The organism is Buchananella hordeovulneris (genome assembly GCF_001907235.1).
Taxonomy (GTDB): domain Bacteria; phylum Actinomycetota; class Actinomycetes; order Actinomycetales; family Actinomycetaceae; genus Buchananella; species Buchananella hordeovulneris.
In genome coordinates this window covers 114,879-172,549 of sequence record NZ_MQVS01000002.1, presented here as the reverse complement: position 1 = coordinate 172,549, position 57,671 = coordinate 114,879, and the positions used below count along the sequence as shown (strand labels likewise).

Sequence of the window (57,671 nt, the reverse complement as noted above, 5' to 3'; positions counted from 1 at the left end):
TCTTCGGGCAAGGACGCATGGACATTGCGGACATTGTGGCCCAGCTTGATGCCTCCTCCCCTGCCCGGGCCGCGGCGGCCCTGGACGCCAAAGCTCCTTTCGACATGCTGATCGTCGGGGGCGGACCGGCGGGGGCGGCAGCGGCGGTCTACGCCGCCCGCAAGGCGCTGCGCACCGGGGTGGTGGCCGAGAGGTTCGGGGGCCAGGTGCTCGACACCGTGGGCATTGAAAACCTCGTCTCCGTGCCGTACACGGAGGGGCCCCGGCTGGCGGCCAGCCTGGAGGAACACGTGCGCCGCTACGACGTCGACGTCACCACGTCGCTGCAGGCCACCAGCCTGCATCCCGCAGACGACGACGGGCTACTACGTGTCGACTTCGCTAACGGCGGGAGCCTGCGGGCGCGCAGCGTCGTCGTGGCCACGGGGGCTCGCTACCGGACGCTCGGCGTTCCCGGTGAGGAGGAGTACCGCAATAAGGGGGTAACTTTCTGCCCCCACTGCGACGGCCCGCTCTTTACCGGCAAGCAAGTTGCCGTTATCGGTGGTGGCAACGCCGGTGTCGAGGCGGCGATAGACCTGGCGGGTATCGCTCAGCACGTCACCGTCATCGAGTACCTGGAGGAGCTGCGGGCCGATCAGGTGCTTATCGACAAGTTGCACAGTTTGCCCAACGTCGAGGTGCGTTTAGCCAGTCAGGTGCATCGCATTGCGGGTGACGGCACCCAGGTCGAGGGGATCGAGGTGGAGGATCGCCAGACCGGCCAACGGCAGCAGCTGGAGGTCTCTGGGGTCTTTGTCCAGATCGGCCAGCTGCCCAACACCGAATGGTTGACGGACACGGTTGAGCGCAATCAGGCCGGTGAAATACGCATAGACAGTCGCGGAGCCACCTCCCTGCCGGGGGTCTACGCTGCGGGCGACTGCACCGAGGCCCCTTACAAGCAGATTGTGGTCTCTTTGGGGGCCGGGGCAACGGCGGCTCTTGGGGCGTTCGACTACCTCATCCGCAGCTCCGGAGCTTCCGCGTGAACCTGCGGGCCCTGGAATACCTGGTGGCGGTGGCGGACCGGCGGAGTTTTCGTCGGGCCGCCACCGCCTGCGGGGTATCGCAACCCACCCTCTCGGTGCAAGTGCGCAAACTGGAAGAAGAACTTGGGGTGGAGCTAGTCGACCGCAGTGCCATCCCCTTGTCCTTGACTCCGGCGGGAACGAGTGTGGTCGAGCGAGCGCGCACCATTCTGGCGGAGGCGGCCGCCATCCGCCTGATCAGCCTCGAACTGCACGACTCCCCCGCCCCCATCCGGCTGGGAGTCTTCCCCACCCTCGGGCCTTATCTGTTGCCGCACGTCAGTGCCGCCCTGCGCACCGCGTTGCCGCGGCTGCTGCTCACGGAAGAGAAATCCTCTACCCTCGCCGAGTGGCTCTGCGCAGGCGAGCTGGATGCCGCCGTGCTGGCACTGCCGGTGGATGACCCGCAATTGGAACAGCGGCCGCTGTTTCGGGAAGATTTCGTGGTGGTGGCCCCCGCTGGGCACCCGCTAGCGAACACCACGCGGGTGACTAGGTCGTCGCTCGTGGGGCGCGAACTGGTGCTGCTATCCGATGGGCACTGCCTGAAGTCGCAGGTGCGAGACTGGGCCGCAGCCAACGGCGCCGTAGTTCGTAACGACTATTGCGCCACCAGTTTGGAGTCCCTCCGGCACACGCTCCTGACCGATGGCGGGGTCACCTTGCTCCCCGCATTGACGGTGCTGCCGCCGGTAGTCCCCACGCCTGGACTAATCGTCAGACGTTTCGCCGGGCAAGCTCCGTTCCGGGACGTGGCCTTAGTATGGCCGCGCACCTCCCCGCACCGACGGCACCTGCGTGCCCTCGCCCCGCTTCTGGTGCCGCCCGCCTCGGAGTGTCACGGTCTCCTGCGCCCGCTTTAGGCAGCTAGCGGGCGGATGCGGGCCGCCACTGTCAGCACTACTTCCCGCATATCTGGTGGAATTCGTTGCCAGGCCGCCTGGCGAATCTCCGCTGGAATACCGAACAGTGCCTCAGCTACTGCTCCCGCAATTGCCCCAACCGTGTCAGTATCGCCGCCGAGGGATACCGCCAAGCGCAGGGCCCGCTCGAAAGAATCCGCCTCTAACGCGCACGTCAAGGCTTCGGGCACCGTGGCCTGACAAGACTCTTGGTGGAAGTAGCCCGGCCGGATCTGGTCGGTGGTGCGGGAAAGATCGTACCCAAAGCGAGATGCCACCTCGGCGCGCAGGTGCTGCCGCTCTTGCGCAGCCACTGGCAGTCCTGGCCGCGCCAACTGGCGGGCCCGGAAGATAGCCCAGGCGACGGCCTGCGCGCCCTTAATGCCCTCCGGGTGCGAATGCGTAACCTGTGCGGTGATCTCGGCCCACTGCAGCACCTCGCTTTCGGTGGCGGCAAGCCAGCCGACGGCCGCCACCCGCATGGCCGAGCCATTGCCGAAGCTGCCGTAAGGCGCGGGCTCGGCAGCGTTTAGCCAACCGAGGAACCGTCCCCCGTATCCCCCCTTGGGGTGCGGATAGCGACGGTAAAACTCCCGCAGCCATTTCGTCACTGCCGCTGGGCCTTGCGTGGGGTCGCCCGCGGCCTCCAAGAGAGCGGCCGCCACCGCTACCGTCATGGCTGAGTCGTCAGTGACCTCTGATTGAGGGCTAAAGAGCGGGAAATCTGTGGTCTTTTCGCCCTGATCAAACTCGTAGGGACTGCCGACGATGTCGCCGATTATTGCTCCAAGCATCTGATCTCTTTCGCTGGTTACGGCAACGGGTGTGCGGCCAACCACTCCCGCGCGATGGTCGCGGCGGGTAGGCCCTGGGTCACGCTACGGGCATTCAACTCCCGCAGCTCAGCGGTCGTCAGTTGCGCGCTGAGCTTGTTCAGCGCCTCAGCCGCTTGCGGCGGCAGGCTGGCACTGACTACCGGGACGACCTGGGATGAGAGAAATACCCCTTGCGTATCTTCGAGCGCCACCAGGTTGTTTTCGTCTACCGCGGGATCCGCGGTGTAGATATTGGCAATCTGAATCTGCCCCTCCACTAGTGCTTTGATCGTCAACGGGCCGCCGGAATCCTCAATGGGAGTAAAGGCGATGTCCAGATCGTAAGCGTCCTTGATGCCGCGCGGGCCATAGGGACGGGTCTCTGCCTCGGAGTTCGCGCCCAGAGTCAACGGCACGGTTACTTTGCGCAGGTCAGCAATGCTTCGCAGCTGCCATTTCTCGGCAAATTCTCGGGTAACGGTGTAGGAGTCCTGGTCACTGGCTGGGGCCGCGTCAAGCACCTCCAAGCCGTCTGGGGTGGCCTGCTGCAAGGCCGCATGTACCTCCTGCGGCGTACGGGCACTGGTCTCCGGCTGCCAATACTGCAGCAAGTTTCCTGAGTATTCCGGAAACACACTGATGTGTCCGGCGGTAATCTCCGGCAAATACACTTCGCGCTGGCCGATCCGAAACTCCCGCTCAACCTCGAACCCTTGCGCTTCCAGCGTCTGGGCGTATAGTTCCGCGATTATCTCGTTAGAGTAATAGTCCTGTGAGCCAACGACTATCGTGTCGCTCGAGGTTGGACCGAATGCTGACTCGGCGGTGCCGCAGGCGCCCAGACAGGACACCGCGAACATTACGGTTAGCAACTGGCGTTTCATCTCTACCTCCTTGCTATAGGGGGCTGCGGATAAGCGCGGGACGTGGCGATTTTTTGTAGCTTGGCCAGGGTCAATTCGGCAAGTAAAGCCAACGTGGTCACTAGCAGGGCACCGGCGAGCATCTGCGGGTAGTCACGAGATTTCAGGCCCGCGAACACGTAACGCCCCAACCCGATGTCGGCGGTGTAGGCCGCGAGCGTGGCCGTAGAGATGACCTGCAGGAGGGCCGAGCGGAGCCCACCCAGCAATACCGGCAAGCCCAAGGGAAGCTCTACATGCCATATCACCTGCCAGCGGTTCATTCCGACGGCCTGGGCCGCCAGCGGGATTTGTGGTTCGATCGCCTGAATACCCGAATACGCCCCCGCTAACAGCGACGGAACCGCGAGCACCACCAGTGCCCATACGGGCGCTTGGATGCCTATCCCTAGCGCGAGCGCAAACAGGGTGAGCACCCCGAGGGTAGGCACAGCCCGGGCAGCCCCCGTTAGGGCCCCCACCAGCTGGGTGCCGCGGCGGGTATGTCCGACCGCCACCCCCACCGGCCAGGCGATTGCGCTGGCCACGCCCACCGCGAGCAGGCTCACCCAGAGGTGTTCCAGTACGCGGGCCGGTATTGCCCCGGGACCGCTCCAGTGGGCGGGGTCTATCAGCCATTGCCAGGCCGCCAGCAGCAGGCTCATGGGTGGGCCTTTCTCGTCCAGGGCAACGCCAGGCGGCCACCGATCACCAACAGGACATCGAGCAAGATGGCCAGTGCCACCGTTCCCACAATTCCGGTGCAAATCTCCAGCGTCAGGCGCCGCTGGAGTCCGTCCGTCAGTAAGGAACCGAGACTAGGGATGCCCACCAAAGCCCCGATGCTGGCCAAACCGATCGTCGACACGGTCACCACCCGCACCCCCGCCAGGAGCACGGGGGCCGCCAGCGGCAGGTCGACGCGCCAAAACACGCTGCGCGGGGAGTTACCGACGGCGATAGCGGCGTCGTGGGTACGGCGGTCCACTGCCGCGAACGCATCGGCGGCCGTCCGCACCAGCAGGGCCACCCCGTATACCGTCAGGGCAATAATCATTGTGGCATTGGAACGTAAACGGGTACCTGCCAGTGCCGGAATGATCACCAGCAGCGGCAACGCTGGCACGGCGTAGAGTAAGGACGCTGCCGACAAGATCGGTTTTCCCCAACGCGGATGCCGGTGCGCCAGGCGCCCGATGGGGACCGCCACCAGCACACTGCACAAAATCGCTGGAATTGCCAATGCCAGGTGGGCGAGCGCGTAATCGCACACCATCTGCCAGTTGGCGCTCAACCAGCTCACTGCGCTACTACTCCGACGGGGCGACCGGCGTCGTCGACGACCACGGTCCGGCCACCAAGCTGACGCGCGGTCAGGCGCCTATCGGCCCGGTCCGCGCCTACAAAGTCCCGCACGAAGTCGGAACGGGGGTGGGCAAGGATTTCGGCAGCTGTTCCCTGCTGGGCAATCTCAGCCCCTTCCCGCAGCACCACCACTTCGTCGCCAAGACGAAAGGCCTCGTCCACGTCGTGGGTCACCAACAGGATGGTCTTGCCGAGCTCGGCTTGTAGCCGACACACCTCGTCCTGCAGCTCCCCGCGCACGATTGGGTCCACCGCGCCGAACGGTTCGTCCATGAGCAGGATCGCCGGATCGGCAGCCAGCGCGCGGGCGACTCCGACCCGTTGGGCCTGTCCGCCAGACAATTGGGCGGGGTATCGGTGGCCCAGGCTCGCGTCCAACCCGAGCCGCTCCAGGAGCTCGCGGGCGCGGTCGTAAGCAGCCCGTTTGGCCGTGCCAATGAGCCGAGGGACAGTGGCAATGTTGTCGAGCACTGTCCGGTGGGGCATTAGCCCCCCGGCCTGTAACACGTAACCGATAGAGCGTCGCAGTTGCACCGGATCGCGCTCCGCTACATCCTCACCATCAATGAGAACGCGTCCGGCGCTCGGTTCCACCATCCGGTTGACCATCCGGAGCAGGGTCGTCTTGCCCGAACCGGAGGAACCGAGCAGAGCCACCGCCCGTCCCGTGGGGACCTGAAGCGAGAAATTCTCGACTGCCACTGTCCCGTCGGGGTATGTCTTGGCTACTGATTCGAACTCGATCATGCGGGAACCTAACCTGGGCAACAGTACACGGCGATAACGTCACCTACGAGCAGGCTATTCCCCGAACCTGATGACTCCCCGGACTTAGGCGTCGCGCGACGCGGGTTGCAGGACGGCAGAGAGGTAGGATACCCCGTTGAAAACAACGAACGCAGCAATGATCTTGGTCAGGGCGTACGCCGCGGCAGCGTGATCGAAAAGCATGTAGATGCCGTAGGCGACAGCGAGGACGGCAATGGCCACCTGAATGACCTGAAACTTGCTTTGCGAGCGGGTGGCCAGCCAGAGGTAGTAACCGGCTGAGGCCAAAAAGGCCAGCAGGAAGACCCAGATCAACACGTAGTTGGAGATGTGCGGTAGCGCCAACAGCAACGCCCCAATCACCAGGGAGATGATCAGCGCGCTCCACGGGGCAGGCTCCAGTTTTTGGCTCACGTACCAAGCCAGGAGGGCGATGGCCACCAGCAGATAACCGATGCCGTAGGCAAAAGAGTTGTTCAGCAGGCTAGAGGTGGCGGTGAACCATAGGTAGATGCCGAAGGCAACAAAGACGATGCCAGCGGCTAGATTGGTCATTTTCAACATGGAGGGGCCCCTTCTCGGTGCGCGGGTCAGGCAAAACAGATAACTAACTGATCGTAAAGTGTCACGGGCGGGCGGTGGTTCACCGGCGGGCAAAGCTGCTGCGCGCGTAGGCCAGCCCGTTGACGATTCCGGCCACGGCCAGCAGCTTGCTGAGCGGCCAGGCCACCAGGTAGGGGTGGAAGAAAAACGCCACCGCCACCGCCACCAGAAGTGCCACGGCCCCCAGGTGCGGCAAGGAGAGTCGCTGCAGCCGGGCCGGGGGGCGGCTGGCGAGGAAGAGGCCCGCGGCCACCAGGCAGGCCAAAACGACCCAAAACAGCAGCAGGGCCGAGATGAAAGGCACCGCCAGCATGCCCACCCCGATGGCCAGTGAAGCAGCAATACGCCCCCACGCGGTGGTTGGGTGCCCTTCCCGCACCGACCACAGACCAAGCAGCACCGCGACGGCGAGGTACGCCATTGCCCACCCCACGCTGCCCCAGCCATATCCTCGACTGCGGGACACGAAGAGCGCCGTCCCTAAGCAGGTGAACGCTACCCCAGCCGCCAGGTTCACTACGCGGTGCACACTGTTTCCTTCCCTGTCTGCGGGTATCGGTCCCAATCTAGCGCCCGCAGCTACCGGCAGCAGTCGACTTGTTGGGCGGGTGCACGGACGCGGCATCCGCCCAACAAGTCGGTGGTGTCAGAAGGTGGAGGTGTCGATGACGTAGCGGTAACGGACCCGGGAGGCGACGACGTCGTCGTAGGCCTGGGTGATGCGCTCCCCGTCAATGATCTCAACCTGCGGGTAGATCTCGTGGGCAGCACAAAACTCCAGCATTCGCTGCGTCTCGGCAATGCCACCGATGAGCGAACCAGCCACGACCCGCCCTCCGCGCACGAGGGGTGAGAGGTCCACGGTGGCGGCCTCCTGCGGTAGGCCCACATCGACGAACGAACCAAACGGCTTGAGTGTCTTGATCAGGCCGCTGTAGTCCAGCTCGTTGGAGCTCACGGTGCAAATGATCAGATCGAAATGGGATTGCAGACCAGCGAGCACTCCCTCGTCGCTCAGCGCGTAGAAGTGGTGGGCACCAAAACGCTTCGCGTCCTCTTCCTTGCTGTGTCCCTGCGAGATCACCGACACCTCCGCGCCGAGCGCTACCGCAAACTGCACTGCCATGTGCCCAAGCCCGCCCATCCCGACGATGGCCACCTGCTTGCCCGCTTTCGCCCCCCAACGTTTGAGCGGCGAATAAGTGGTGATCCCGGCGCACAGCAGCGGGGCAGCCTGTTCCAGCGGAATCCTTTCCGGAATGCGCAGGGCAAAATCCTCCCGCACGGTGAAGCCCTGGGCATATCCGCCGGCGGTGGGTTCGCCGTCGGCGTCCTTACCGTAGGTCCAATAGGCATGCGGATTATTGCAGTACTGCTCCTCGTCGGCCTGGCAGAACTCGCAGGTGCGGCACGAGCCGACCAAGCACCCAACTCCGACGGCGTCCCCGACACTGAACTTGGTGACGCCGTCGCCGACGGCGGCCACCACGCCGACGATCTCGTGTCCGGGCACGAGCGGATAGGAGGCGGGCCCCCACTCCCCTCGCGCCGTGTGAATGTCGCTGTGGCAGATACCCGCGTACTTGACCTCGAAGTAGATCTCTCCCGGGCCGGGTTCCCGCACCTCGAGCGTTATTGGGTGGAAAACTGCCTGTTCGTCGTCACACGCGTACGCCTTGACTGCGGGCATGAGGAGGTCCTTTCTTCGACAACATTGTTTATTGTGCCTCCATTTGGCTGCGGGGGCGAGGTTTGGGCACAGTGCTTTCCGCTAGACGGCTATGTAGTGCCCTCCTGCGAGTTGCTGCACGCCGTAAACAGGGCGGCACGCGACGCTGTGCAATGGCGTTGGTGCGCGATGTGCCGCGCGGGCATTTATCGGCACCGCCACTAGTCGGAGTGGGGAATGCAATGCACGCGGATTTTGCACAGAGGGGGCCAAATGTCAGCGGGAGAGATTATCGGCCGTTGCTAGTTGCGGCGTCGACCGGCTACTCACGCTTGCCCGCCATTGCTGCCCAGCGGCGGCTGGGTGCTGTGGCGAATGCGCAGCTCGACCGGTAGGCGAATGTGGATGGCGGTAGTGGATTCTGCCGCGATTTGGTTGCCCAGCAGTTCCACGACCGCGTTCGCTTTAGCTGCAATGTCCTGCCGGATGGTGGTCAGCTCGGGCAGCAACTGGGCCGCCAGAGGCAGATCGTCGAAGCCGACAACGGAAATATCTTTGGGGACCTGGTGTCCCTGTTCTTGCAAACCTTTTAACAGGCCGGCGGCAATGATGTCGGCGGTGCAAAACACCCCGGTCACGGCGCTGCCTGCGAGCTGGTCGGCGGCCTGCAGGCCGGCGGCAAAGACGGTGTCAGCGTGGATGATGTGGGGCTCGGCCAGCGCCAGGCCCGCTTCGGTTAGGGCGCGGGTGAAGCCCTGCCGCCGGGCCGCCACCACCCCGACGGTGTCGCTGGCCGGGCCAACAAAGGCCAGTGTCGTGTGTCCGAGTTCCACCAGGTGCCGCCCCGCCAGGTAGCCCCCTTCCTCGTCGGCGACGGTGACGGTGGAGATCTGCGCTGACTGGCTGTAGTTGTCCAGGAAGACGATGGGCACGTCGTGGGTGGCGCGCAGCTCCGCCACCTCGTCCTGGAAGGTGCCGAGCAGCACCACCCCCGCCACGTTCCAGGCTCGCAGGCGGGTGGCGGCACTGAGCACATCGGTGGCGGCGTGAATCATCAGCAGATAGCCCGCCTGGCGTAGCGCCTCCTCCAAGTAGCCCATGAAGAGGGCGTCGTGGGCGTTGGTGAGGGAGGAGTCCTCCTGCCGGGGATAAATGAAGGAGATGAGGTTGGTGCGGTTCATGGTCAGGGCGCGGGCGGCGGCGTTAGGGACGTAGCCCAGCTGGGTGACGGCAGCCAGCACCCGGGCCTTGGTGGCGGCAGAGACCTTGCCGTCGCGGCCGTTGAGCACGTTGGAGACCGTCATTTTCGTGACGCCAGCCGCCGCGGCCACGTCCTGGAGGGTGGGCATCTGCTCGTTCCTTTCGTCGGTGGGCAGCCTAGCGATCCACCTCTTGACGCGCCCCATTGTGTGATCTAACCTACACGTATACCGGTAAACGTGCCGGTTGGATAGCACTTGCCCCCGCCTCAACTGCTGTCCCCCACCCGCCCCAAGACAGGGAAAGACAATGACGACTTCACTCGGGCGGCCCCGCCTTGCGGCTCTCCTCGCAGGAGCGACGGCCCTAAGCATGCTGGCCAGCTGCGGCCAATCGTCCGCGGCCAACGTGGGCGACGCCGTGAAAGACGAAAAGGCAGACAAGGGTCTGCCCATCGTCGGCGAAACCCTGAAGTACGACCCCAACACGCTCGTCAACGACGGTGAACCCATCCAGTTGCAGTGGTGGGCTTGGACCAATATCGAGCTCTTCCAGCAGATTGCTGATGAGTACCAACAGATCCATCCCAACGTGGATATTCAGGTGGTCAATCAGCCGTGGGACGACATCTGGACCAAGCTGCCCCTCGAACTGAAGGGCAGCAACGGCCCCGCCCTCTTCAATGTCCACGGCTCCCAGCACGACAACCTCATCCAGTTCATGGCGCCGTACGACATCCCGCTGGACGATGCCCGCGCGGACTACACCGGTGTCGACTACCACGTCATCGACGGCCAGGTGCACTACCTCGACCTGGGCCTGATGTCCGGCGCTATCTACTACAACACCGACATGTGGGCGAAGGCGGGCCTGACTGACGCGGATATTCCGCAGACGTGGGACGAGTTCCGTGAGGTCGCCAAGAAGCTCACCATCCGGGAGGGCGACAAGATCGTCCAGGCGGGCTTCAGCTTCAACGAAGGCGGGCAGAACTTCCAGATGGGCATGGCCTACCAGTTGGGCCAGAATCTCTTCGCCGCCGACGGTCAGACCCCCACGATCAACAACGAGGCGAACCTCAAAGTCATTGAGCGTTTTCTGGAAATCTACGCCGACGGTTCGGGCAGCAAGGACTTCGGCACCTCCGGCACCGATAGCTTCGGGCAGGGGCAGGTGGCCATGACCTACGCGTGGGGCTGGTTTTCCGGGCAGCTGCAAAACGACTTCCCCGATATCAAGTGGTCCGCATTCCCCACACCCGTGCCGGAAAAGGGCAAGGTGCCCTACGCTTACGACCGCACCGGGCTGGAAGCGACCTTCGGCATCAACAAGAACGCCAGCCCGGCGCAGCAGGCGGTGGCCCAGGACTTCCTGCTCTTCTACTTGACCAACGCGCAGGCCCAGAAGGACCTGGCGATGGCCTACTCGGTGTTCCCGTCCTACAAACCCATCGCCAACGATCCGATCTTCCAGACCAACCCCGCGATCGTGGCCTTCCACGACGTCGATCGGTACATCTGGCCTGGTAACTTCCCCGCCACCTTCGAAAACTCGCTCTCGACCATGTGGCAGGACATCTTGTACAACGGCGTGTCTCCCAAAGACGCCCTGGCAGCTGCCGAGGAACGAATCAAGCAAGATTTGGCGAACTTGAACTTCACTTCCTCGGAGAACGTCTATCCCCATTACGACAACAAGTAGAAAGGAAGCGGGGGCGCTTTGCCGCCCCCCGCCCCTCGCAATGGCCTCGCCCTCGCTCGCTGCTCACTCCCCCGCCCGCCAGCGGCGCTCGTCGAAACGACCTCGGTCTGAACGGCGGCTGCGCAATCTGGTGGTGGGGGCAATCCTGGCCGCCATCATCGTCTTCACGCTCGTGCCGATCGGCATGGCGATAGTCGGCTCGTTCTACCACTGGAATCCCCTCACCGGGGACTTTCGCCCCGCGGGCCTGGAGAACTACACCCGGCTGTTTGCCGATCCGCTGTTCTACTCCTCGCTGACCAACACGGTGGTATTTGGGGTGCTGGCCATCGGCGGGCGCGTGCTGCTAGGCCTGGCCCTGGCCTATGCACTCTTCGCCCCTGCTACGCGCGCCAAAAATTTCTTTCGTGCGGTCTTCTTCATGCCCACCATCACACCGTTAGTGGCGGTGGCCTACGTGTGGCGCCTCATGTATCACCCCCAGTTCGGGGCGATCAACGAAGTGCTCGGCACGGACAGCAACTGGTTGAAGGATCCCCGCTACGCTCTGGGCGCCATCATCGTGATGACCCTCTGGAAAGACTTCGGCTACGCAGTCATTTTGCTCTTGGCGGGCCTGTACGCGATCGACGAGGGGGTGCTGGAGGCCGCCGCCGTCGACGGCGCCACGGGCTGGCAGCGTTTTCGGTACGTGATCCTGCCGCTGCTTAAGCCGATGCTGGTGTTCGTTGTGATCACCTCGATAATTGCCTACCTCCAGGCCTTCATTCAGATCATGGTGTTGACCGAAGGCGGCCCCGGCACCAGCACCCAGACACTGTCCTTCATGATCTACTCCGAGGCCTTCGAGAACTACCAGTTTGGGTACGCCTCTGCCCTGGCCCTGATCTTGCTGTGCTTCACCGCCCTGCTGACTACCCTGTCTTGGCGTTTGCAGCGCGACGGGGATATCGTCGCCCGCCCCGGGCGCTGGTGGAGAGGAGCGCAATGATGCGATTGGTGCGCCTGACTAAGAGCCTCGTGCTCCACGCCCTCTTGGGGGCGATCGGGGTGCTCACCGTCTTTCCCTTCGCCTGGATGCTGGTGTCGTCGTTTAAATCCAACAGCGAGATAAACGCGGCCGCGCAGAGTTTCTGGCCGAAGAGCTGGACCTTGGACAACTACGTCTCCGTGCAGGAGAAACTTGAGTTCTTCCGACTGTTCGCCAACTCGATATTCCTGTCGGTGGTGATCACCGCCATCGTGATCTACACCAGCCTGCTCGGCGGCTTCGTATTCGCCAAGTACCAATTCCGGGGACGCGGGGCCGCCTTCGCGATCATCTTGTCCACGATGATGATCACCTGGGCGGTAGTGATCATTCCCCGCTACACCCTGTTCGAGTCCGCGGGCCTGCGCGGCTCCTACGCCTCCATCATCATTCCGGCGGCCATCAGCGGCTTCGGCATCTTCATGATGCGCCAATCGATGACCGCGGTGCCCGACGAAATCCTGGAAGCTGCCCGCATCGACGGGGCCAGCGAGCCCTACATTTTCCACCGCATAGTGGCCCCCATGTGCCGCAATGCGATCTCTGCCCTGGCGATATTCCAGTTCCTGTGGGTGTGGGAAGACTACCTGTGGCCCTACCTCATGATCACCAGTCAGGAGAAACAGGTGCTGGCGGTGGGGCTCACCACCTTCAACGGTCAGTACGGCACGGATTATGGAGGACTCTTTGCCGCCACCACCATCTCGGTGGTGCCGGTGCTCGTGGTGTACGTCGTCTTCCAACGGCGCTTCGTTGCCGGGGCGGCCAGTGCCGCTGTGAAGGGATGAACTAATGGACGCGACAGAACTGGAAGTATCGGCTGCGGGAGTACGCGGCCCGCAGTGGCGCATCACGTTGCTGACGGACCGCCTGGTCCGCCTGGAGTGGCAGGAGGCAGGTTTCTTCGCCGACGGGCCCACCCAGCTGGTGGTCTGCCGCGACTTTCCCGCCCCCACCTTCCGGGTTGACAGGCGCGCGGACCAGCTGCGCATCATCACCGACTACCTGGAAATCAACTACGACGGCCGCGAATTTTCCAGTGCCGGGCTCACGATTCGCCTGCGGCACGCCGCCGGGGCCCTGCACGGTACCACCTGGCATTACGGGCAGGTGATACCGGTGGATCAGTGGCACAGCAACCTGGGCGGCACCGTGCGCACCCTGGACATGGTCGACGGTGAGATTCCCCTCGACCCCGGGCTGGTCGGCCGCGCCGGGGTTGGGGTGGTGGATGACTCCGCCTCCCTCCTCCTGGATATAGACGGCTGGCCGCACCCGCGTCGCGGGCCAGGCCAGGATCTGTACTTCTTCGGATACGGCCTGGATTACGAGGGAGCGCTGCGGGACTTCTTCCGGCTCACCGGGGCCAGTCCGCTCGTGCCGCGCTACACGCTGGGTAACTGGTGGTCACGCTATTGGGCCTACAGTGCCGCCGAGTACCAGGCGCTGCTGGACGACTTCGCCGCCCGGCAGGTGCCGTTGTCGGTGGCCGTACTGGACATGGATTGGCACCTGACAGACATTGATCCGGCTCTCGGTACCGGCTGGACCGGCTACACGTGGAATCGCGAACTATTTCCCGACCCGCCCGCCTTCCTGGCAGCTCTGCACGCGCGTGGCCTCGCCGTCTGCCTCAACGTGCATCCCGCGGACGGCATCCGGCGGCACGAGGCGGTCTATCCGCAGGTGGCGGCCAAACTCGGGGTGGAAAACGGCGATACGGTGCCCTTCGACATTGCCGATCGCGACTTTGTGGCCAGCTACTTCGCGGATGTGCATCGGCCGTTGGAGGACGAAGGCGTGGACTTTTGGTGGCTCGACTGGCAGCAGGGCACACACTCGCGCCTGCCCGGTCTGGACCCCCTGTGGATGCTCAACCATCTGCACTACCGCGATAGTCAACGCCGCGGCCGAGGCCTGATCTTTTCCCGCTATGCCGGCCTCGGCAGCCACCGCTACCCGCTCGGATTCTCCGGCGACACGATCATCACCTGGCAGTCGCTAGCCTTCCAGCCTTACTTCACTGCCACCGCCGCCAACGTCGGCTACTTCTGGTGGAGCCACGACATCGGCGGACACATGTTCGGCAAGCGCTCGGCGCAACTCCAGACACGTTGGCTACAGCTGGGAGTGTTCTCCCCTATCAACCGCCTGCACTCCACCTCCAGCCCGTTCGCGGCGAAAATGCCGTGGGTTTTCCCAGCACCCCACCAAGAGATTCAGGAACGCTTCTTGCGGCTGCGCCACCGGCTCATCCCGTACCTGTACACGCTCATGTGGCACGCCCACACCGACGGCCGCGCGCCCATCGCCCCCGTCTATCACCGGTGGGCGAACCGTGACGACGCCTACACCCACCGCAACAGCTACCTGTTCGGCCAGCTGCTGGTAGTGCCCCTGACCCAGCCGGTCGACCCCGTGACGTCCCTAGTGGGGCAAGCAACTTGGTTGCCGCCAGGCACCTGGTTCGATGTTTTCACCGGGGAGCGCTACGTCGGCGACCAGCACCTGGTGCTGTACCGCCCCCTGGAGCGCTACCCGGTGCTTGCGCCCGCAGGCACGATCCTGCCGCTGGCCAGCGAGCCGACCGCAGCAACCCACGCGCACCCCGCGGCCCTCACCCTGCGCCTCTTTCCCGGGAGCGGCCGCACCCAGCTGGTGGAGGACGACGGCGGCACCGACCCCGTGGCCGCCACCATCGACTTTACGTGGCGGTGGGAAGACGCCACCGCCACGCTCACGGCCAGCGGCGGCGACCGCCGCACCCTCACCCTGGAACTCGTGGGCGCCACCGGTGGACGCGCGACAACCGCGGCGGGCAGCTGGCGTGGGCAGCCCGCGACCGACGAGTTGCTTGCCCCGGCCTACCGGTTCCCCCTCGGACAGGTGGATCTGGCGGACTTCACCGTGCAGCTGACGGAGGTCGCCTGGCAGCCGACCGACTGGCGCGGGGCCGCCTTCGCCCTGCTCGAGACCGCCGAAATAGCGCTCACGAGCAAGGAGCGGGCCTGGGCAGCGGTGCAGCAGCTCTCCGGTGCCCCCCTCGTCGCCGCATTGGCGGCCTTGTCTCTGCCGCCCTCCCTGCACGGGGCCTTGACGGAGCTGATCGCCAACCACACCTAGAGGCGCCCTTATGGCAGCTGGTTACCGGCCAGGCGGTACACCTCATACCACTCGGCTCGATCCAGCACCACCTGCTGTCCCGCCGCCAAGAGGGCCAGTCGGTGCGGATTGGTGGTGCCGGACACCACCTGCACCGCCACCGGCGGCCGCAACACCCACGCGGTCACTATCGCTTCTGGGGCCACGCCGTGGCGGGCGGCCAAGCGAGTCAGACACTCGTTGAGGGCCGCGTAACGCTCGTCGAGCAAGAAGGGACCGCCACTTCCTTGGAACGGCGAATAGGCCTGCAAGACCACTTCCCCGCCGCGGGCTTGCTCCAGCACTCCCCCATCTCGGTCGGGCGAGAGCTGCTCAGCTCCCATATTGACGGTCAAGCCGTGGGCGTAGACATTCGGGTGGGTCGGTCCCAGTTGCAATTGATTGACGCTCGTGTACGGCTCGCCCAGCGCCTGCACCTGGCGGGCGTTGTGGTTGGAAACTCCGAACGCGCGCACTTTGCCTGCCGCGTGCAGGCGAGCGAAGGCGGCGCGGATCTCCTCGGGAGCTGTCAGCACGTCCGGCCGGTGGATGAGCAGAATGTCGAGGTAGTCGGTGCCGAGCGCCCGCAGCGAAGCTTCGACAGAACGCTCGATATGGGCGGCCGACGAATCGTAAAAGCCCGGGCGAATTCCCACCTTGGTTTGCAAAATGATCTCGCTGCGCTCTGCCGCGCTCAGCGCCAAGTCCCCAAAGAGCGACTCGCAACGGTGATTGCCCCCGTAGATATCCGCGTGGTCGAACATATTGAGCCCAGCTTCGCGGGCGGCGGTATACAACGCCCGGGTGCCTGCCACGTCTGACAGCCGCATGCACCCCACCACTACGGCGGGGGCCGTAATAGGCGGCCCGTCCACCGTGTTAATCGCAATCGTCATGGCCCCACCATAGCCAGACTGCCTGCCCGCGCGCGGCGGGCAGGCAGCAGCATTGTTGGTTGAGCGTGTCTACCGGCGGCGCCGACGTTCGCGGACCCGCACCGAGATGGTGATGGGGGTGCCGACAAAACCGAATGTCTCGCGTAGGCGCCGCTCTATGTAGCGGCGGTAGGCCGGGTCGAGGAAACCAGTGGTGAACAGGGCAAAACGAGGCGGGGCCACATGCGCCTGCGTCGCAAAAAGGATGCGCGGCTGTTTACCGCCCCGCACCGGGTGGGGATGGGCAGCCTGCAGCTCCCCGAGGAAGGCGTTCAGTCGCCCGGTAGGCACCCGGGTACTCCAGCCCGCCAGGGCCGCATCCAGGGCCCGCACCAGGCGGTTGGTATGCCAGCCGGTCTTGGCCGCCAGATTGATGCGCGGTGCCCACTCCAACTGCACGAGATCCCGCTCTTGTTCCCGTTTGAGCAGTGCCTGCCGTTCCTCGTCCACAAGGTCCCACTTGTTGTTGACCACCACGATGGCGCGCCCCGCGTCCACGGCCTGCTGGATGACCCGCACGTCCTGCTCGGTCAGCGGCTCGGAGGCATCGAGCAAAACCACCGCCGCCTCTGCCTTCTCCAGCGCCGCCTGCGTGCGGAGGGAAGCGTAAAAGTCGGCCCCGTAAGTTTGGTGCACACGCCGCCGAATGCCCGCAGTGTCCACAAAGAGCCACGGGCGGCCATCCAACTCCAGCAACTCGTCGACTGGGTCCCGCGTGGTACCAGCCGTCGAATCGACCACCACGCGGTTGGTACCGGCCAACGAGTTCAGCAAGGAGGACTTGCCAACGTTCGGTCGTCCCACGAGTGCCACCCGGCGTGGGCCGCCGCGGGGACGAGCTGCGGCCACCGCCGAGACCTCCGGCAGTACCGCAACTACCGCGTCTAACACCTCTCCTGCCCCCCGTCCATGCAGCGCAGAGACGGGATAGGGTTCGCCAAGTCCAAGGTTCCACAGCGCATAGGCATCCGCCTCCATGGCCGCTGAATCGACCTTGTTGGCGGCCAGCACCACCGGTTTGCCTGCCCGGCGCAACAGCTTGACAACCTGCTCGTCGGCGTCGGTGATGCCCACGGTGGCGTCAACCACGAAGAGCACCGCGTCCGCCAACTCGATGGCCAGCTCCGATTGCTGGGCGACCGACTTGTCTAAGCCTTTAACATCGATCTCCCAGCCGCCAGTGTCCACGATCGTGAACTCTTTGCCCGCCCACTCAGCCGGATAGGACACGCGGTCGCGGGTCACACCCGGGGTGTCCTGCACGACGGCTTCGCGCCGCCCCAACACCCGGTTAACGAACGTGGACTTGCCGACGTTGGGGCGCCCAATGACGGCCAGCACCGGCAGCGCCTGCGCGGAGTCGTCCTCGGCTGCCAGCTCGATTTCGCCTGCCAGCAGCGCTTGGTCCTCTTCGTCTAACTCAAAGTCGGACAGTCCGGCCAAGAGCGCCTCAGCATGGCGGGATTCTTCCGCAGTGTCCGGCGCGGGGCTCACCGCCCCGGCCCCCAAAACGTCTAGTTCGTCGGGCAGCTGCTGCTCAGTCATGTCTTCATTCTCTCAGGTGCGGCGCGGTTGCCGGTCCGCGAAGTGTGGGTAGGTGGCAACGGTGATCTCGATGATTGCCGCCAGGGTCTCGGCCGGGGCAAAAGTTGAATTGTCCAGCTCAATCACGCCGTCGGCAGCCGTCGTGAAATTAGAGACCGTGGAGTCGTCGGCGTCGCGGCGCACGACCGCGTCACGCACCTGCTCTTGCTCTGCCCGGCCAGCAGCTCCCAGATCCTGCAAAGCCCGCCGCTCCAGGCGTGCCTGGGCACTGGCCACCAGCAGGATCCGGACAGGGGCAGAGGGCGCCACCACGGTGGTGATGTCCCGCCCTTCGGCGACTATGCCCTCCCCGCTTGTCACCGCGGCGGCTATCAACTCTTGCTGGCGGAGGCGTAGCAGTCGGCGGACCTCCAGGTTCGTCGCCACCTGCGAAACGACGGTGGAGATCGCTGGCGACCGAATGATCTCGGTGATGTCCTGCCCCGCGCAGGTAACGCGTGGCGCCGCCGGGTCGGTGCCCATCACCAGCGGCAACTCGGCCACCGCCGCGGCGACTGCCGCCGCATCATCCAGGGCGATGCCCTGCCGCTGACACCACCAGGCCGCCGCCCGGTACATGGCCCCAGTGTCGAGGTACTGGGCGCCCAAGTATCGAGCCAGCCCGCGGGCCGCAGTGGACTTACCGGACCCCGACGGGCCATCAATGGCTACGAGTGGACCTGCCACGCTCAAACCTCCGTTTCTAAGATCTGCCAACCACGCTCGGTCAGGGCCGCCGCCAACGGCTCCACCTGGGCGGGCAGCACGCTCAGCAACACCAGCCCCATCGACTTGCCGCTGGCGTGCTCAAGCTGAACATCCTCGATCGATATTCCTGCCTGCCCAGCGTCAGAAAACAGCCGCCCCAACTGCCCGGGCTGGTCCGGCACCAGCACAGTGAGTTTGCCGTAGTGCGTGCGGCCGCCCCCGTGCTTGCCCGGAATGCGGGCCACGCCCAGATTGCCTGCCGCAAGGACAGCATTGATCGCCCCGTGGGTACCGGGAGAGGCCGGACTGGTAGCAGCAGCGGCCGCCAACGCCCGCACCAGGGTGTCGAGATCTGCCTGCAACTCGCGCAGCACGTGGCTAACCTCGCGGCTGTTGAGGGCCAAGATGGCGGTCCACAGGCGCGGATCGGAGGCAGCAATGCGGGTGGTGTCCCGCAGCCCCTGTCCCGCCAATGCCAACGCCGCCGGTTCGGCATGCGCCAGGCGGGCGGCCAGCAGCGACGAGATCACCTGCGGCACGTGGGAGATGACGGCGACCGCAGCGTCATGCTCGGCGGCGGGCAGCACATGCAAAATAGCCCCCACGTCTACCGCGAGCGCGCGGACGGCGTTGATGGCCGTATCGCTGGAGGCGGGGTGCGGCACCACCACCCACGGGCGGCCGACGAACAGCGCCGCGTCGGCACCCACCGCCCCCGCACGTTCGCGCCCCGCCATCGGGTGCGAACCGACGTACCGGTGGGCGTGGGCAGGGGCGCGGGTGAGCACCTCTGTGACGATGTCGTGTTTTACGCTGGCCACGTCGGTGATGATGGCGGTGGGAAATTCTGCCAGCGCGGCCACTACCACCGCGCCCGTGACGTCTGGTGGGGTGGCCACCACCACGAGGTGGGGAGGCGGAGCGTGCGGGCTGGCGAGGGAGCCGGCCCCTAGGTCGCGGGCGAGGGCTGCCCCGGCAGGCGAGATGTCCCGCAGTTGGACAGGCACTTCCGGTTGCAGGGCAAGGCCTACGGAGGTGCCGAGCAGCCCCGTGCCGATGATCAGCACCGGCCCGCTGGTGAGGCGAGCGGTCACAAGTCCACGGCCTTCATGAGGCTGGATAGCTCTGGGCCGGAGATGACGCGGTGGCGGCCGGGGCGCAGGTCACCGAGAGTGATCGGGCCGACGCGGGTGCGCACCAGGCGTGTCACGGGGTGCCCGCATTCCGCCAGGAGGCGCCGCACGATGCGGTTGCGGCCCTCGTGCAGCACCACTTCCACGATCGATCCGTAGGGGGTGGAGGCTTTAATGGTGGCGCGGTCGCAGACGACCAGCCCGTCTTCTAGCTCCACGCCGCCTTCTAGCCGTTTGACTAGGCCGGGTTTGACGGTGCCCTCGACGGTGGCGATGTAGGTTTTGCGGATCTCGTAGGACGGGTGGGCCAGCCGGTGGGCGAGCTCGCCGTCGTTGGTCACCAAGATGAGTCCCTCGGTGTCGGTGTCGAGGCGGCCGACATGGAAGAGGCGTTCCTTGTGGTCCTCAAACCACTCCCCCAAGCAGATTCGGCCCTGTGGGTCGGACATGGTAGAGACCACGCCGGTGGGCTTGTTGAAGGCCATTGTCAGCTTGCCCATGTCTGTCTGCACGGGCATACCGTCAACGTGGATCTTGGCGCCGGGGCGCACCCGCACCCCGAGTTCGCGCACCACCTGACCGTCGACCTGCACGCGCCCGGCGGTTATCAGGGTTTCGCACTGGCGGCGGGAACCGACCCCGGCGCGCGCCAGTACTTTTTGCAGGCGTTCGCCGTCCGGGTCATGCACGGCGGCGGGGGCGCTGGGCGCGGCCGGGCGGGGCCGTCGTCGAGGTTTTTGTACGCCGCCATCGCCGGTGCGGGCTGCCCGGGCGTAGTAGTCGCTCATAGCCGCCGTCCTTCCATATCTTGTTCGATTTGGCCCAGCTCGTCGCTCCCTGGCAGGTAGGGGGCCAGTGGCGCCAGTTCCGATAAGTCCGTCAGCCCCATTCTCTCCAGGAAAGCGGGGGTAGTCACGTACAGTGTCGCGCCTGACGGTCCGACGCCTGCCTCCTCGATCAGACCGCGGGTCTGCAGGGTGCGGACGACCGAATCTACATTCACCCCCCGGATGGCCGCTACTCGGCTGCGGGTGACGGGTTGTTTGTAGGCGATAACGGCCAGGGTCTCTAATGCGGCTTGGGTGAGGCGGGCGGTGCGCCCCGCCACGACGAATGTGGCCACCAGCTCGTGGTAGGTGCTGGCGGAGTAGATGCGCCAGCCTCCCGCTACCTGTCGCAACGCAAAGCCGCGGGGCCGGGTCCCGCGGTGGCCCGCGTACTCGGCTTGCAGTTCTCCCAGGGTTTCTTCTACCTCGGTTGTTGTCCGGCCGCAGGCCTCTGCCAGGGCGGCGGCGGGCACTGGTTCGTCTACCACCATGAGGATGGCCTCTAGTCCAGCCGCCAGCTGCGCGTCTACTTCGCTCACGCCACTCCCTCGTCGTATTCGTCTGTGCCTGTGCCTACCTCGGAGGTCAGGTCGCCTGTCCACTGCACGGTCAGGGGGCCTAGATGTTCGTCTTGTTCAAACTCGACCACGCCTGCCCGGTACAGCTCCAGCAGCGCCAGGAAGCGGGAAACCACGACGGCGGTGGAGGCGGCGTCGGCGATCAGGTGGGAGAAGGTGGCTTGCCCGGCTGTGCGCAGCAATGCTGCCAGGATCTTCATCTGGCCTGGTACTGGCACCACTACCTCGTGCAGGTGGGCCACAGCCACCTCTGGTGGGCGGCGACTGAGGGCCGCGGCTGCTCGGCGCGCCAGTTCTTCCGGGCGCACGTGCCACACCAGCTCGGGCAGCAGCGCTGCGAAGGGCGCTTCCAACCCCACTTCCCGGGGCAGGTAGCTCTCGCCGACGGCTAGGCGCTGCCCCATCCAGGCGGCCGCTTCCTTGAAGGTGCGGTACTGCAGTAGGCGCGCGAACAACAGGTCGCGTGCCTCCAGAAACTCAAGGTCCTCCTCTGCTTCCCGCTCTTGCTGCGGCAGCAGCCTGGCCGCCTTGATTTCTAGCAATGTTGCCGCCACGACCAGGAATTCGCTGGCCTGTGACACGTCCCAGTGCGCATCCATGTGCGCGATGAATTCGTCCGTCACCTGGGCCAAGGCAATTTCGGTAATGTCGAGTTGATGCTTGGCTATTAACCCCAGCAACAGGTCGAAAGGACCGGTGAAGTTTTCCAGCGTCACCGAAAAGGCGCGTTGCTTTTGCGGCTCGCTGGGTGCCGCCCCCGTCGGCTCGGTCAGGGACGGAGGCAGTTCAGGCGCAGGCACCGCGCGCAACCACCTCGCGCGCCAGGCGGCGATAGGCCTCGGCCCCCGGGTGGTTGGGGGCGTAAGACAAAATGGGTTCGGTCGCCACCGAGGCGTCTGGGAACTTGATGGTCCGCCCGATCATGGTGCTGAAAACCAGGTCATCGAACGCCTGCTCCAGGCGCTCCAATACCTCCCGCGTGTGGAGGGTACGTTTGTCCACCATGGTGGCCAAGATGCCGTCGATGGTGAGGCGCGGATTGAGCCGGTCCCGGACCTTTTCGATGTTCTCCACGAGGAGGGCCACCCCCCGCAACGCAAAGAACTCGGTCTCCAACGGGATGATCACCCCGTGCGCGGCGGTCAACGCGTTGACAGTCAACAGCCCGAGGGAGGGTTGGCAATCGACGATGATGGCGTCGTAGTCGTCCACCACGGGGCGCAGCACTCGCGCCAGGATCGATTCCCGTGCCACTTCGTTTACCAGCTGCATCTCGGCGGCGGAGAGGTCGATGTTGGCCGGCACCAGATCTAGGTTCTCGGTGCGGGTGGGCAGGATGACGTCCCGGATGTCGGTCTTCGGCTGCGTCATCAACGTGTAGATGGTGTCGTCAATCTCGTGAGCCGCCACACCGAGACCTGCCGAGGCAGCACCCTGCGGATCGAAATCGACTATGAGTATCTTGCGTCCGTAGTCCGCCAGCGCAGCCGCCAGGTTGATGGTGGTAGTGGTTTTCCCCACTCCCCCCTTCTGGTTGCACATGGCGATAATGCGCGCCGGGCCGTGCCCGGACAGGGGCGCAGGCACCGGAAAATCGGTCGTCACGTCCGCTAGTTCGGAGATAGTCTCGTCGCTCACACTGTCACCTTATTACACGCCCGCCTCCGGCACCGGGCGGCTCGCGGGCGCGGCCAAAGCCCGCGGATGGGAGGTGGCGTAGATTTCGCGCAAGGTTTGTCCAGTGACTTTTGTGTACAACTGAGTGGTGGCTACCGAGGCGTGGCCAAGGAGCTCCTGCACTACCCGCACGTCCGCCCCCGCCGCCAGGATGTGGGTGGCAAACGAATGCCGCAGCACGTGTGGTGAGACGTGCCCCGCTAGGTCGGCGGCGCGCGCCACGCTCTGTAGCACCGCCCAGGCCGATTGTCGGGTGAGGCGACGGCCTCGGGCATTTACGAACAGGGCGGGCGTGCCGGTGCCTGCGGCCAGTAATTGCCCGCGCGCCGTGTGCAGGTAGGTGGTCAGAGCGGCCACCGCGTGGCTGCCCACCGGAACTACGCGCTGCTTGCCCCCCTTGCCGTGCAGGAGGACCGCGGCGGGTTCCCGCAACTCCACATCGTCCACATCCAAACTCACGGCCTCGGTGATGCGGGCACCCGTCGCGTACAAAAACTCCAACAGCGCCAGATCTCGCGTCCCGCTCGCCCCGGGGCGGGCAGCGGCTGCGCGCAAAAGCGCCTCCACCTGGTCAACCTCCAGGGCCTTGGGCAGTGTTTTGGCGGTGGCGGGCGGGTCCACGTCTACCGTGACATCCCGTTTCACCCGGCCCTCGGCCGCCAAGAAGCGATGCAGACCCCGGACGGCTGCCACGATCCGGGCCGTAGAGGAGGCAGCCTGTGCGGTGCCGGTGGCTTGCCCGGAACGCAAAGCTTCGACGAAGGTCTCGATGTGCCCGACGGTGACTGCCGCGGGCCCGGACACCCCCTGCGCGGTCAGGAAGGCGTCGTACTTGCGCAGATCGCGGGCATAGGCGGCCAAAGTATTGTCCGCCAGGCCGCGTTCCACCCGCAGGTGCGCCAGGTACTCCTCCAGGCAGTCGGTCAGCGGTGTCGTCACTGCGACTCCTTCCCGGTAGGGGCACGGTATGAGCGGGCAACGACACAATTATGGCCGTGCCCGTTCCGCAGGTCCGGCCGGACTTTCCCAGCATCGCCTACTAGTCTGGGGAGCGCTGCGCCACCGAAGAAGGAGTACCAGACGTGCACACTGCCCTTTCCTGGAGCGAACTCGATGATCGAGCGGTAGCTACCGCCCGCGTGCTGGCCGCTGATGCGGTGGAAAAGGTTGGCAACGGCCACCCCGGCACCGCGATTTCTCTGGCCCCCATTGCCTACACACTGTTCTCGCGCCTGCTGCGCTACGACGTCGCTGACGATCGGTGGGCTGGACGTGACCGTTTCGTCCTGTCTTGCGGCCACTCGGCGCTCACCCAGTACGTGCAGCTGTTCCTGGCCGGACTGGACATGGAGCTGAACGACCTGCAAGCGCTGCGCACCTGGGGCGCCAAAACTCCCGGTCATCCCGAGTTTCGGCACACCAAGTTCGTGGAGACCACCACTGGCCCGCTGGGACAGGGCATCGCCACCGCTGTGGGCATGGCGATGGATGCCCGGCGGGTGCGCGGACTGCTCGACCCCGAGGCACCCGTTGGCACCAGCCCCTTCGACCACCGGGTCGTTGTGATCGCTTCTGATGGCGACCTGCAGGAGGGCGTCAGCGCGGAGGCTTCCTCCCTGGCCGGCACCCAGGAGCTCGGTAACCTGTTGGTCATCTGGGACGACAACCACATCTCCATCGAGGACGACACCGACATCGCTTTTACGGAAGACGTCGATGCCCGCTACCGGGCGTACGGATGGCACGTCCAGCGGGTCGATTTCACTGCCTCCGGCAGCTACGTCGAGGATCTGGATGCCCTGTGGGCCGCAATCGAGGCCGCCCAGGCCGAAACTGGCCGTCCCTCGCTGATCTCGGTGCGCACCATCATTGGCTGGCCCGCCCCCACCAAACAGAACACCGGCGCCATCCACGGCTCGAAGCTGGGAGGCGAGGAATTGGCGGCCCTGAAGGAGCTCCTCGGCTTCGACCCGCAGAGCCACTTTGCGGTCGCCGAGGAAGTGTTGACTTACACGCGGCAAAACGCCGCCCGCCGCTCGCAGCAACTGCGGTCCGAGTGGGACGAACGGTACACAGCTTGGCGGGCAGCTCACCCGGAGGCAGCCGCGTTGTACGACCGCCTGGTGGCCCGCCAACTGCCGTCCGCCTGGGACGCCAACCTGCCGGAGTTTGGCACCGGCACGCCGATCGCCACCCGGGCCGCCTCCGGAAAGGTGCTGGCGGCGCTGGCGGAATCTCTGCCGGAGCTGTGGGGTGGCTCGGCAGACCTGGCTGGTTCAAACAACACCACGATGCCCGGTCAGCCGTCGTTCTTGCCCGCACACCGTTCCACTGCGGCTTTCGCCGGACACGAATACGGTCGCACCCTGCACTTCGGCATCCGCGAACACGCCATGGGGGCCATCCTCAACGGCATGGCGACGCAAGGGCTCACCCGCCCCTACGGCGGCACCTTCTTCCAGTTCGCTGACTACATGCGCCCAGCGGTCCGTCTGGCGGCCCTCATGGACGTGCCCTCCATCTTCGTCTGGACGCACGACTCGATCGGGGTTGGGGAGGACGGACCGACCCACCAGCCCGTCGAACACCTGGCAGCCATGCGCGCCATCCCGAACTTCGCGGTGGTGCGGCCCGCCGACGCCGCCGAGACCTCGGTGGCCTGGCGCGAGATTATCGCCCGGGACAAGCCCGCCGGCTTGGTCCTGTCCCGCCAGAATCTGCCTGATCCCGCCCGGGGCGGAGAATTGGCCAGCGCCCAGGGAGTCGCCCGCGGCGCCTACATCCTGGCCGAGGCCCCGGCCGGCCTGGAGCTGCAAGTCTTGCTCATCGCCACCGGTTCCGAAGTCTCCCTAGCCCTGGCCGCGCGCTCCGAGCTGGCACAGCAGGGCATCGGGGCACGGGTTGTGTCAATGCCCTGCCAGGAGTGGTTCGACGCGCAAGACGCGACCTACCGCGATGAGGTGCTGCCCCCCAGCGTGCGGGCGCGCGTGGCCGTGGAAGCGGGAATCGCCATGCCGTGGCACCGCTACGTCGGGCAGGCCGGGCGCATCGTCAGCCTGGAGCACTTTGGGGCCTCGGCGGCCGCCGAAATATTGTTTGAGCAGTTCGGGTTTACCCCGCAGGCGGTGGTGGCCGCTGCCCACGAGTCCCTGTCCGCTCTCTAACTTTCTCATCGTCTGCGAAGGAGACAACAAATGACCGACAACGAGATGTTGCCCGTGGAGAACGGATGCCAGGGCGGCGGCTGCGGCTGCCAGGAGCAGAACGAAGAGATGGAAGCTTACGACGGCGACGTGACGATCGCGTGGGCGGGGCTGCCCGACGACGACCCGGAGCAGACCCCCGAGCTAGAGGTCATCGCCACCGGGTGGGCCTCCCAGGCCGTGGGCGCGCACATCGACAAGTTGGTCGCGGACCGGGTTGCCTCGCGCCTCTTCGCCCAGGACGCCACCCTGTGGGGGCCGGCTGCCGAAGCTGAGGCGTCCATCCGCCTGGGGTGGACGCAGCTGCCTGAGACCTCGCGGGCGCTGGTGGAGCCGATCGTGGCGCTGCGAGATGAGTTGCGAGCGGCGGGCATCGACCGGGTGGTGCTGGCCGGTATGGGGGGCTCCTCCCTGGCACCGGAGGTCATTACCGGCACCTACGGGCAGGACCTAGTAGTGCTCGACTCCACGGACCCGGATCAGGTGGCGCGGGGCTTGGCCGGTGACCTGGCGCGCACCGTGCTCGTGGTGTCGTCCAAGTCAGGCGGCACGGTGGAGACCGATTCGCAGCGCCGCATCTTTGAAAAGGCCTTTGCCGACGCCGGGCTGGACGTCAAACGCCACATCGTGGTCGTTACCGACCCCGGTTCGCCGCTCCACGAGGCAGCCACCGCCGCCGGCTACCGGGTTTTCGAGGCCGACCCCACGGTCGGGGGCCGGTTCTCGGCCCTGACCGCCTTCGGTTTGGTGCCGACGGGGCTGGCGGGTGTCGACATCGCCCAGCTCCTGACCGACGCGGCCGCCGTGGCGCCCGCCTTGGCGCGGGACGCGGCCGACAACCCCGGGCTAGTGCTGGGGGCGGCCCTGGCAGGCACTAAGCCACTGCGCGACAAGTTGGTGCTGGTCGACGACGAGTCCGGGTTGTTCCATTTTGGTGACTGGGCCGAGCAACTGGTGGCCGAATCCACGGGCAAGGACGGCGTCGGCCTGCTGCCGGTAGTGGTCGGGGAAGACGGACCGGAGGTCGGGGACGAAGTGGCCGCCGATGTGCTGCCGGTCGTCCTCTTCGACCGCGACAGCGAAGAAGTGGTGCTGGAGGAACACGGGGTGCACGTCGGTGCCAAGCTCGGTGCCGCCATGCTCCTGTGGGAGGTGGCGACGGCCGTTGCGGGGGTGCTGCTGCGCATCAATCCCTTCGATCAACCGAACGTCGAATCCGCCAAGGCTGCCGCCCGCGAGCTGCTGGATAACACCCCCGAGCCGGAGCCCTATGCCTTTGTGGAGGACGGCATTGAGGTACGGGCCGACGCGGAGCTCCTGGGCGAGTCCACCACGGTGGCAGGTGCCGTGGAGGCCCTGCTAGGGAAGCTGGGGGCACGCGGCTACCTGGCGGTGATGGCCTATCTTGACCGGGAGGGGCACAGCGCCGACCTGTTGGCGCCGGTGCGCGCGGCGCTGGCGGCCCGCACCGGGCGACCGGTCACCTTCGGCTGGGGGCCACGCTTCCTGCACTCGACCGGGCAGTTACACAAGGGTGGAGCCCCCGACGGCGTATTCCTGCAGATCACCGGGGAGGCACAGGCCCAGTTGGACATTCCGGGCCGCAGCTTCGATCTGGCTACCCTGATCGCGGCCCAGGCCGCCGGGGATGCCGCCGTCTTGGCCGGCCACCACCTGCCGGTACTGCGCCTGCATGTAACCGACTCCGCTGCCCTGCAGCGCCTAGCCAGCCTCCTCTCGGCATGACGGGCTCGACACAGGCGGGCGCCGCACAACTCGCTCAGCTGCGTGATCCGCTCGATCGCCGCCTGCCCCGCGTGGCAGGCCCCTCGGCCTTGGTCATTTTTGGGGTCACCGGTGATCTGGCGCAAAAGAAGCTGCTGCCAGCTGTCTACGACCTAGCGGCCCGTGGATTGCTGCATCCGGCGTTTACCCTCATCGGCTACGGTCGGCGGGACTGGAGCGACGAGCAATTCGCCGAGGTGGTGCAGCGGGCCGTGCAGGCACACGCCCGGATGCCATTCGCGGAGGAGACCTGGCAGCAGTTGGCGCGCGGTATCCGTTTCGTCACGGGTACTTTCGCCGACGACGCGGGCTTCGATCGGCTGGCCGCCACGCTCGCCGACGTCGACGCCACCCGCGGGGTGGGCGGCAACCACGCCTTCTACCTGTCGGTACCGCCGAACTCCTTTGCCACCGTGTGTCAGCAGCTGGCGCGCGTCGGCCTGGACCAGGAAGAAAGCGGCTGGCGACGGGTCATTATCGAAAAGCCCTTCGGGCACGACTTGGCCTCCGCGCGCCAGCTGGATGCCACCGTGTCCCAAGTTTTTCGGGAGGAGTCGGTCTTCCGCATCGACCACTACCTGGGCAAGGAAACTGTGCAAAACCTCCTGGCCCTGCGGTTTGCCAACACCCTGTTCGAGCCGGTGTGGAACGCCAATTATGTCGACCACGTCCAGATCACGATGGCGGAGGACATCGGCATTGGCTCGCGTGCGGGTTACTACGACGGCATCGGAGCTGCCCGCGACATCATCCAAAACCATCTCCTGCAGTTACTGGCCCTAACCGCCATGGAGGAACCGGCGTCCCTGGATCCGGATAATCTGCGGCGCGAGAAAATCAAGGTGCTGGAGGCGGTGCAGGTCCCCGACGACTTGTCGCAGGCAGGCGCGCGGGGGCGCTACGGTGCGGGCTGGCAGGGGGGCACCCAGGTGCGGGCCTACGTGGAGGAGGACGGTATTTCGTCCGACTCCGTGACTGAGACCTACGCGGCGGTGCGCCTGTTCATCGCCAACCGTCGCTGGGCTGGGGTGCCTTTCTACCTGCGGGCCGGTAAACGGCTCGGACGCCGAGTCACCGAGATTGCCGTGGTGTTCAAGAAACCCCTCCACTCGCCTTTCCACGATGCGGAGATCGACGGGTTGGGGCACAACGCCCTGGTGGTGCGGGTGCAGCCCGACGAAGGGGTGACGCTGCGGTTCGGGGCCAAGGTGCCGGGCACCGCCACCCACGTGCGGGACGTGACCATGGACTTTAACTACGGGCACGCCTTCACCGAAATATCGCCGGAGGCCTACGAGCGACTCATCTTGGATGTGTTGCTAGGTGATCCGCCGCTTTTCCCCCGCCAGCAGGAGGTCGAGCTGTCCTGGCAGATCCTCGACCCGATCCTCGCCCACTGGGCGGCGCAGGGGCCACCCGAGACCTATGCGCCCGGCTCCTGGGGGCCACCAAGCGCCGACGAGCTGCTGGCGGCCGACGGCCGGGCCTGGCGACTGCCGTAAGGAGGAAACATGATCGTCAAACTTACGGAGACCACCTCCGCAGCGGTCGCCGCGCACCTAGCCGAACTGCGCGAGTCCGGGCTCGCCCCGGCCCTCGGTCGGGTCTTCACCCTCATCGTGGTGGTCCCCGAGGCCGCCGAGGTGGAGGCGGCCCTAGCAGTAACCACGCAGGCCTCCAAGGAGCACCCCTGCCGCGTAATCGTCGTCAGTGGCACCTGCGTGGAGGGAGACAACGAGCCGCAGGCGGGCGTATTAGACGCCGAGATCCGGGTGGGGGCGGAGGCGGGTGCCTCCGACGTGGTGATCCTGCACGGGCGCGGCGACGTCGGTAGCCCGCAGACCCTCGTCACCCCGTTGCTGCTACCGGACTCGCCGATCGTGGTGTGGTGGCCAACCGATCCGCCGCTGTCCCCCAGCAGCGATCCGTTGGGCCGCATCGCCCACCGCCGTATCACCGACTCGCGGGAAACCGCCGACCCGGTGGCACGCCTGCGAGAACTGGCCAATCAGTACGTGCCGGGAGATTCCGATCTATCGTGGTCGGGGGTTACCCTGTGGCGTGCCATGCTCGTGCTGGCGGCCTCTGAACCGCCCCTCAGCGCGATAACCGGCGTCGACCTGTACGGCAACGGACAGCACCCGGCGATGCGCATGATCGGTGCCTGGCTGGCCCTCAAACTGGACGTGGAGGTGCGCATGCACCAGGTGGCGGGGGCCGCCACTATCTGCCGCGTCGAGCTGCACCGGCAAGGCGGGGACGTCGTGCTGGACCGCGTTGACGGCTCGCCGACGGCCGTGCTATCGCGCCCCGGAGTGCCAGATGTGCGAGTGGTGCTGCCGCGGCGGGCGACAGCGGACTGCCTGATGGAAGAGCTGCGCCGTTTGGACGTCGATGCCACCTACGGCCAAGTCATCACGACCGGGCTGGACAAGGTCGCGGAGGTGGTGCTGTGACCGTGCAATTTGTCGGCGCCGCCGACAAGGCCGCGGCGGCGCGCCTAGCGGCCAACCTGTTGCGGGAGTGCCTGGAAGTCTGCGCAAGCGAAGAACGACCAGCACACGTCGCCCTGACAGGCGGCGGCCTGGGAATCGCGATGCTCGCTGCCCTGTCGGCAGACGAGCTTCCCGCCGCGACGTGGGCCAACGCCCACTTCTGGTGGGGCGATGAACGGTTCGCGCCTGCCGACCACCCGGACCGTAACTCGCGGCAGGCCGAGCTGGCCCTGCTGGATCACCTGCCCGTGCCGACAGCTCACGTGCACCGGGTAGCCGGGCCCGAGTCCGGCGACCTGGACGCGGCCACCGCGGCCTACGCAGCGGAGCTGGCGGCCCACGGTCCGCCGGAGGGTTTCGACATCGTTTTCTTAGGGGTGGGACCAGACGGTCACATTGCTTCCCTCTTTCCCGGGCACGCCGCCTTGGCGGCAACGGGACTAACGGTGGCCGAGCCTGCCTCTCCGAAACCGCCCGCCCAGCGGGTCTCGCTCACCTTGGCAGCGCTGGCCACCGCGCGGGTTACGGTGTTTCTCGCTGCCGGAGCAGAAAAAGCCGAGGTGGTGCGGCAGGTGGCCGCCGGGGGCAGTCAGCTGCCTGCGGCCCTGTTAGAGGAGCAAGCCACCGGCGCCACCCTCTGGCTCGTGGACGACGCCTCGGCGCAGCACCTAGGGCAACCGGACTAACCCCACCCCGTCTCAGGTTATTTCCAGCCGCACACCAGCCCAGCGGCCTACCGCCAAGGCTTAAGGTTTTTGGTGGCCTACTGGAAAGGAAAGACACATGCGACGGGGCACAGCGGTCAGTTGGTTAACCATGGTCCTGGCGGGCGGTTTCGTTGGCGCGTGCTCGGCCACGCCCACCGCGGACGAGGCGACGGCGCCGCCGACGGCAGTAACCAAGACGCAGGCGTCCTCACGCACCGCCTTGCCCTCCCCCACCAGCTCCCCAACGATGGAGTCTGCCGCCCCCAGCCAGAGTGCCGCCCCAGTCCCCTCCGCGGAGAGCCAAGACCCCGCCAGCCCGGCAGCCGCCGATCCGGCCGCGCTGCCGGGCTGGCGCATTGACTTCTTCGACGATTTCGAGCAGCCGATTACCGACTCGCAATGGGAGCGTTACGGCTGGGGCGACCCGCCCGTGGGACAGGGCGCAATGGGCATCCGCTCCCAGGACGAAACCTTCACGCGGGACGGCAACTTGGTGGTGCGCACCCGCTACACCGACGGGCAGTGGCGCTCCGGTGGGGTCAGCTCGAAACAACTGTTCTCTGCTTCGCGTGGCCGGTGGGAGGTGCGGGCCAGATTCCCGCAAGCCAAAGGAATCGGCTACGCCTTCCTCCTCTGGCCCGTGGATGAGGGCTGGCCCCCCGAGATCGATTTTGCCGAGGGACACGCCAATGGCCCGCAGGTGATGGGCGTCTATCACTGGGATCCGGACAACAAGCAGGAACATCGTTTCTTCGATAACCCATCGATGGACCAGTGGCACACCTATGGGGTGATCGTCGAGGACAAGCGCATCATCTTCACCTTCGATGGGGAGGAATGGGGAAGAATTGACCACCCCCAGGTGACGGATAAGCCGATGTTCGTGGGCTTCCAGGCGGGGGCGATGGATCCCCACAATGCGGCGCCCTACACCGAGGTGGTTGACGGCGGGGTGCCCGGCCCCCTGACCCCCGCCACCGCCGAGATAGAGATCGACTACGTGGCCCACTACGTTCCCGACTAATGTGGCGCCACCCGCGGCCCGGGACGGCCGAGGGCGGAGACACACAACGTCTCCGCCCCCAATGTCCGGGCTGCCTATTAGACAGGAGCCAATCGGCGCGCTAACAGTCGCCGACCACTATCACCGCAGCGTCCGGCGCTGGCGAAGCGCCTCCAGCGCCTCGGCGAGCAGCGCTTGTCCTTCCGCATCCGACCGCCGTTCCTTGACGTAGTCCAGGTGGGATTTAAACGGCAGGCTGCGCTGCGGTGCCGGGGCCTGCTCGACGTAGCGGGCCGCCTGATTTCCGCACGTAGCGCAATCCCACAGCTCGGGGATTTCCACGTCCGCACTGCTCACGAACACGGTCACAGTTTCGTGCCCATCAGCACAGTGGTAGGTCACCTCTTGCCGGGGGGCCAACTCTACATATGAACCCACGCCCCGCGAGGGCGCTGCGCCAATCCGCGAACCGCGGATCGCTGATCCACTGCCGGCCATCAGCGGCTCAGAATGCCGAGCAGGACGATGGTGACGAACCACACGAGCGCGATGGCGATCGTGATGCGGTTCAGGTTGCGCTCGGCGACACCGGAGGAAGACATCGCCGAGGAGACACCGCCGCCGAAGAGCTCAGACACGCCGCCCCCCTTGCCCTTGTGCAACAGCACCGTTAGCACCAGGAAAAGGCTCGAAATGACGAGCAGCGACTTCAGCAGGATCGAAACGAAGTCCACAACTGATCCATTCGTAGGGAAAACAATTGACTTGGTGCGCTAAACACCAGGCAACATCATACGGCACGGGCGGTGCCGCCCCGTACCTTAGGGACCGGGGCGGCACCACGCGTTACTAGGCGGAGAACTGCGCGATCTTGGCGAACTCCACGGCCTGCAAGGAGGCACCTCCCACTAGCGCGCCATCGACGTCTTCCTTGGCCATGATGTCAGCCACGTTGGACGACTTCACCGAGCCGCCGTACAGCACCCGCACCTTGTCGGCCACCTCCGCACCGAAACGCTCGGCCAGGCGCGCCCGAATAGCGCCGCACACCTCCTGCGCGTCCTCCGGGGTTGCCACCTCGCCGGTGCCGATCGCCCACACCGGTTCGTAGGCCACCACTGACTTGGCGACCTGCTCGGGGGTGAAGTCCGCGAACATGCCGTCGATCTGTGCGAGGACGTAGGAGACCTGCTCCCCGGCCTTCCGCACGTCCAGTCCTTCGCCGCAGCACAAAATCGGCGTCATCTCGGCAGCCAGCGCCACCAGCGCCTTCTTCCCAATCAGGGCGTCGGTCTCGCCGTGGTACTCGCGGCGCTCGCTGTGCCCGACCACCACGTAGCTCACTCCCAGGCGGGAGAGCATGGTGGCAGAGATTTCCCCGGTGTAGGCGCCCTTGTCGTGCACCGACACGTCCTGCGCGCCGTAGCGGATGGCCAGCTTGTCGGCCTCCACCAGGGTCTGCACCGAGCGGATGTCTGTGAACGGAGGCACGACGACAACCTCAACGGCCTCGTAGTCGTGGCCAGCGTCGCCCAAGGCCAAAGCCAGCCCCTGCACTAGGTGAATGGCCTCGAAGTGGTCGAGGTTCATCTTCCAGTTGCCCGCCATCAGCGGAATACGGTTCGTCATGTCAGTCCTCCAGGACAGCAATACCGGGGAGGGTCTTGCCCTCCAGCATTTCGAGGGATGCTCCACCACCGGTGGAGATGTGGGAGAAGGTGGACTCGTCGAAGCCGAAGCTCCGCACGGCCGCGGCCGAGTCCCCGCCGCCGATGACCGAGAAGGACTCGCCCTGCGACAGCGCGGTGGCCACGGCGCGCGTGCCCTCGGCGAAAGCCTCGAACTCGAAGACCCCCATCGGGCCATTCCACACGACGGTGCGGGCGTCAGCCAGCTTGCTGGTAAACAGCTCCCGGCTGGCCGGGCCAATGTCTAGCCCCATCTGGTCGGCAGGAATTGCGTCGACCGCCACCACGCTGGCCGGGGCGTCGGCGGCGAACTTGGGGGCCACCACGACGTCGACCGGCAGCACGATCTCCACCCCGTTTTCCTTGGCGCTGGTCAGGTACCCCTGAACGGTGGCAACCTGGTCCTCTTCCAATAGCGAGGTGCCAACCTCGTGGCCGAGCGCCCGCAGGAACGTGTAGGCCATGCCGCCCCCGATGAGGATGCGGTCCGCCTTAGACAGCAAGTTTTCGATGACGCCCAACTTGTCGGACACCTTCGAGCCGCCCAGCACCACGGCGTAGGGGCGCTCGGGATCCGTGATGGCCCGCGACAGCGACTCGATTTCCTTCAGCACCAGCTTGCCCGCCGCACTCGGCAGCACCTTGGCCACGTCGTACACGGAGGCCTGCTTGCGGTGCACCACACCGAAACCATCGGAGACGAACGCATCAGCCAGGCTCGCCAGCTCGCCCGCCAGTTCCTCCCGTTCGGCGTCGACCTTGGAGGTTTCGCGCGCATCGAAGCGGATGTTCTCCAGCAGCAGCACCTGCCCGCTCTCCAGCGCCGCGGCCTTCGCCTTCGCGTCCTCACCGACAACGTCGGCAGCCAGCACCACCGGGGCCTCAAGCAGCTCTCCCAGCCGCTTGGCCACAGGCGCCAGCGAATAGTCCGGGTTAACCTGCCCCTTGGGGCGGCCGAGGTGGGCCATCACGATGACGGCGGCCCCCTGCTCAAGCAGGTAATTCAAGGTCGGCAGGGCCGCCCGGATCCGCCCATCATCGGTGATCTGGTCGCCGTCCAGTGGCACGTTAAAGTCTGAACGCACCAGCACGCGCTTGCCGCGCAGGTCGCCCAAAGTTTGCAGCGTCTTCAATTCCTTTTCCTTTACGGTCGCAACGTATCTACGAATTCGGCGGCGCCCGCGCCCGCGAGTGAACGCGTGCGTGGGCGCCGCCGGGTTACAAACCTTGAGGCTTGTTGCTCAGAGGCGCTCGCCGACGTAAACGGTCAGGTCGACCAGTCGGTTGGAGTAGCCCCACTCGTTGTCGTACCACGACACGACCTTGACCTGGTCGCCGATGACCTTGGTCAGGCCAGCGTCGAAGATCGAGGAGTGAGCGTCGGTGACGATGTCGGTGGAGACCAGCGGCTCCTCCGAGTAGGCCAGGATGCCCTGCAGCGGGCCCTCAGCGGCCTCCTTGATGGCGGCGTTGACCTCTTCCACGGTGACCTCACGCGCAGCGGTGAAGGTCAGGTCGGTGGCGGAACCGGTCGGGGTCGGCACCCGCAGAGCGTAGCCGTCCAGCTTGCCCTTCAGCTGCGGCAGCACCAGCGCCACCGCCTTGGCGGCACCGGTCGAGGTCGGCACGATGTTCAGGGCCGCGGCGCGGGCGCGACGCAGGTCCTTGTGGGGAGCGTCCAGCAAACGCTGGTCACCGGTGTAGGCGTGCACGGTCGTCATCAGACCACGCTCGATGCCGAACTTTTCGTCCAGCACCTTGGCCAGCGGGGCCAGGCAGTTGGTGGTGCAAGAAGCGTTGGAAATGATGGTGTGCTTCTCGGGGTCGTACTCGGTGTGGTTCACCCCGACCACGAAGGTGGCGTCTTCGTTCTTCGCCGGGGCGGAGATGATGACCTTCTTGGCCCCACCCTCGATGTGGGCCTTGGCGGCCTCGGCGTCGGTGAAGAAACCGGTGGACTCGATAACGATGTCGACGTTGTGCTCGCCCCACGGAATGTTCTTCGGGTCGCGCTCAGCGAAACCGACGATGCGCTTGCCGTTGACGGTGATCGACTCGTCGTCGTAAGAAACCTCGGCGTCGAGACGGCCGAGGATCGAGTCAAACTTGAGCAGGTGGGCGAGGGTCTTGTTGTCCGTCAGATCGTTGACGGCGACGACCTCGATGTCCGCACCCTGCAGCAGCGCAGCGCGGAAGAAGTTGCGGCCGATGCGGCCGAAGCCGTTAATACCAACGCGGATGGTCACGATTGTCCTCCTGAAGTGCGCCTGGGCGCACGAAGTCGTCGATGCAAGTGGCGCCCAACGGGCACCAGTCCGGCGAACCATAGCTTGGCTCACTGTGGACTGGTATTACGTTACACGCACGCGGCGGAATCTGCCGTGGCCAACGTCCCAACTTTGTGACTGTCGCCATCGGCGAACAACGATTTCGACGCTCGCGTGGCGGCGAACATCACATCTCGTCGAGCAGCTCACTGTTCAAAGCCGCCTCGGTATCCGGAATGTTCAGCTCGGCGGCCCGTTTGTCCGCCATCGCCAACAGGCGACGGATCCGGCCCGCCACCGCGTCTTTCGTCAACGGCGGATCCGTCAGCCGACCGAGCTCCTCCAAGGAGGCGTTGGGGTTGGCCACCCGCAGGCGCCCAGCCTCCACCAGATGTGCCGGAATCTCCTCGCCGAGAATTTCAAAAGCTCGCGAAACGCGGGCTCCGGCCGCCACGGCCGCCCGCACGGAACGCCGCAGGTTGGCGTCGTCAAAATTGGCCAGCCGATTGGCGGTGCCGCGGGCCTCCCGCGTCATGCGCCGCTCTTCCCAGTGCTGCACCGACTCGGTGGCCCCCATCAGCTTAAGCAGGGCGGCGATCTGGTCGCCGTCCCGAATAACGACGCGCACTCCCCCGCGCGCCTCCCGCGACTTGGCGATCACTCCCAGGCGCCGAGCGGCGCCCACCAGCGCAAGCGCGGACTCCGGACCGGGACAGGACACCTCCAACGCCCCGGAACGGCCCGGCTCGGTGAGCGAGCCGTGGGCGATGAAGGCTCCCCGCCAGGCCGCGACGGCTTCCGGAATCGTGCCCGAGACGACCTGCGGCGGCAGTCCCCGCACCGGGCGACCGTTGCCGTCGATGAGCCCCGTGTAGCGCGCCAGCTTCTCACCGTCCTGGACCACCCGCACGAGGTAGCGTTTGCCGCGCCTTAGGCCCCCCGCGATGACCACCAGCTCGCTGTCGACCTGATAGAGCGACCGAATGGCCTCCCGCAGACGGCGAGCACCAATGCCGGTATCGAGCTCCGACTCCACCACCACCGAGCCGGCCACAATGTGCAGGCCGCCGGCAAAACGCACGATGGCCGCCACTTCAGCCCGCATTTCCTGCAGGCGAGCAGGCTTGACGCGCGCCAGCTCGTCCTTGACCTCTACGGTCATCGACATACAGCTACCTCCCTTAGCTTCCAGCGGCAATAATGGCCGAAGTCCGCAGGATACGCACTAAACCGGGCCACTAGCGTTAGTCGATGTCCCCCACCAAACCGTCACAAGCGTCCCGAAAAGCCGCCGCTAGTCGCAACTCGTCGTGGACAGCGTGATCATCGGCACGATGTACCTGCCGGAGGGTAACACGGGCCCCACTGGCGCTAGCGGCCCGATCGAGGGCCGCGATGTCGTCGACCTGGCTGGGGTCTGCCACGATCACATCGAGACGAAAGTCGGGCGCATGCCGCAGCAGCACCTCGACGTGGTCGGCGGCGCTCATACCCTCAGTTTCGCCCCGCTGTGGCACCAGGTTGAGGGTGAGAATGCGGCGGGCGCGCGTGGCCACCAGCGCTCGGCGCAGGGCCGGCACCAGCAGGTGCGGCAAGACGGAAGTGAACCAGGAACCGGGGCCCAAAATTATCCAATCGGCCTCCCGTACAGCCGCTATGACGCGCTCGTCCACGTGCGGATCGGCAGGCAGCAGGCACACACTTTGCACTGCTGGGGTAACGGCGACCCGTGACTGCCCACGCACCACCACCTCCTGGCCGTCGACCAGCGCGGTGGCCTCGATCTCGAGCGGCTCGCTGGCCATCGGCAACACCCTCCCTTTGGCCCCCACTAGCCGCCCGATGTAGTCCAGGCCGTCAATTGGGTCCCCTAGCTGTTGCCACAAGCCCATGATGAGCAGATTGCCGAGCGCATGATTGTCGAGCGGCCCGGTCGAGTGGAAGCGATGCTGCAGCACCTGGGCCCACAGTTGCTGCCGGTGGAGATCCCCGCACAGCGCGGCCAACGCCATCCGCAGGTCCCCCGGCGGCAGGGCGCCAAACTCGTCGCGCAACCTGCCGGAGGAGCCCCCATCATCGGCGACCGTCACCACAGCGGTTAAGTTGGTGGTGAGGTGGCAGGCCGCCCGCAGCGCGGCGTACAGCCCGTGCCCCCCTCCCAGCGCCACGATGCGCGGTCCGGCCTGCCCAGTCAACATGGGCTACTCGCGCCCGAGATCCCGGTGGGAGACTTCACAGGCGTACCCGGCCTGCCGCAGCAAATCGCCGAGGTGCTCCGCCATGGCCACTGAGCGGTGCTTGCCTCCCGTGCAACCGACCGCCACCGTGGCATACGGCTTGAGCTCGGACTGGTAACCCGCCAGCACCAACTCAAGGGCGGCAACATACTTGCTGGCAAAATCCTTGGCGGTGGGCAAGTCAAGCACGTAATCGCGCACCGGTGCGTCTTTCCCGGTCAGGTGACGCAGCTCGGTGACCCAGTAGGGATTGGCTAGGAAACGCATATCAACCACGTGGTCGGCGTCGAGCGGGATGCCGTACTTGAAGCCGAAAGACACCAGGGCGATGCGCAAGGGAACGTCCTCGGCGGCAACCACCTCCCGAACCTTGCGTGCCAGATCATGCACGTTGAGGTTGGTGGTGGAGATGACGACGTCGGCCCGGGCCCGCAGGGGCGCTAGCAATTCCCGCTCGGCCCGGATGGCGTCGAGCATGCGGCCTGAGCCCTGCAGCGGGTGCGGACGGCGGTTGTACTCGTAGCGCCGCACTAGTTCGTCGTCAGCGGCGTCCAGGAACAGGATGCGAAATGCCACGCCCTTATCCCGTAACTCGTCAAGCACCGAAATGAAGTCGGCGAAAAACTCCCGGCTCCGCACATCAACTACCACCGCCAGGCGATGGACCCCACCAGCCGCCGCCGTCATCATGCCGCTCATCGCGGTAATCATGCGGGGTGGCAAGTTATCGACCACGTACCAATCGAGATCCTGTAGGGCCATCGACGTGCGGGAGCGGCCCGCCCCCGACATGCCAGTGATGATCAACAACTCGGGCCGCGGAGTTGGTTCCAGCACCGCGTTGGCGTCGAGCTGCGGAATGCCTTCTGGCACGGTCTGTGGGTCTTCGGGGTCACGTTGCGTCTGCGCACTCATGGCGCTAGTTTGCCACGACTAGCCGCCCCCGGCTGGCCCGCCACCCCACCGTTCGGACCAGTTTCCGGGCAGCGAGCCGGGTGGGCCGAAAGAGAACCTTCGGCCCACCCAAACAGCTATCCAGCAGGGCTACTTAGCGCAGGTGCCGTCGCAGCTGCTGATCGGACAGAGCGCCTTGCCCCCCGACCACCCACACACGTGCGGGATCGAAATTACGCAGGCCACCGAACCGGAGATCCTGCCGCTGTCCCTGCGGGGGCACCAGGATCAGCGACGAGCGCAGGTGAGGCGCCAAGGCCCCGGCGGTCAGGGCGTCGGGGAAGTTAGCGCCAGAAGCAGCCACTACCCCGCCCCGGCCCCCCAGGGCCTGGGCCACCAAGACCGAGGTCTCGTAACGGTTACCGCCGACGATGACCTTGGCGCTGGTGTGCGAGCTCACCGCCGCGGCCGCCTTGCCGCCGATGGCGTACTGACCGGACACCCCCTGCCCCATATTTAGGGTGGCCCGATCCACACGCGGGCCAGAGGTCAGCAGGACAAAGCCCCCGTTGGCGGCCGCGGCCGCCCCGGCCGCCAACGTGTCGGGGAAACTGGTGCCGTCGGCGTAGAGCACCACCCGGTTCCAACCCCGGCTCTTCAGCTGCGAAGCGACCTGTTGGGCGGTCTGGACCCGCGACTTACCGGCCACGCGCGTGACCCGGTAGCCCTTGGCCCGCAGTTGGTTCTCCTTGGCCCGCGAGACGGAACCGTAGCCACCCACGATCACCACCGCCCGCGTCCGCCGTTGCTGCAACGCCGCCAGCACGGTGGGCTCCAACTGATCGCGAGAAACCGTCACCAACAAGCCGTTGCGGTAAGCGGCCGCCAGCGGACCGGCCACCGTGGAATCAGCAAAATTGCTCCCGGAGACCAAGACGGCGGTGTCGCCGGTGAAGCCCGCCCGGGTGTAGACGTCGGCGGCGGTCCGCACCCGGTCGCGGCCGGCGTAGCGAGCGATCGCCGGCTTGTTAATCGGGGTGCCTGGCCACGGCCGGGCACTATCGCCCGCGCCCACGGCCGTCGGGTACTGCGGCACGTGGCGGAAGGTGTGGTTCATGTAGGTCTGGTGGAAATCGACCTGCCGCCACCCGCTGGGGAAGACCACAGCCGTCTGCACGGTGGCGCACCCATTGGCGCGGCACATCCGCGAGGACGAGAAGAGGGGTTGGCGCAGGGAAGAACGCTGCCAGCCGGGCGCGTAAATGTTTTTGCCGCTGAGGTAGGCCAGCCGCGAGAAAGCGGCGTCGGTGGAGTGGGTGAACACCTGGAAGTAAGCCTGCGGCTGGTTGGCAGCCGTCGGGCAGTAGGTGTTGGTTACCCCGCCCGGGAGCCGGGAACCTAGGTGCCGATTCACAAAGGAGGCAACGACTTCGCGCGGCACCAAGTATTCCTCGCCCGCACCGTCCCGACTGAGCGTCAGGTAATTGCGGCCATCGGTCGCTGCAATGTTAGAGACCGCCGACACAATGCCTACTACTTCGCCAGCACTGTTGAAGACCGGCCCACCGGAGTCTCCGGGCACTGCCCAGGTGCTGCCCCCCATAGTGGTCAGTCGCTGGCCGCACAAGATGGGCAGGGTGCTTTGCCCAGTGATGCGTTTGCTGGCCGAGCGGCGCACGGCGGTGGTGTCACTGCGGCGATCCCAGCCGTAGCCAACCTGCGTCACGTTGTCGGTGCGCGCCGGATTACGCGCCGCGATTGAATAGATCGGCACGCCGATTGCGGGCCGGGACAGTTCCAGCAGCGCCAGGTCGGAATAGGTGTCCAGGATTTGCCGCTTCACGCCGATGGGTTTGCTATTTCTGGAGATCCGCTGCTCGAAGACGACCGCCAGGTCCCGGTTCGGGAACGAGGTGGCGGCACCGACTGCGTCCTGCCGGTTGGTGAGACAGTGGCGGGCCGTGAGCACCCAGTTCGAGCGAATCAGCACGCCGGTGCACATTCTGTCGTTTCCGATGGCGATGAAAGCGGCCCCCTGGTGGCGGAAGTCATTCGGGGCGGGCTGCAGAATGAGGGGCTCTGCGCTCGGCGGCGGTGGCAGCGGCAGCTCGTCGCTGTCCTCGGTAGGCTCCGCGCGCGGGGGCAAGGTCTCGTCCGCCGGCGGCGCAGTCGGTTCCGCCGGCGCGGCAGGCGCCGGAGTGGGCACGTCGGTGTCCGACGGCAGTGCCGGGGCGGCGGGTGGCTCCCCCGGGGTCGGTTCCGAGACCGGCGGCTCGGTGCTGGGGGTCGGGAGTGGGCTCGGCAGGTCCGCGGCAGGTGCCTGCTCTTCCTCTAGCGCAGCTTCCCCGTCCGCGGTGGCAGGCAGCTCGGTCGCTTCCGGTGCGGCGCTCGGTTCCACCGGGATGCCGCTGTCCTCCTGTGCCTCGGGGGCAGTTGGTGCCGGGGTGGGCGTCGGCTCGACGCTCTGGTTCGGTGCGGCCGGAGGTTCGGTCTCGGGCGTCGGCTCGTCCGCGGGAGCGGGCAGCGGACTTTCGGCCTCCGTGGGCGGCTCCGGCAGGGAGGGTGAGGCGCTGTCCGTGGGGGACGGGCTGACATCCTCCTGCGGGCTCACTGTGGCCGCCGCGGTTGGATCCAACAGCTCGAGGAGCCCGGCGTTAATCTCTTCGACCTCGGGTCCAGTGCCGATGAGTGTGGAGTAATTCGGGGCATATTCCAGGTCTAAGTCGGCTACCGGTGCGTCATCGGCTGGCTCCAACAGCTCGGTGTCTGTCACTGCTAGCGGTGCCCCCGCCGGGGCCGCATACCCGACGCTCGGCACTAATACCGCACTACCGGCCAGGGTGACCGCCACTGCCAACGTGACGTGTCTGCGTTTCATCGTGTTCCTTTCAAGGGATGCTCCGCGGATCCGTCGGCACCCCGCCGGTCCGCACCGCAAACGATAGGGGACTTTCTTGCCCTTTTTGCGCCCTTTCCGCCCAAAAACACCACCAGAGCGCGCGCCAGCGCCCCGCTTGCGCCGCCAGTAACCCGAAACGACACGAAGCGACACAAATTTGGAGTGGCCGAAAAGAAAAATCACAGGAGGGAGCCACGGCAAGAATCTGGTGGGGCCCGGACCAGGTCCGGGCCCCACCCGCCTCAGCGCACGTGCACAGAGACCTGCTTGTCAGGCAGGGCGCCCGGTACACCAACTATGTAGACATCCCTAGCGTTCCAGTCACGCCCGCCCGCGCGCGCAGAGGGTCACGACGATTCCACCGTTGTAGGCGCGCACCAGCGGGGCGGTGAAACTCCTGCACCTGCCAGCCCGGCGGGAGCCAAATTTCCCGGTATTGGTTCAGGCACCCAGTGCCGCGGTAGCAGACCCGGAAGACCCCCAAGACGGCCCGGTCGCGGCTCCGCTGCCTGCCAATCACCTCCGCCAGCTGTGGGGCGGCCGTCTGCGGGGTGGTTAAGGAAAAATCCACCAGCAGGCTGTCAGCCTCGGCGGCCACGATGCCAGGAGCCTATTGGCGGTCTTCCTCGCTAAAACGTGTCATTTGCGACTTAAATAATTAGGTAATTACTTTCCTCACAGTCGCTCAATTTCTCGGTCCTTCGACCGCTTCCTGCAACGCGGCACGAATCGTGGCAGCGAGCGCCGGACCAATCCCCGGCACCTGCGCTAGTTCCTGTGCACTGGCGGCCCTAATGCCCGCCAAAGAGCCGAACTTTTTCAGCAGGGCCGCCTGCCGGGCGGGCCCCAGGCCGCTGATCTCGTCCAGGCGAGAGCGGGTCATCGCCCGCGACCGTTTCTTTCGGTGTGCCTGGATAGCGAAGCGGTGCGACTCGTCCCGCACCGCTTGCAGCAGGTGGAGAGCTGGGCTCGTGCGCGGCAGCACCAGCGGGAAATCCTCCCCCGGCACCCACACCTCCTCCAAACGTTTGGCTAACCCCACCACTTGCAGGTCGCTAATTCCCAGCTCGTCGAGCACTCGCTGAGCCGCATTGACCTGCGGCAGCCCCCCGTCCACCACCAGCAGGTCCGGCCGGTAGGCGAAACGCCGCGGTTGCCCGGTGTTTGGATCGAGCGGACCGGACACCAGGGCCACACCGTCGTCGTCCTCCCCCGTTTCTCCCCGCTCCTCCGCCTGCAAGCGCCGTAAGCGCCGCCGCAGCACCTCCCCCATGGCCGCCGTGTCATCGCGGGCCCCCGCCCCGTCCTGGCCGCGGATTACGAAGGAACGATAGGCGGATTTCTTGGGCACACCATCCTCGAACACCACCATTGAGGCCACCTGGTGCGTGCCCTGCGTGTGCGAAACATCGAAACACTCGATCCGCAGCGGGGCCTGCGTCAGGTCCAGAAAATCTGCGAGATCGGATAAGGCCTGTGCCCGCACCGTTAAATCCCCGGCGCGTTTGGCGCGGTGCAACGTCAAAGCTTGCTCCGCATTGGCGTGCACCCGGGCTGCCAACTCTTTTTTGTCCCCCCGCTGCGGCACCCGCACCGCCACCTGCCCACCGCGCAACTGGCGCAGCCACGCGGTGACCTGTTCGTGGTCTGTTGGCAGGCAAGGAACCAGCACCTCGCGCGGAATTGCCCCCGCCGCGCTGTGGTCGACGTCGTCGACGCTGGCGGCCCCTTGCTTCCCGGCCCGGCCGCGGCGGGCCCGCCCGGTCGCGGACATGTCCTGGTCCGTGGGGGTTGGACTGGCGGCTGCCGCGTAGTCGGCGGCCGCCCCGTAGACCTGGGTCAGCAACTTGGCGATCAGCTCGGCATCCTCCAGCTCCTCCACCAGTTCCACCACCCAGCCGCGCTGTCCCCGGATGCGGCCGCCCCGCACGTGGAACACCTGTACGGCGGCCTCCAGCTCGTCGCGGGCCAACGCAAAAACGTCGGCATCGGTCGCGTCCGGCAGCACGACGGCGTTGGCCTCCAACACCCGGTCGATGGCCGCCAGGTTGTCGCGCAGCCGGGCCGCCTGTTCATAATCCAGGGCCGCTGCGGCCGCCTGCATTTGCGAGCGCAGCTCAGCTATCACCCGTCCGGTGCGCCCCGCCATGAAGTCGCACAGATCCTCGGCAAGCTGACGGTGGGCACTCTGGCTGATGCGTCCCACGCAGGGAGCGGCACACTTGTCTAGGTAACCCAACAGACAGGGGCGGCCAGCGGCGGACGCCCGCCGAAAAACCCCAGCCGAGCACGAGCGCATCGGAAAAATCCGCAGCAGGGTGTCCACCGTTTGGCGGATGGCCCACGCGTGCGTGTAAGGACCGAAGTACCGCACCCCGCTACGCCGCGCTCCCCGCATAACCTGCACGCGGGGATAGTCCTCTTCGAGAGTCACAGCGAGGTAGGGATAGGACTTGTCGTCCTTATACATGACGTTGAAACGGGGATCGAATTCCTTAATCCACGCGTATTCCAGCGTCAGGGCCTCCACCTCGGTGGCCACCACCGTCCACTCGACCGCGGCGGCGGTGGTGACCATCTGCTGGGTGCGGGCGGGCAGGCCCGCCAGGTCCTGAAAATAGTTTGCCAGCCGGGCCCGCAGATTCTTCGCCTTGCCGACGTAAATGACCCGGCGTTGCGCGTCTAAGAACCGGTAGACGCCGGGACTGGTCGGGATGGTGCCGGGCGCAGGGCGGTAGGTTGACGGGTCGGCCACCTACTCCTCCAAGCTGCGCCCGCGGGCGGTTAGCAGTTCCCGCAGGAAGTGACCGGTGTGGCTGCCGGGGGTTACCGCCACCGCTTCCGGTGTGCCCTGGGCGATCACGCGTCCCCCACCGGCGCCGCCCTCCGGCCCCATGTCGATGATCCAGTCGGCGTTGGCGATGACGTCCAGGTTGTGTTCAATGACGATGACGGTATTTCCCTTATCAACCAGGGTTTGCAGCACCCGCAGCAGCTTGGCGATATCCTCCAAGTGCAGGCCGGTAGTGGGCTCGTCTAGAACATAGACCGTCCGCCCGGTGGAGCGCTTTTGCAGCTCACTGGCCAGCTTGACGCGTTGGGCCTCTCCCCCCGACAACGTGGTGGCGGCCTGGCCGAGGCGCACGTAGCCGAGCCCGACGTCCACCAGGGTCTGCAGGTGGCGGGTGATAGCGGGGTGGGCGCGGAAGAACTCGGCCGCCTCCTCGATCGGCATGTCGAGGACGTCGGCCACGGTCTTGCCCTTGTAGTGGACCTCCAAGGTTTCCCGGTTGTAGCGGGCGCCGTGGCAGACCTCGCACGGCACGTAGACGTCGGGCAGGAAGTTCATTTCGATCTTCAACGTGCCGTCCCCCTTGCAAGATTCGCAGCGCCCACCCTTGACGTTGAACGAGAAGCGCCCGGGTTTGTAGCCGCGAATCTTGGCCTCCGTGGTGGTGGCGAAAAGTTTGCGCACGTGGTCCCAGACGCCGGTGTAGGTGGCTGGGTTCGAACGGGGGGTGCGGCCAATTGGCGACTGGTCGACGTGAACGACCTTGTCAAGCAGCCCCAACCCATCGACTCGTTTATGCCGCCCCGGCACGCCCCGCGCCTTGTTCAGGCGCTGCGCCAGCACCTTGTAGAGCACTCCGTTGACGAGGGAGGATTTGCCGGAGCCGGAGACCCCGGTCACCGCCGTCAGCGTCGAGAGGGGAAACTGCACGGTGACATCCTGCAGGTTGTTCTCGCGCGCCCCAACGACCGTGAGTTTGCGGTCGGGTGCGAACGGGCGCCGGGTGGTGGGGATCGGAATCTCTTTGCGGCCAGCCAGATAAGCGCCGGTCAAACTCGCGGGATTTTCCAGTAGGGCGGGCAGCTTGCCCGAATGCACCACGCGCCCGCCGTGCTCCCCCGCCCCGGGACCGATGTCGACCACCCAGTCCGCAGTGCGAATGGTGTCTTCGTCGTGCTCCACCACAATGAGGGTGTTGCCGAGGTCCCGCAGCCGGGTCAAGGTCTCGATCAATCGATGATTATCCCGTTGATGCAGGCCGATGCTGGGTTCGTCGAGCACGTACAAAACACCGACGAGCCCCGCCCCGATCTGGGTCGCCAACCGGATGCGCTGGGCCTCACCGCCAGACAGGGTGCCCGCCGCCCGCGCCAGGGTCAGGTAGGTAAGCCCGACATCCTCAAGGAATCCCAAACGGGCGTCGATCTCTGTAAATATCTGGGCGGCGATGGCCCGCTCACGTTCCCCCAGCTCGACTTGCTGCAGGTAGCGGCGCGCCTCGACGATCGATAAGTTGGAAACCTCGGCAATATTGAGTTCCCCCACCCGCACCGCGAGCACCTCAGGCCGGAGCCGGGCCCCCTCACAGACCACGCACGGCACCTCCCGCATGAAGCCCTCGTACTGTTCGCGCTGTGAGTCGGACTCGGTCTCCGCGTGCTTGCGCGCCACGAACGAGGCCGCCCCCTCAAAACCGGTGACGTAGGAGCGTTCGCGTCCCCACCGATTACGGTAGGTGTGACGCACCTTCATGTCTTTGCCGTACAGCAGCAACTTCTTGGCCTTCGCCGCCAGGTCGCGCCACGGGGTGTCCAAGGAGAACCCTTCGGCCTCGGCAACTTCCCGGGCGCCGCGCAGGAAGTACTCGGGGTAGCCGCGCCACACGGAGATAGCTCCCTCCTCCACGCTGAGGTCCTCGTCGGGGACCAGCAGGGTCGGATCGACTTCCAGTTTGGCGCCGATGCCGGAGCACTCCGGGCAGGCCCCGTAGGGGGCATTGAAGGAAAAGGTGCGTGGTTCTATCTCCACCAGCGTCAAAGGGTGATCGTTTGGGCAGGCCCGGGTCTCGGAGAACCGCCGGGAACGCTCAGGGTCGTCGGCGTCCCGATCGACGAAGTCTGCCACCACCAGCCCTTCGGCAAGTTCCAGGGCGGTTTCCACTGAGTCCGTCAGCCGCTGGCGGATGCCGTCGCGCACCGCCAACCGGTCAACCACCACATCGATCGTGTGCTTGAGTTTCTTTTCCAGGGTTGGGGGGGCGTCGAGGCGCACCATCTCCCCGTCAACGATGGCCCGCGCGAATCCTCGAGCCTGCAGGTCGGCAAACAGCTCGGCGTATTCTCCCTTGCGTCCGCGCACCACGGGTGCCAGCACCTGAAACCGGGTCCCCTCGGCCTGCGACAGCAGGCGGTCGACGATCTGTTGCGGTGTCTGCGCGGTAATACGCTCGCCGCACTGCGGACAATAGGCGGTGCCTGCCCGGGCAAATAGCAGCCGCAGGTAGTCGTGCACCTCGGTGATGGTCCCGACGGTGGAGCGCGGGTTGCGGGAGGTTGATTTCTGGTCGATGGATACGGCCGGGGACAGGCCTTCAATGAAGTCGACGTCGGGCTTGTCCATGCGCCCCAGAAACTGGCGGGCGTACGACGAGAGGGACTCTACGTAGCGTCGTTGCCCCTCGGCGAAGATCGTGTCAAAAGCGAGGGAGGACTTGCCGGAACCAGACAGCCCCGTAAAGACGACAAGACTGTTGCGCGGCAGGTCAATGTCAACACCCTGCAGGTTGTGTTCGCGGGCGCCCCGCACTGAGATCGTGTCATGCACCTGGCCGAGTCTAATCCGCGCGCAAGCAAACATTTGTTCGAAACGCCGCGCGGAACAGTCTCCCGGCCGCGAACTGGTGGTTCGCGCGCAGGCCACTAAAGGCTAAAGTTGGGGCGTTTGGTAACGCGAGGAGGTCCGGCCAGTGGACAAGCGGGTGCTACGTCCGCTCGTGGCAGCGCTGTGCGTCCTCATAATGACGGTTAGCGTGACCATTTCCGTGCTGCACCATCGCCGCGACGAGCTGCGTAGTTCCTGGCGTACGTCGCTGACCGCGTTGCTGACTTCGCTGACCGAAGCGGACGAGCTTAGCTCGCAGGCACAGCAGGCACTGCGCCGCGCCCGCAACACGCGCGGTTTCCTGCCCACCCACCGCCCGGTCGTTGATGACATGGACCGCGCCCTAGCCCTGTTGACCACCGTGACCACCGACGCGCGCCACACCTACGCCCAGCACCTGGCGCAGGCAGAAAAGGAGCCAGCGGCGGTGACCTACGTGCCTGGGGGGCGGGAGTTAGCGGCCCTGGATCTGACGGTGACCCAGATCGGGGAACACAGCATCACGTTGTCCAGCAAGATTGAGTCCCTGGATAAGCAGTTGGTGAACTTCGAACTCAAGGCCCTGCAGCGGGATTACCGGCAGGCGGCGCAGCGGCTGCTGAACCTAACCCACAACGCCGAGGAACTGCTCGCTGCCGGCCCACTAACCAACGCTCAGGCGCAAAAGAACCTGGAACGCGCGTTGGCCCCGGCGCAACAAGCGGCCACGGCCCCCGTGCCGTTGACGGCAACCGAGGTGAAAGCGGCCCGGGAACACCTGGGCCAGCAGCACGAATTACTGTCTGCGGCCTTCGAAGTTGCCCAACAGTATCGCCCGGCCGCCCCCACCCCCACTCCCGCTCCTTCCCCCTCCCCCACGCCAGGGGCGTAAAAACCTGCGGGCGTCGTTACGTTATCCGTCGCCTAAGTCGGTAACAATGGGAGCCATGACGTTAACTTCGAGCGCATTGAGCTCTTTGCAGGCGGCGACCACCGCCCAGGACGAGCTGCTGCAGACGGTGCAGGCTAACCCCCAGGCGGGCTTAACGCAGGCCGAGGCCGCGGCGCGCCTCGCCGCCGACGGCCCCAACGAGTTGCGGGGTAAGCCCCCGGTACCGTGGTGGAAATCCTTGGCTGCCCAGTTCAAGGACCCCCTGGTCTATCTCCTGTTCGCGGCGGTTCTTGTCTCCAGCGTGGCCTGGGTGCTGGAGGGCGCCCACGGCTGGCCGATAGAACCCATCGTCATCTTGGCGATCGTGGTGCTCAACGCGCTACTGGGCTTCGCCCAGGAAGCCAAGGCAGCCGACGCTGTGGCGGCCCTGGCCAACATGACCGAGGCCATGTCCACGGTGCAGCGGGGTGGCAGCCTGGTGACGATCCCTGCCCGGGAGCTGGTGCGGGGCGACATCCTGGTGCTGGCCGAGGGTGATTCCATTGGAGCGGACGCACGGTTGCTGTCGGCCACCGCACTGCGCGTGACCGAGTCCGCATTGACCGGGGAGAGCGTGCCCGCCGAGAAGGCCGTCGGACAGCTGGAGGGCGAGGTACCGCTCGGCGACCGCACCAACATGGTGTTCAAGGGCACCGCAGTGGTGCAGGGCGTGGGGCGCGCCGTCGTCACCGGCACCGGCATGCAAACCGAGATGGGCAAGATCGCCCACATGCTCGACGAGGTCGAGGCGGAGGAGACACCGCTCACCAAGGAACTGCACGGCGTATCCAAGATGTTGGGCGTGGCCGTCATCTCGATCGCGTTGATCGTCATGTTGACCATCGTGTTGGTAAACGGCGTCGGATCGGCCCAGGACATGGTGACGGTGTTGCTGCTCGGGGTTTCCCTCGCGGTGGCGGCGGTCCCCGAAGGCCTGCCGGCGATCCTCTCGGTGGTGCTGGCGATGGGGGTGCGTCGCATGGCGGCCCGCAAGGCCGTCGTCAAGCAACTGCACAGTGTGGAGACCCTCGGTTCGGCCTCCGTCATCTGCAGCGACAAGACGGGCACGCTCACCCGCAACGAGATGACCCTGGTCAAGCTGGTGACTGCCTCGGGCAGCGTGGACTTCGGGGGCACCGGTTACACGCCCAGCGGTAGCGTTGACATCGTCTCCGATGATCCTGAAGCCGCAGAAAAGGAAACCGTCTTCGCCCTCGCGGCCGGGGCAGTGGCCAACAACGCACAGCTGGAACAAAAAGCCGCAGGCTGGGAGATTCAGGGCGACCCAACCGAGGCCGCCTTCCTGGTGGCGGTACGCAAGCTGGCCGCAGCGGAAGCCGGGGCGGCCCGGTTCGCGCGCCACGGGGAGGTGCCCTTCACCTCGGAGCGCAAGCGCATGTCCGTGATCGCTTCCACCGAAGACGGAGAGAACTATCTGCTGTCTAAGGGCGGGCCGGACGTCCTGCTTGACCGCTGCTCGGCCGTTTTCGTCGGCGGCAACGTGCTGGAGCTCACCAACAAGCGCCGCGCCGAGATCGAAGCCACCGTCGAGTCGCTGTCCGCGCAGGCGCTGCGCACCATGGGCCTGGCTTACAAGCCGGTAACCGTGACCGAAGCCGGGGAGGAGATAGAGGAAGGCCTCGTTTATCTCGGTACCGCCGGCATCATCGACCCGCCGCGGGAAGAGGCCGTGCAGGCGGTCGCCGAGGCGCACCGCGCCGGCATCACCGTCAACATGATCACCGGCGACCACCCGATCACCGCGGGGCGGATCGCCTCCGAACTGGGCATTTGCGAGCCGGGCGCCCCGGTCTTGACGGGCGCGGAACTAGATGCGTTGGATGAGCAGGGCTTCGCCCAGGCCGCGCGCGACGTGCACGTTTTCGCCCGCGTGGCTCCCGAGCACAAGCTGCGGCTCATTGACGCCATGCAGCACGACGGTTCGATCGTGGCGATGACCGGCGACGGCGTCAACGACGCCCCCGCGCTGAAGTCTGCCGACATCGGTATCGCGATGGGCATTACCGGCACGGAAGTGACGAAGGAGGCGGCCAAGATGATTCTGGCCGACGACAACTTCGCCACCATCGTCTCGGCGGTGCGGCAGGGCCGCGTCATCTTCGACAACATCCGTAAATTCCTCCGTTACTTGCTGTCCTCCAACATGGGCGAAGTGCTCACGGTGTTCCTCGGCGTAATTTTCGCTGGCTGGATCGGCCTGGCGGGCAGCGACGACGGTCACGTCGTGCTGCCGCTGCTGGCCACGCAAATCCTCTGGATCAACCTGGTGACGGACTCCGGCCCGGCCCTGGCGATGGGGGTGGACCCCGAGACCGACGACGTCATGGCGCGCCGTCCCCGCAAGCTCACGGACCGCATTATCGACATCGGTATGTGGGGCACGATCATCTTCAACGGCTTGGTGATGGCGGTGACGACTCTGTTCGTGGTCGACTTCTTCCTGCCCGGGGGGATGCTGGCGGGCACCGATTCGTTGGCCACCGCCCGCACCGCGGGCTTCACCACCCTGGTGCTGGCGCAGCTGTTCAACGCTTTGAACTCCCGTTCGGATGTCTCCAGCGCTTTCCATCGTTTCTTCGCTGGGCCGTGGCTGTGGGGTTCGATCGTGTTGGGCTTCGTGTTGCAGATCGCGGTGGTCGAAGTGCCGTTCCTCCAGCGCGCTTTCGGCACCACCTCGCTGGACCTCAAGCATTGGCTCGTGGCACTCGCGGCCTCCAGCGTGGTGTTGTGGGCAGCTGAGCTCCGCAAGTTGGTGCGCCGCCAGCTGGCGGGCAAGCGCGCCTAGCTCCGCACCGGTTTTGGGGCCCTGGGCGACGCCAGCCTGGGGCCCCAAAACCATCGGCCCCGGCAGACGGGACCACGGTCGTGTTGGCCACCGCCCACCAGGTACTAGCCTGGGGCCGTCCGCTATCGAGTTAAAGGAGCAGTTCATGAGCGTCATCGCCGTGGAGTATCTGTACGACGCCGCCCGCGCCACCGAGTTGGATGAGCTGCGGCCGCAGCACCGCGCGTTCCTAAGTGAACTGGCCGCCAAGGGGCAGAACTTGGCCTCTGGCCCGCTGCTTGAGGTGGGCGAGCCGCGGGCGCTGCTCCTGCTCGTCGCCGACAGTCCAGCGGCGGCGCTGGAACTGCTGGAGGCGGACCCGTTCTTCGCGGCAGGTCTCATCAGCGACCGCACTGCCCGCGCCTGGAATCCGGTCATTGGTGAGCTCGCGGGCCGGTAGCCGCCCACGCAGCCTGTTCGATCCGTTCGTCGCGGCCATCTTCGCCGCCCTCGGGGCGGGGCTGGCGCTCCCGGCCAGCGGGCAGGCCGCCGCAGCGCTCGCCACCACCCGCACCGCCGCGATCGCCGTGCTATTCGCGCTGTACGGGGCGCGTCTGCGCACCGGGGAGGTGTGGGCAGGCCTGCGGAATTTGCCTTTGCAGGCCAGCTGCCTGGCGGTCACCTTCGGGCTTTACCCGCTTTTGGCGTGGGCCTTGGTCGCGGCAGCTGGGCCGTGGCTCGGCGCGTTCGCGGCTGGCGTGCTGTACCTAGGACTGTTGCCATCGACCGTCCAGTCAGCGGTCACCTTCACCTCGATCGCGGGCGGCAACGTGGCCGGGGCCGTGGTGGCCGCCACGGTCTCTACCTTAGTCGGGGTGGTGGCCACTCCCCTGCTGGTGGCCTTGTTGATGGGGGCTCACGCCACCGTCGGCCTGGCGCAGTTCTGGGCCGTGTGCCTGCAACTCCTGGTGCCCTTTGCCTGCGGCCAGTTGGCCCAACCGCTCATCGGGCAGCGTCTGCGCGCCCGCCCCCGCCTGACCCGCTTGTGGGATCAGGGCACGATCGTACTGATCGTGTACGCCTCGATCTCTGCCGCTACGCTGGCGGGCACCTGGCGCACGGTCACGCCCCTGACGCTGGCCGTGCTCCTGACTGCGTGCTTGGTGCTGCTGGTGCCCGTCATGGCGGTCACCTGGTGGGGTGGTGCCCGGCTAGGTTTGCTGCGCGCCGACCGCATTACGTTGCTGATGTGCGGCTCGACGAAGTCGCTGGCCACGGGCCTGCCGATGGCGGCGGTGCTCTTTACCCCCGCCGTGTTGGCCACGGTGACGGTGCCCGTCGTCGTCTTTCACCAGCTGCAACTGGCGGTCAAGGCGGTGGTGGCGCGCCGTCTCGGCTCACACCCGCCACCGGTCGCGGCCAGTAGTCCTCCCGGTGGCGGGCAGTAGTTGGGGTGGGACGCACTCGCCCCACCCCAACTACTACTGCGCTACTGCGCGAGTTCGCGTCGGCGAGTCCGGGCGTTGTGCACCAGGGACAGCACGACGGTAACGAACAAGATGACCACGATGACCAGCAGCGACACCAAGGTGCTGGGCTCGGGCAGCAGGTGCACCGGCTCGCCGCCATTGATGAACGGCACCGAGTTCTCGTGCAGGGCGTGTAGCACCAGCTTGGCCCCAATGAAACCGAGAATGGCGGCCAGTCCGTAGTGCAGGAAGGCCAGGCGATCCAGCAGCCCGTCGATGAGGAAGTACAGCTGGCGCAGCCCCAGTAGGGAGAACGCGTTGGCCGCGAACACTAGATAGGGTTCCTTCGTCAGGGAGAAGATAGCGGGAATGGAATCGACGGCGAACATGAGGTCCGCGGTCCCAATGGCCACGATGCACAACAGCAGCGGCGTGATGAAGGTCTTGCCGAGGTGGCGGTGAATGAGTTTGCCGCCCACAAAGCCGTCCGTTACCGGCAACAGCCGAGAAACGAAGCGGACAAAACCGTTGGGCCGGTACTCGTCGTCGTGTGCACCGGGTTCCTCAATGCCCTGCCGGGCCTGCGAAATGGCCGTCCACAGCAGCCAACCACCAAAGATATAGAACACCCACGCAAAGTTCTCGATCAAGGCTGCCCCGGCCAAAATGAAGAGCAGGCGCAGCACCAAGGCGATGACGATGCCCGCCAACAGCACCTCCTGCTGGTACTTCCGCGGTACCCGGAACGTGGAGATGATGATGACGAAGACGAAGAGGTTATCGACGCTGAGTGCCTTTTCGGTGATGTAACCGGCGAAGTACTCGGCACCAAATTGGCCACCCCACACCCCCCAGACGATGAAACCGAAGATCACCGCCATCGCGATATAGGCCACCGACCACCAGGTCGCTTCCTTCAGCGTCGGTTCGTGCGGGGTGCGCACGTGCCCCACGATGTCGATGGTGATCATGGTCAGGATCAGGGCGCTGAGCACCAGCCAGCCTAGAAAGTGGACATCCATACAGAATCCTCATATAGGGGAATACGACACACCAGAGGTCTCTTCCCGCCCGCGTGGGGCTGCGGCACCGGGGGCCGGACGAGCCGGTCCACCGTGATGACGACGCCGCGATTAATGGGTGTACTCCCCTTCTGGCTACTGGGCGATTCTACGGGGCCCACCCGATCCGTGGGGCGCACACAGTCGCAGCAGTGCTGTGGCATCGACTACTTGCCCTAGTTGACAGCCCGCAGGGTGCGCAGTTCCTTCTTCAGGTCGGCTACTTCGTCGCGCAGGCGGGCAGCAACCTCGAACTGCAATTCGGCGGCGGCGGCGTGCATCTGCTCCGTGAGTTCCTCGATGAGACCAACGAGGTCGTCGCTGGCGGCCCCCGCCAGTCGTTGCCGCACCGAGATGGTGGCCTCCTGCTTCTCGCGGCGGCCGGGCCCCTTCCCGGCGCCCCGATAGCCGCCCGCCAACAGCGACTGCGTGTCCAAGTCTTCGCGCACCAGCATGTCGGTGACGTCGGCGATCTTCTTGCGCAACGGTTGCGGATCGATGCCGTGGGCCTGGTTGTAGGCGATTTGCTTTGCCCGGCGGCGCTCGGTCTCGTCGATGGCCTGCGCCATGGCGGGGGTGACGGCGTCGGCGTACATGTGCACTTCGCCCGAGACGTTGCGGGCGGCCCGGCCGATGGTCTGGATGAGCGAGGTGGCTGACCGCAAAAATCCTTGCTTGTCGGCGTCGAGAATGGCCACGAGGGAGACCTCTGGCAGATCCAGCCCCTCCCGGAGCAGGTTGATGCCGACCAGCACGTCAAAGGTCCCCAACCGCAACTCGCGCAGCAACTCCACGCGGCGCAGGGTATCCACATCGGAGTGGAGGTATTCCACCTTCACTCCGCGCTCCAAGAAGTACTCGGTGAGGTCTTCGGCCATGCGTTTGGTCAGGGTCGTCACCAGCACCCGCTCGTTCTTGTCCACCCGCTGGCGAATCTCCCCCAACAGGTCGTCGATCTGCCCCTGGGTGGGCTTGACGACGACCTTCGGGTCGACCAGACCGGTCGGGCGGATGATCTGTTCGACGACGCCGTCGGCCCGCCCGAGCTCGTAGGAACCGGGGGTGGCGGACAGGTAGACGGTCTGCCCGATGCGCTCCACGAACTCCGGCCATTTCAGGGGCCGATTGTCCAGGGCGCTGGGGAGCCGGAAACCGTGGTCCACCAGGGTGCGTTTACGCGAGGCGTCTCCCTCGAACATGGCCCCGATTTGGGGAACGGTGACGTGAGATTCGTCGATGACCAGCAGGAAGTCATCGGGGAAATAGTCCAGCAGGGTATGCGGCGGGGTGCCGGGGCCGCGCCCGTCAATGTGCCGGGAGTAGTTTTCGATCCCGGCACAGGTGCCGACCTGTTTCATCATCTCCAGGTCGAAGGTGGTGCGCATGCGCAACCGCTGGGCCTCCAGCAACTTGTTTTGGGACTCCAGTTCAGCAAGACGCTCGGCCAACTCGCTTTCGATGCTGGCGATGGCTTTTTCCATGCGTTCCTCCCCCGCCACGTAGTGGGAGGCCGGGAAGAGAAAGACTTCGTCGACGGTCCGCAGCACGTCACCGGTCAGGGGATGAAGAATGGCCAGGCCGTCAATCTCGTCGCCAAACATCTCAATGCGGACGGCGTTTTCTTCGTAGACGGGGATGACATCAATGGTGTCGCCCCGCACCCGGAAGGTACCGCGAGTGAAGGCGGTGTCGTTGCGGGTGTATTGGATCTCCACTAGGCGCCGCAGCAGATCGCCCCGGTCTAGCTGCATCCCCACCTGCAGCGGCACCATGCGCTCGACGTACTCCTCGGGGGTGCCCAGCCCGTAGATGCAGGACACGGACGCCACTACCACTACGTCCCGCCGCGTCAACAGAGAGTTGGTGGCGGAGTGCCGCAAGCGTTCCACCTCATCGTTGATGGAGGAGTCTTTCTCGATGAACGTGTCTGTTTGAGGCACGTACGCTTCTGGTTGGTAGTAGTCATAGTAGGAAACGAAGTACTCCACCGCGTTGTTGGGCAACAGTTCCCGCAGCTCAGCTGCCAGTTGCGCGGCGAGCGTCTTGTTGGGGGCCATCACCAAGGTGGGGCGGCCCAGTTTTTCGATAAGCCAGGCGGTGGTGGCTGACTTTCCCGTGCCGGTGGCCCCCAGCAGCACGACGTCACTCTCGCCACCGTTGATGCGTTCCGCCAGCTCGGCAATGGCCTGGGGTTGGTCCCCGGACGGGGAGAACTCTGACACCACTTTAAACGGGGCAACGTTACGGCGAAGGTCTAGCTCTGGGCGCATGGGCCCAGCCTACGGGCCAAGACTGACATTTCGCCCCCAGCTGCTTAGGCTGATCGCATCACCCGAGGAGGCCCCATGCCGGTATTAATCCTCGCGATCGGTTCGCGCGGCGATGTGCAACCGTTTGTGCCGCTGGCGCGGGGCCTGGTGGAAGCCGGCACGGCCGTGCGGGTGGTGGCCTTGGACGATTACGCGTCCCTACTGACGGACACCGGTGCCGAGTTTGTGCCGTTGGGGTGCGATATTGCGACCGCGGCGGCCGCCACCTCCCCGCTCCTGGTGCGGTGGGCTCAGCGCAGCCCGCTCGCCCAGGTACTGGCCCTGCACAAGTGGTCCGCTTACTTATCTGGTCCGTTAGCCCGCGCGGTCTTGGCGGCAAGTCAACCCGGGGACACAGTGGTGGCCGGACTGCTGGCCCGCGACGCCGCCACCGCCCTCGTGGCCGGGCGTGGCGGACGGGCCGTAACGATGCTGTTTACGGGCCTGGCCCCCTCCGGTGATCCGGCAGCGGCGCTGGCTGCCGCGCCCGCCTGGGCGCCGGGCTGGTGGCGGCGGGCGCGGGCGCGCACCGCTTGGCAACTGGCCAGTGGCATCTCCCGGCCGCTGGCTACCGAGCTGCGCCGCATCCTCGGGCTAGCGCCAGTGGGTTGGCGGCAGCTGGTGGCGGCAGCCGATGCGTGGCCCACGCTCGTAGCCGCCAGTCCGCTCCTGGTGCCCCCGGCCCCGGATTGGCCCGCCGGGACAACACAAATCGGGTTTTTGCGCGCTCCCGCCGCATACGTGCCATCGCCGGATCTCGCCGCGTTCCTCGCGGCCGGCCCACCCCCGGTGTACATCGGCCTCGGCTCACTAGGCCAAACCGCGCCCTACTTGTCGCAGCAGCTGTACGCGGTGCTGGGCGCGGTGGCCGCCCAGGCCGGGGTACGGATCGTCGCCCCCGACGTGCCGAATTTGGTCTGCCCACCGGACCCCCGGGTGTTTTATTGCCAGCCTGCGCCCCACGAGTGGCTGTTTGCCCGCATGGCGGCGGTGGTACACCACGGCGGGGCGGGCACCACCATGGCAGGCCTGGCCGCCGGGGTGCCCACGGGCACAATGCCGGTGGCATTCGATCAGCCTTATCACGGGCAGCGCTTGGCGGCTCTCGGGGTGGGGCCGGCCCCGCTTCCGCTGCGAGACGTCACCCCGGCGGCCCTCACCGAACTGGTACGTGACCTCGTGCACTCCCCCGCGGCGGTCAGGTATCGGGGCCGCGCGAAGCAGGTGGCTGCGGCCGTGGCTAAGGAAGATGCCGTGAGCCGCGCGGTGGCCCTGCTAGCCGATTCTCCCGACTAGCATGGGGGGCAGTGCCGCGGGAAGGAGTTGCTATGGCGCGGGCCCTCATTGTGGTGGATGTCCAAAACGATTTTTGCGAAGGCGGGGCGCTGGCGGTCAGTGGTGGCAACGCGGTCGCGCAGGCCATCGCTGAGCTGCTGCAGGCACACGACTACGACTTTGTGGTGGCTACACGCGACCACCACATTGATCCGGGCTCTCACTTCTCCCCTGCTCCCGACTATGTGGACTCCTGGCCGCCGCACTGCGTGGTGGGCACCCCCGGGCAGGAGCTGCACCCGGCCCTGGCGGACTTTAAGTTCTGTGCGGTTTTCGACAAGGGTTCGTATCAGGCTGCCTACTCGGGCTTCGAGGGACACATCGGCGGCAGCGATGCGGGTTACG

At 66.0% G+C, this 57,671-nt stretch carries 49 protein-coding genes (2 of these 49 cut by a window edge); 18 read left to right on the top strand and 31 right to left on the bottom strand.

Features of this window, described 5'->3' with window-relative positions:
• Both ahpF and BSZ40_RS02585 read left to right on the top strand, forming a co-directional pair.
• Nucleotides 1–1,031: the 3' portion of an alkyl hydroperoxide reductase subunit F gene (gene ahpF, locus BSZ40_RS02590; RefSeq protein ID WP_073823031.1), read on the top strand. The gene continues 529 nt to the left of window position 1, outside the view; the window shows 1,031 of its 1,560 coding nt (coding positions 530–1,560); its start codon lies off the left edge, out of view; its stop codon occupies nucleotides 1,029–1,031.
• Complete coding sequence (locus tag BSZ40_RS02585; protein ID WP_073823029.1) at nucleotides 1,028–1,933, top strand: LysR substrate-binding domain-containing protein; 906 nt, start codon at nucleotides 1,028–1,030, stop codon at nucleotides 1,931–1,933. Before ahpF ends, BSZ40_RS02585 begins: the two co-directional genes overlap by 4 nt.
• Here BSZ40_RS02585 and BSZ40_RS02580 read toward each other — a convergent pair.
• The 9 genes from BSZ40_RS02580 to BSZ40_RS02540 form a co-directional block, all read right to left on the bottom strand.
• Nucleotides 1,930–2,766: an ADP-ribosylglycohydrolase family protein gene (locus BSZ40_RS02580; protein WP_073823027.1), complete on the bottom strand. Its 837-nt coding sequence runs from the start codon at nucleotides 2,764–2,766 to the stop codon at nucleotides 1,930–1,932. The two genes, BSZ40_RS02585 and BSZ40_RS02580, sit on opposite strands and share 4 nt — an antisense overlap.
• Before the next feature lie 17 nt (nucleotides 2,767–2,783).
• Nucleotides 2,784–3,671 carry an ABC transporter substrate-binding protein gene (locus BSZ40_RS02575; RefSeq protein ID WP_073823025.1) on the bottom strand — a complete coding sequence of 296 codons (888 nt, stop codon included), beginning with the start codon at nucleotides 3,669–3,671 and terminating at the stop codon, nucleotides 2,784–2,786.
• A 2-nt stretch (nucleotides 3,672–3,673) separates the two neighbouring features.
• Entirely contained in the window at nucleotides 3,674–4,354 is a 681-nt protein-coding gene (locus BSZ40_RS02570) for an ABC transporter permease (protein ID WP_073823023.1), read from the bottom strand.
• Nucleotides 4,351–4,992: an ABC transporter permease gene (locus BSZ40_RS02565; protein WP_073823021.1), complete on the bottom strand. Its 642-nt coding sequence runs from the start codon at nucleotides 4,990–4,992 to the stop codon at nucleotides 4,351–4,353. The genes BSZ40_RS02570 and BSZ40_RS02565 overlap by 4 nt, the downstream gene beginning before the upstream one ends.
• Nucleotides 4,989–5,801, bottom strand: coding sequence for an ABC transporter ATP-binding protein (locus BSZ40_RS02560; RefSeq protein ID WP_073823019.1), 813 nt, complete (start codon nucleotides 5,799–5,801; stop codon nucleotides 4,989–4,991). Before BSZ40_RS02560 ends, BSZ40_RS02565 begins: the two co-directional genes overlap by 4 nt.
• Nucleotides 5,802–5,885: 84 nt before the next feature.
• Entirely contained in the window at nucleotides 5,886–6,377 is a 492-nt protein-coding gene (locus tag BSZ40_RS02555) for a DUF308 domain-containing protein (RefSeq protein WP_124850759.1), read from the bottom strand.
• Between the two features lie 88 nt (nucleotides 6,378–6,465).
• Nucleotides 6,466–6,954 carry a hypothetical protein gene (locus BSZ40_RS02550; protein ID WP_143180856.1) on the bottom strand — a complete coding sequence of 163 codons (489 nt, stop codon included), beginning with the start codon at nucleotides 6,952–6,954 and terminating at the stop codon, nucleotides 6,466–6,468.
• 117 nt (nucleotides 6,955–7,071) lie between these two features.
• A complete protein-coding gene (locus BSZ40_RS02545; RefSeq protein ID WP_073823013.1) occupies nucleotides 7,072–8,115 on the bottom strand; it encodes an NAD(P)-dependent alcohol dehydrogenase in 1,044 nt (347 codons plus the stop codon).
• A gap of 305 nt (nucleotides 8,116–8,420) precedes the next feature.
• On the bottom strand, nucleotides 8,421–9,443 hold the full coding sequence (locus BSZ40_RS02540; protein ID WP_073823011.1) for a LacI family DNA-binding transcriptional regulator: 1,023 nt from the start codon (nucleotides 9,441–9,443) through the stop codon (nucleotides 8,421–8,423).
• A gap of 160 nt (nucleotides 9,444–9,603) precedes the next feature.
• On the opposite strand from BSZ40_RS02540, the gene BSZ40_RS02535 reads away from it, so the two are divergent.
• From BSZ40_RS02535 to BSZ40_RS02520, 4 genes are read left to right on the top strand one after another with little or no spacing between them, the layout of a single operon-like run.
• The gene (locus tag BSZ40_RS02535) at nucleotides 9,604–10,995 is read left to right on the top strand and encodes an extracellular solute-binding protein (protein ID WP_073823009.1); all 1,392 of its coding nucleotides are present in this window, start codon (nucleotides 9,604–9,606) and stop codon (nucleotides 10,993–10,995) included.
• 40 nt (nucleotides 10,996–11,035) lie between these two features.
• On the top strand, nucleotides 11,036–11,986 hold the full coding sequence (locus BSZ40_RS02530; RefSeq protein WP_073823007.1) for a carbohydrate ABC transporter permease: 951 nt from the start codon (nucleotides 11,036–11,038) through the stop codon (nucleotides 11,984–11,986).
• Nucleotides 11,983–12,813 (top strand): carbohydrate ABC transporter permease, encoded by an 831-nt coding sequence (locus BSZ40_RS02525; RefSeq protein WP_245793776.1) that lies wholly within the window; start codon nucleotides 11,983–11,985, stop codon nucleotides 12,811–12,813. Before BSZ40_RS02530 ends, BSZ40_RS02525 begins: the two co-directional genes overlap by 4 nt.
• 4 nt (nucleotides 12,814–12,817) lie before the next feature.
• The gene (locus BSZ40_RS02520) at nucleotides 12,818–15,148 is read left to right on the top strand and encodes a glycoside hydrolase family 31 protein (protein WP_073823003.1); all 2,331 of its coding nucleotides are present in this window, start codon (nucleotides 12,818–12,820) and stop codon (nucleotides 15,146–15,148) included.
• A gap of 8 nt (nucleotides 15,149–15,156) precedes the next feature.
• On the opposite strand, the gene BSZ40_RS02515 is transcribed toward BSZ40_RS02520, so the two are convergent.
• The 9 genes from BSZ40_RS02515 to BSZ40_RS02475 all read right to left on the bottom strand — a co-directional run bounded on the left by BSZ40_RS02515 (nucleotide 15,157) and on the right by BSZ40_RS02475 (nucleotide 23,547).
• Entirely contained in the window at nucleotides 15,157–16,062 is a 906-nt protein-coding gene (locus BSZ40_RS02515; protein ID WP_073823001.1) for an aldo/keto reductase, read from the bottom strand.
• 69 nt (nucleotides 16,063–16,131) lie between these two features.
• Entirely contained in the window at nucleotides 16,132–17,646 is a 1,515-nt protein-coding gene (der, locus tag BSZ40_RS02510; RefSeq protein ID WP_084542555.1) for a ribosome biogenesis GTPase Der, read from the bottom strand.
• A 12-nt stretch (nucleotides 17,647–17,658) separates the two neighbouring features.
• Nucleotides 17,659–18,372 (bottom strand): (d)CMP kinase, encoded by a 714-nt coding sequence (gene cmk / locus BSZ40_RS02505; RefSeq protein WP_073822999.1) that lies wholly within the window; start codon nucleotides 18,370–18,372, stop codon nucleotides 17,659–17,661.
• Between the two features lie 2 nt (nucleotides 18,373–18,374).
• The gene (locus BSZ40_RS02500) at nucleotides 18,375–19,487 is read right to left on the bottom strand and encodes a prephenate dehydrogenase (protein ID WP_124850741.1); all 1,113 of its coding nucleotides are present in this window, start codon (nucleotides 19,485–19,487) and stop codon (nucleotides 18,375–18,377) included.
• Complete coding sequence (locus tag BSZ40_RS02495) at nucleotides 19,484–20,314, bottom strand: pseudouridine synthase (RefSeq protein WP_084542554.1); 831 nt, start codon at nucleotides 20,312–20,314, stop codon at nucleotides 19,484–19,486. Before BSZ40_RS02495 ends, BSZ40_RS02500 begins: the two co-directional genes overlap by 4 nt.
• Nucleotides 20,311–20,844 (bottom strand): SMC-Scp complex subunit ScpB, encoded by a 534-nt coding sequence (gene scpB / locus BSZ40_RS02490; RefSeq protein ID WP_084542587.1) that lies wholly within the window; start codon nucleotides 20,842–20,844, stop codon nucleotides 20,311–20,313. Before scpB ends, BSZ40_RS02495 begins: the two co-directional genes overlap by 4 nt.
• Nucleotides 20,845–20,888: 44 nt before the next feature.
• Nucleotides 20,889–21,731 (bottom strand): segregation and condensation protein A, encoded by an 843-nt coding sequence (locus tag BSZ40_RS02485; RefSeq protein ID WP_425425633.1) that lies wholly within the window; start codon nucleotides 21,729–21,731, stop codon nucleotides 20,889–20,891.
• Nucleotides 21,718–22,569: a ParA family protein gene (locus BSZ40_RS02480; RefSeq protein ID WP_073822995.1), complete on the bottom strand. Its 852-nt coding sequence runs from the start codon at nucleotides 22,567–22,569 to the stop codon at nucleotides 21,718–21,720. Before BSZ40_RS02480 ends, BSZ40_RS02485 begins: the two co-directional genes overlap by 14 nt.
• 12 nt (nucleotides 22,570–22,581) lie before the next feature.
• Complete coding sequence (locus BSZ40_RS02475; protein ID WP_073822993.1) at nucleotides 22,582–23,547, bottom strand: site-specific tyrosine recombinase XerD; 966 nt, start codon at nucleotides 23,545–23,547, stop codon at nucleotides 22,582–22,584.
• A gap of 143 nt (nucleotides 23,548–23,690) precedes the next feature.
• Between BSZ40_RS02475 and tkt the strand changes: the two genes are divergently transcribed.
• From tkt to BSZ40_RS02445, 6 genes are all read left to right on the top strand, one after another.
• Complete coding sequence (gene tkt, locus BSZ40_RS02470) at nucleotides 23,691–25,772, top strand: transketolase (protein ID WP_073822991.1); 2,082 nt, start codon at nucleotides 23,691–23,693, stop codon at nucleotides 25,770–25,772.
• A gap of 30 nt (nucleotides 25,773–25,802) precedes the next feature.
• Complete coding sequence (locus BSZ40_RS02465; protein ID WP_222842727.1) at nucleotides 25,803–27,557, top strand: hypothetical protein; 1,755 nt, start codon at nucleotides 25,803–25,805, stop codon at nucleotides 27,555–27,557.
• Nucleotides 27,554–29,098, top strand: a complete 1,545-nt coding sequence (gene zwf, locus BSZ40_RS02460) for a glucose-6-phosphate dehydrogenase (RefSeq protein ID WP_073822989.1) — start codon at nucleotides 27,554–27,556, stop codon at nucleotides 29,096–29,098. Before BSZ40_RS02465 ends, zwf begins: the two co-directional genes overlap by 4 nt.
• 9 nt (nucleotides 29,099–29,107) lie before the next feature.
• Complete coding sequence (locus BSZ40_RS02455) at nucleotides 29,108–30,052, top strand: glucose-6-phosphate dehydrogenase assembly protein OpcA (RefSeq protein WP_073822987.1); 945 nt, start codon at nucleotides 29,108–29,110, stop codon at nucleotides 30,050–30,052.
• A complete protein-coding gene (pgl, locus tag BSZ40_RS02450; protein ID WP_073822985.1) occupies nucleotides 30,049–30,777 on the top strand; it encodes a 6-phosphogluconolactonase in 729 nt (242 codons plus the stop codon). The genes BSZ40_RS02455 and pgl overlap by 4 nt, the downstream gene beginning before the upstream one ends.
• A gap of 97 nt (nucleotides 30,778–30,874) precedes the next feature.
• Nucleotides 30,875–31,822 (top strand): family 16 glycosylhydrolase, encoded by a 948-nt coding sequence (locus BSZ40_RS02445; protein WP_073822983.1) that lies wholly within the window; start codon nucleotides 30,875–30,877, stop codon nucleotides 31,820–31,822.
• Between the two features lie 120 nt (nucleotides 31,823–31,942).
• Here BSZ40_RS02445 and BSZ40_RS02440 read toward each other — a convergent pair whose 3' ends face one another.
• The 11 genes from BSZ40_RS02440 to uvrA all read right to left on the bottom strand — a co-directional run bounded on the left by BSZ40_RS02440 (nucleotide 31,943) and on the right by uvrA (nucleotide 47,433).
• Entirely contained in the window at nucleotides 31,943–32,299 is a 357-nt protein-coding gene (locus BSZ40_RS02440; RefSeq protein ID WP_073822981.1) for an RNA polymerase-binding protein RbpA, read from the bottom strand.
• Nucleotides 32,299–32,535, bottom strand: a complete 237-nt coding sequence (gene secG / locus BSZ40_RS02435) for a preprotein translocase subunit SecG (protein ID WP_073822979.1) — start codon at nucleotides 32,533–32,535, stop codon at nucleotides 32,299–32,301. Before secG ends, BSZ40_RS02440 begins: the two co-directional genes overlap by 1 nt.
• A gap of 115 nt (nucleotides 32,536–32,650) precedes the next feature.
• A complete protein-coding gene (tpiA, locus tag BSZ40_RS02430; protein ID WP_073822977.1) occupies nucleotides 32,651–33,430 on the bottom strand; it encodes a triose-phosphate isomerase in 780 nt (259 codons plus the stop codon).
• 1 nt (nucleotide 33,431) lies between these two features.
• Nucleotides 33,432–34,622 carry a phosphoglycerate kinase gene (locus BSZ40_RS02425; protein ID WP_073822975.1) on the bottom strand — a complete coding sequence of 397 codons (1,191 nt, stop codon included), beginning with the start codon at nucleotides 34,620–34,622 and terminating at the stop codon, nucleotides 33,432–33,434.
• A gap of 108 nt (nucleotides 34,623–34,730) precedes the next feature.
• A complete protein-coding gene (gap, locus tag BSZ40_RS02420) occupies nucleotides 34,731–35,735 on the bottom strand; it encodes a type I glyceraldehyde-3-phosphate dehydrogenase (protein ID WP_073822973.1) in 1,005 nt (334 codons plus the stop codon).
• A gap of 208 nt (nucleotides 35,736–35,943) precedes the next feature.
• Nucleotides 35,944–36,924 (bottom strand): DNA-binding protein WhiA, encoded by a 981-nt coding sequence (whiA, locus tag BSZ40_RS02415; protein WP_073822971.1) that lies wholly within the window; start codon nucleotides 36,922–36,924, stop codon nucleotides 35,944–35,946.
• A 76-nt stretch (nucleotides 36,925–37,000) separates the two neighbouring features.
• Entirely contained in the window at nucleotides 37,001–37,954 is a 954-nt protein-coding gene (locus BSZ40_RS02410; RefSeq protein WP_073822969.1) for a gluconeogenesis factor YvcK family protein, read from the bottom strand.
• Between the two features lie 3 nt (nucleotides 37,955–37,957).
• The gene (gene rapZ / locus BSZ40_RS02405; RefSeq protein WP_073822967.1) at nucleotides 37,958–38,908 is read right to left on the bottom strand and encodes an RNase adapter RapZ; all 951 of its coding nucleotides are present in this window, start codon (nucleotides 38,906–38,908) and stop codon (nucleotides 37,958–37,960) included.
• A 133-nt stretch (nucleotides 38,909–39,041) separates the two neighbouring features.
• Nucleotides 39,042–41,765 carry a cell wall-binding repeat-containing protein gene (locus tag BSZ40_RS02400; RefSeq protein ID WP_073822965.1) on the bottom strand — a complete coding sequence of 908 codons (2,724 nt, stop codon included), beginning with the start codon at nucleotides 41,763–41,765 and terminating at the stop codon, nucleotides 39,042–39,044.
• A 706-nt stretch (nucleotides 41,766–42,471) separates the two neighbouring features.
• The gene (uvrC, locus tag BSZ40_RS02390; RefSeq protein WP_073822961.1) at nucleotides 42,472–44,541 is read right to left on the bottom strand and encodes an excinuclease ABC subunit UvrC; all 2,070 of its coding nucleotides are present in this window, start codon (nucleotides 44,539–44,541) and stop codon (nucleotides 42,472–42,474) included.
• A complete protein-coding gene (uvrA, locus tag BSZ40_RS02385; protein ID WP_073822959.1) occupies nucleotides 44,542–47,433 on the bottom strand; it encodes an excinuclease ABC subunit UvrA in 2,892 nt (963 codons plus the stop codon). It abuts the gene before it with no gap.
• A gap of 109 nt (nucleotides 47,434–47,542) precedes the next feature.
• Between uvrA and BSZ40_RS02380 the strand changes: the two genes are divergently transcribed.
• From BSZ40_RS02380 to BSZ40_RS02365, 4 genes are all read left to right on the top strand, one after another.
• Entirely contained in the window at nucleotides 47,543–48,328 is a 786-nt protein-coding gene (locus BSZ40_RS02380) for a hypothetical protein (RefSeq protein WP_073822957.1), read from the top strand.
• 55 nt (nucleotides 48,329–48,383) lie between these two features.
• Nucleotides 48,384–51,173: a cation-translocating P-type ATPase gene (locus tag BSZ40_RS02375; protein ID WP_073822955.1), complete on the top strand. Its 2,790-nt coding sequence runs from the start codon at nucleotides 48,384–48,386 to the stop codon at nucleotides 51,171–51,173.
• Nucleotides 51,174–51,318: 145 nt separating this feature from the next.
• Complete coding sequence (locus tag BSZ40_RS02370; RefSeq protein WP_073822953.1) at nucleotides 51,319–51,612, top strand: YciI family protein; 294 nt, start codon at nucleotides 51,319–51,321, stop codon at nucleotides 51,610–51,612.
• Nucleotides 51,593–52,600, top strand: coding sequence for a bile acid:sodium symporter (locus BSZ40_RS02365; RefSeq protein WP_073822951.1), 1,008 nt, complete (start codon nucleotides 51,593–51,595; stop codon nucleotides 52,598–52,600). The genes BSZ40_RS02370 and BSZ40_RS02365 overlap by 20 nt, the downstream gene beginning before the upstream one ends.
• Before the next feature lie 41 nt (nucleotides 52,601–52,641).
• Here the strand turns inward: BSZ40_RS02365 and BSZ40_RS02360 are convergent, their stop codons facing one another.
• Together BSZ40_RS02360 and uvrB are read right to left on the bottom strand one after the other, a co-directional pair.
• A complete protein-coding gene (locus BSZ40_RS02360) occupies nucleotides 52,642–53,643 on the bottom strand; it encodes a TerC family protein (protein ID WP_073822949.1) in 1,002 nt (333 codons plus the stop codon).
• A gap of 215 nt (nucleotides 53,644–53,858) precedes the next feature.
• Nucleotides 53,859–55,952 (bottom strand): excinuclease ABC subunit UvrB, encoded by a 2,094-nt coding sequence (gene uvrB, locus BSZ40_RS02355; protein ID WP_073822947.1) that lies wholly within the window; start codon nucleotides 55,950–55,952, stop codon nucleotides 53,859–53,861.
• Nucleotides 55,953–56,027: 75 nt separating this feature from the next.
• Here uvrB and BSZ40_RS02350 point away from each other — a divergent pair, with 75 nt between their 5' ends.
• A complete protein-coding gene (locus BSZ40_RS02350) occupies nucleotides 56,028–57,287 on the top strand; it encodes a glycosyltransferase (RefSeq protein WP_073822945.1) in 1,260 nt (419 codons plus the stop codon).
• Nucleotides 57,288–57,319: 32 nt separating this feature from the next.
• A protein-coding gene (locus tag BSZ40_RS02345; protein WP_073822942.1) for an isochorismatase family protein crosses the window boundary here: on the top strand, nucleotides 57,320–57,671 show its 5' portion. Its footprint extends 209 nt past the window's final position; only the first 352 of its 561 coding nucleotides appear in the window; it begins with the start codon at nucleotides 57,320–57,322; the stop codon falls past the right edge of the window.

Excerpts from the sequence above, each read along its gene's own strand:
- BSZ40_RS02540 (WP_073823011.1), bottom strand. The coding sequence starts at position 9,443 with ATGCCCACCCTCCAGGACGTGGCCGCGGCGGCTGGCGTCACGAAAATG.
- BSZ40_RS02520 (WP_073823003.1), top strand. The coding sequence starts at position 12,818 with ATGGACGCGACAGAACTGGAAGTATCGGCTGCGGGAGTACGCGGCCCG.
- BSZ40_RS02530 (WP_073823007.1), top strand. The coding sequence starts at position 11,036 with ATGGCCTCGCCCTCGCTCGCTGCTCACTCCCCCGCCCGCCAGCGGCGC.
- BSZ40_RS02545 (WP_073823013.1), bottom strand. The coding sequence starts at position 8,115 with ATGCCCGCAGTCAAGGCGTACGCGTGTGACGACGAACAGGCAGTTTTC.
- BSZ40_RS02575 (WP_073823025.1), bottom strand. The coding sequence starts at position 3,671 with ATGAAACGCCAGTTGCTAACCGTAATGTTCGCGGTGTCCTGTCTGGGC.
- rapZ (WP_073822967.1), bottom strand. The coding sequence starts at position 38,908 with ATGAGTGCGCAGACGCAACGTGACCCCGAAGACCCACAGACCGTGCCA.
- BSZ40_RS02535 (WP_073823009.1), top strand. The coding sequence starts at position 9,604 with ATGACGACTTCACTCGGGCGGCCCCGCCTTGCGGCTCTCCTCGCAGGA.
- BSZ40_RS02495 (WP_084542554.1), bottom strand. The coding sequence starts at position 20,314 with ATGAGCGACTACTACGCCCGGGCAGCCCGCACCGGCGATGGCGGCGTA.
- BSZ40_RS02350 (WP_073822945.1), top strand. The coding sequence starts at position 56,028 with ATGCCGGTATTAATCCTCGCGATCGGTTCGCGCGGCGATGTGCAACCG.
- whiA (WP_073822971.1), bottom strand. The coding sequence starts at position 36,924 with ATGTCGATGACCGTAGAGGTCAAGGACGAGCTGGCGCGCGTCAAGCCT.
- BSZ40_RS02445 (WP_073822983.1), top strand. The coding sequence starts at position 30,875 with ATGCGACGGGGCACAGCGGTCAGTTGGTTAACCATGGTCCTGGCGGGC.
- BSZ40_RS02440 (WP_073822981.1), bottom strand. The coding sequence starts at position 32,299 with ATGGCCGGCAGTGGATCAGCGATCCGCGGTTCGCGGATTGGCGCAGCG.
- BSZ40_RS02580 (WP_073823027.1), bottom strand. The coding sequence starts at position 2,766 with ATGCTTGGAGCAATAATCGGCGACATCGTCGGCAGTCCCTACGAGTTT.
- der (WP_084542555.1), bottom strand. The coding sequence starts at position 17,646 with ATGACTGAGCAGCAGCTGCCCGACGAACTAGACGTTTTGGGGGCCGGG.
- BSZ40_RS02410 (WP_073822969.1), bottom strand. The coding sequence starts at position 37,954 with ATGTTGACTGGGCAGGCCGGACCGCGCATCGTGGCGCTGGGAGGGGGG.
- BSZ40_RS02375 (WP_073822955.1), top strand. The coding sequence starts at position 48,384 with ATGACGTTAACTTCGAGCGCATTGAGCTCTTTGCAGGCGGCGACCACC.
- BSZ40_RS02360 (WP_073822949.1), bottom strand. The coding sequence starts at position 53,643 with ATGGATGTCCACTTTCTAGGCTGGCTGGTGCTCAGCGCCCTGATCCTG.
- uvrB (WP_073822947.1), bottom strand. The coding sequence starts at position 55,952 with ATGCGCCCAGAGCTAGACCTTCGCCGTAACGTTGCCCCGTTTAAAGTG.
- BSZ40_RS02555 (WP_124850759.1), bottom strand. The coding sequence starts at position 6,377 with ATGACCAATCTAGCCGCTGGCATCGTCTTTGTTGCCTTCGGCATCTAC.
- BSZ40_RS02455 (WP_073822987.1), top strand. The coding sequence starts at position 29,108 with ATGATCGTCAAACTTACGGAGACCACCTCCGCAGCGGTCGCCGCGCAC.
- BSZ40_RS02570 (WP_073823023.1), bottom strand. The coding sequence starts at position 4,354 with ATGAGCCTGCTGCTGGCGGCCTGGCAATGGCTGATAGACCCCGCCCAC.
- BSZ40_RS02560 (WP_073823019.1), bottom strand. The coding sequence starts at position 5,801 with ATGATCGAGTTCGAATCAGTAGCCAAGACATACCCCGACGGGACAGTG.
- BSZ40_RS02370 (WP_073822953.1), top strand. The coding sequence starts at position 51,319 with ATGAGCGTCATCGCCGTGGAGTATCTGTACGACGCCGCCCGCGCCACC.
- BSZ40_RS02525 (WP_245793776.1), top strand. The coding sequence starts at position 11,983 with ATGATGCGATTGGTGCGCCTGACTAAGAGCCTCGTGCTCCACGCCCTC.
- uvrA (WP_073822959.1), bottom strand. The coding sequence starts at position 47,433 with ATGTTTGCTTGCGCGCGGATTAGACTCGGCCAGGTGCATGACACGATC.
- tpiA (WP_073822977.1), bottom strand. The coding sequence starts at position 33,430 with ATGACGAACCGTATTCCGCTGATGGCGGGCAACTGGAAGATGAACCTC.
- BSZ40_RS02465 (WP_222842727.1), top strand. The coding sequence starts at position 25,803 with ATGACCGACAACGAGATGTTGCCCGTGGAGAACGGATGCCAGGGCGGC.
- BSZ40_RS02515 (WP_073823001.1), bottom strand. The coding sequence starts at position 16,062 with ATGACGATTGCGATTAACACGGTGGACGGGCCGCCTATTACGGCCCCC.
- zwf (WP_073822989.1), top strand. The coding sequence starts at position 27,554 with ATGACGGGCTCGACACAGGCGGGCGCCGCACAACTCGCTCAGCTGCGT.
- scpB (WP_084542587.1), bottom strand. The coding sequence starts at position 20,844 with ATGGTGGTAGACGAACCAGTGCCCGCCGCCGCCCTGGCAGAGGCCTGC.
- BSZ40_RS02400 (WP_073822965.1), bottom strand. The coding sequence starts at position 41,765 with ATGAAACGCAGACACGTCACGTTGGCAGTGGCGGTCACCCTGGCCGGT.